This is a genomic window from Actinoplanes sp. NPDC023714 (assembly GCF_040639855.1).
Lineage (GTDB): Bacteria > Actinomycetota > Actinomycetes > Mycobacteriales > Micromonosporaceae > Actinoplanes.
Genome location: NZ_JBFAAR010000009.1, coordinates 10,911 through 67,077, shown reverse-complemented (window position 1 = coordinate 67,077; position 56,167 = coordinate 10,911). Strand labels below are relative to the sequence as shown.

53 protein-coding genes (1 of these 53 running past the window's edge) are annotated in these 56,167 nt (G+C 71.3%); 19 read left to right on the top strand and 34 right to left on the bottom strand.

The window, feature by feature from the left end; translation table 11 throughout:
- Positions 1-333: the beginning of an SGNH/GDSL hydrolase family protein gene (locus AB0G10_RS32180; protein WP_360930201.1), read on the bottom strand. It extends 423 nt beyond the left edge of the window; 333 of the gene's 756 nt are visible here — the first part of the coding sequence; it begins with the start codon at positions 331-333; its stop codon lies off the left edge, out of view.
- Between the two features lie 84 nt (positions 334-417).
- Between AB0G10_RS32180 and AB0G10_RS32175 the strand changes: the two genes are divergently transcribed.
- Together AB0G10_RS32175 and AB0G10_RS32170 are read left to right on the top strand one after the other, a co-directional pair.
- Positions 418-765, top strand: coding sequence for a hypothetical protein (locus tag AB0G10_RS32175; protein WP_360930198.1), 348 nt, complete (start codon positions 418-420; stop codon positions 763-765).
- Positions 766-887: 122 nt separating this feature from the next.
- Complete coding sequence (locus tag AB0G10_RS32170; RefSeq protein ID WP_360930196.1) at positions 888-1,577, top strand: DivIVA domain-containing protein; 690 nt, start codon at positions 888-890, stop codon at positions 1,575-1,577.
- A 38-nt stretch (positions 1,578-1,615) separates the two neighbouring features.
- Here the strand turns inward: AB0G10_RS32170 and AB0G10_RS32165 are convergent, their stop codons facing one another.
- Together AB0G10_RS32165 and AB0G10_RS32160 are read right to left on the bottom strand one after the other, a co-directional pair.
- Complete coding sequence (locus tag AB0G10_RS32165; RefSeq protein ID WP_360930193.1) at positions 1,616-3,322, bottom strand: acyl-CoA dehydrogenase family protein; 1,707 nt, start codon at positions 3,320-3,322, stop codon at positions 1,616-1,618.
- Between the two features lie 10 nt (positions 3,323-3,332).
- Positions 3,333-3,878, bottom strand: a complete 546-nt coding sequence (locus AB0G10_RS32160) for a PadR family transcriptional regulator (protein ID WP_360930190.1) — start codon at positions 3,876-3,878, stop codon at positions 3,333-3,335.
- A gap of 93 nt (positions 3,879-3,971) precedes the next feature.
- Between AB0G10_RS32160 and AB0G10_RS32155 the strand changes: the two genes are divergently transcribed.
- Both AB0G10_RS32155 and AB0G10_RS32150 read left to right on the top strand, forming a co-directional pair.
- Positions 3,972-5,399: an FAD-binding oxidoreductase gene (locus tag AB0G10_RS32155; RefSeq protein ID WP_360930187.1), complete on the top strand. Its 1,428-nt coding sequence runs from the start codon at positions 3,972-3,974 to the stop codon at positions 5,397-5,399.
- Positions 5,400-6,239 carry a carbohydrate kinase family protein gene (locus AB0G10_RS32150; protein WP_360930184.1) on the top strand — a complete coding sequence of 280 codons (840 nt, stop codon included), beginning with the start codon at positions 5,400-5,402 and terminating at the stop codon, positions 6,237-6,239.
- Here AB0G10_RS32150 and AB0G10_RS32145 read toward each other — a convergent pair.
- The gene (locus tag AB0G10_RS32145) at positions 6,234-7,109 is read right to left on the bottom strand and encodes an alpha/beta hydrolase (protein WP_360930182.1); all 876 of its coding nucleotides are present in this window, start codon (positions 7,107-7,109) and stop codon (positions 6,234-6,236) included. The genes AB0G10_RS32150 and AB0G10_RS32145 overlap by 6 nt on opposite strands.
- A 116-nt stretch (positions 7,110-7,225) precedes the next feature.
- Between AB0G10_RS32145 and AB0G10_RS32140 the strand changes: the two genes are divergently transcribed.
- Both AB0G10_RS32140 and AB0G10_RS32135 read left to right on the top strand, forming a co-directional pair.
- Positions 7,226-8,203, top strand: a complete 978-nt coding sequence (locus tag AB0G10_RS32140) for an aldo/keto reductase (RefSeq protein WP_360930179.1) — start codon at positions 7,226-7,228, stop codon at positions 8,201-8,203.
- A gap of 13 nt (positions 8,204-8,216) precedes the next feature.
- Positions 8,217-9,041 (top strand): fumarylacetoacetate hydrolase family protein, encoded by an 825-nt coding sequence (locus AB0G10_RS32135; RefSeq protein ID WP_360930176.1) that lies wholly within the window; start codon positions 8,217-8,219, stop codon positions 9,039-9,041.
- Between the two features lie 20 nt (positions 9,042-9,061).
- Here AB0G10_RS32135 and AB0G10_RS32130 read toward each other — a convergent pair whose 3' ends face one another.
- The 3 genes from AB0G10_RS32130 to AB0G10_RS32120 form a co-directional block, all read right to left on the bottom strand.
- Positions 9,062-11,563, bottom strand: coding sequence for a glycosyl hydrolase family 65 protein (locus tag AB0G10_RS32130; RefSeq protein ID WP_360930173.1), 2,502 nt, complete (start codon positions 11,561-11,563; stop codon positions 9,062-9,064).
- Between the two features lie 110 nt (positions 11,564-11,673).
- Positions 11,674-13,344, bottom strand: a complete 1,671-nt coding sequence (locus AB0G10_RS32125; RefSeq protein WP_360930170.1) for a phosphodiester glycosidase family protein — start codon at positions 13,342-13,344, stop codon at positions 11,674-11,676.
- Between the two features lie 156 nt (positions 13,345-13,500).
- Entirely contained in the window at positions 13,501-16,314 is a 2,814-nt protein-coding gene (locus AB0G10_RS32120) for an AbfB domain-containing protein (protein ID WP_360930168.1), read from the bottom strand.
- A gap of 509 nt (positions 16,315-16,823) precedes the next feature.
- Here AB0G10_RS32120 and AB0G10_RS32115 point away from each other — a divergent pair.
- A complete protein-coding gene (locus AB0G10_RS32115) occupies positions 16,824-17,321 on the top strand; it encodes a VOC family protein (protein WP_360930165.1) in 498 nt (165 codons plus the stop codon).
- A gap of 144 nt (positions 17,322-17,465) precedes the next feature.
- Here AB0G10_RS32115 and AB0G10_RS32110 read toward each other — a convergent pair whose 3' ends face one another.
- The 5 genes from AB0G10_RS32110 to AB0G10_RS32090 all read right to left on the bottom strand — a co-directional run bounded on the left by AB0G10_RS32110 (position 17,466) and on the right by AB0G10_RS32090 (position 22,767).
- On the bottom strand, positions 17,466-18,056 hold the full coding sequence (locus AB0G10_RS32110; RefSeq protein ID WP_360930162.1) for a hypothetical protein: 591 nt from the start codon (positions 18,054-18,056) through the stop codon (positions 17,466-17,468).
- Positions 18,057-18,292: 236 nt separating this feature from the next.
- A complete protein-coding gene (locus tag AB0G10_RS32105) occupies positions 18,293-19,486 on the bottom strand; it encodes a hypothetical protein (RefSeq protein ID WP_360930159.1) in 1,194 nt (397 codons plus the stop codon).
- Between the two features lie 349 nt (positions 19,487-19,835).
- Positions 19,836-20,252, bottom strand: a complete 417-nt coding sequence (locus AB0G10_RS32100) for a PadR family transcriptional regulator (RefSeq protein WP_360930156.1) — start codon at positions 20,250-20,252, stop codon at positions 19,836-19,838.
- A 189-nt stretch (positions 20,253-20,441) separates the two neighbouring features.
- Positions 20,442-21,884, bottom strand: a complete 1,443-nt coding sequence (locus tag AB0G10_RS32095) for an SGNH/GDSL hydrolase family protein (protein WP_360930153.1) — start codon at positions 21,882-21,884, stop codon at positions 20,442-20,444.
- A gap of 163 nt (positions 21,885-22,047) precedes the next feature.
- The gene (locus tag AB0G10_RS32090) at positions 22,048-22,767 is read right to left on the bottom strand and encodes a hypothetical protein (RefSeq protein WP_360930150.1); all 720 of its coding nucleotides are present in this window, start codon (positions 22,765-22,767) and stop codon (positions 22,048-22,050) included.
- Here AB0G10_RS32090 and AB0G10_RS32085 point away from each other — a divergent pair.
- Positions 22,766-23,110, top strand: a complete 345-nt coding sequence (locus AB0G10_RS32085) for a hypothetical protein (RefSeq protein ID WP_360930147.1) — start codon at positions 22,766-22,768, stop codon at positions 23,108-23,110. The two genes, AB0G10_RS32090 and AB0G10_RS32085, sit on opposite strands and share 2 nt — an antisense overlap.
- A gap of 241 nt (positions 23,111-23,351) precedes the next feature.
- On the opposite strand, the gene AB0G10_RS32080 is transcribed toward AB0G10_RS32085, so the two are convergent.
- A complete protein-coding gene (locus AB0G10_RS32080; protein WP_360930144.1) occupies positions 23,352-24,041 on the bottom strand; it encodes a hypothetical protein in 690 nt (229 codons plus the stop codon).
- Between the two features lie 257 nt (positions 24,042-24,298).
- On the opposite strand from AB0G10_RS32080, the gene AB0G10_RS32075 reads away from it, so the two are divergent.
- A complete protein-coding gene (locus AB0G10_RS32075) occupies positions 24,299-24,676 on the top strand; it encodes a hypothetical protein (protein ID WP_360930141.1) in 378 nt (125 codons plus the stop codon).
- Between the two features lie 93 nt (positions 24,677-24,769).
- Here the strand turns inward: AB0G10_RS32075 and AB0G10_RS32070 are convergent, their stop codons facing one another.
- The 10 genes from AB0G10_RS32070 to AB0G10_RS32025 all read right to left on the bottom strand — a co-directional run bounded on the left by AB0G10_RS32070 (position 24,770) and on the right by AB0G10_RS32025 (position 34,344).
- Complete coding sequence (locus AB0G10_RS32070; protein ID WP_360930138.1) at positions 24,770-25,780, bottom strand: 1-aminocyclopropane-1-carboxylate deaminase; 1,011 nt, start codon at positions 25,778-25,780, stop codon at positions 24,770-24,772.
- 9 nt (positions 25,781-25,789) lie between these two features.
- Positions 25,790-26,425: a GntR family transcriptional regulator gene (locus tag AB0G10_RS32065; protein WP_360930135.1), complete on the bottom strand. Its 636-nt coding sequence runs from the start codon at positions 26,423-26,425 to the stop codon at positions 25,790-25,792.
- A 473-nt stretch (positions 26,426-26,898) separates the two neighbouring features.
- Positions 26,899-27,321: a hypothetical protein gene (locus AB0G10_RS32060; RefSeq protein WP_360930132.1), complete on the bottom strand. Its 423-nt coding sequence runs from the start codon at positions 27,319-27,321 to the stop codon at positions 26,899-26,901.
- 222 nt (positions 27,322-27,543) lie between these two features.
- The gene (locus AB0G10_RS32055; protein ID WP_360930129.1) at positions 27,544-29,703 is read right to left on the bottom strand and encodes a hypothetical protein; all 2,160 of its coding nucleotides are present in this window, start codon (positions 29,701-29,703) and stop codon (positions 27,544-27,546) included.
- A 130-nt stretch (positions 29,704-29,833) separates the two neighbouring features.
- The gene (locus tag AB0G10_RS32050; RefSeq protein WP_360930128.1) at positions 29,834-30,439 is read right to left on the bottom strand and encodes a response regulator transcription factor; all 606 of its coding nucleotides are present in this window, start codon (positions 30,437-30,439) and stop codon (positions 29,834-29,836) included.
- A complete protein-coding gene (locus tag AB0G10_RS32045) occupies positions 30,436-31,497 on the bottom strand; it encodes a histidine kinase (RefSeq protein ID WP_360930125.1) in 1,062 nt (353 codons plus the stop codon). The genes AB0G10_RS32050 and AB0G10_RS32045 overlap by 4 nt, the downstream gene beginning before the upstream one ends.
- 20 nt (positions 31,498-31,517) lie before the next feature.
- Positions 31,518-32,246 (bottom strand): ABC transporter permease, encoded by a 729-nt coding sequence (locus tag AB0G10_RS32040; protein WP_360930122.1) that lies wholly within the window; start codon positions 32,244-32,246, stop codon positions 31,518-31,520.
- On the bottom strand, positions 32,246-32,962 hold the full coding sequence (locus tag AB0G10_RS32035) for an ABC transporter ATP-binding protein (RefSeq protein ID WP_360930120.1): 717 nt from the start codon (positions 32,960-32,962) through the stop codon (positions 32,246-32,248). The genes AB0G10_RS32040 and AB0G10_RS32035 overlap by 1 nt, the downstream gene beginning before the upstream one ends.
- Before the next feature lie 186 nt (positions 32,963-33,148).
- A complete protein-coding gene (locus AB0G10_RS32030) occupies positions 33,149-33,496 on the bottom strand; it encodes a HEAT repeat domain-containing protein (protein WP_360930117.1) in 348 nt (115 codons plus the stop codon).
- A gap of 32 nt (positions 33,497-33,528) precedes the next feature.
- Entirely contained in the window at positions 33,529-34,344 is an 816-nt protein-coding gene (locus AB0G10_RS32025) for an SDR family NAD(P)-dependent oxidoreductase (protein ID WP_360930114.1), read from the bottom strand.
- An 83-nt stretch (positions 34,345-34,427) separates the two neighbouring features.
- On the opposite strand from AB0G10_RS32025, the gene AB0G10_RS32020 reads away from it, so the two are divergent.
- Positions 34,428-35,363: a LysR family transcriptional regulator gene (locus tag AB0G10_RS32020; protein ID WP_360930111.1), complete on the top strand. Its 936-nt coding sequence runs from the start codon at positions 34,428-34,430 to the stop codon at positions 35,361-35,363.
- Positions 35,364-35,475: 112 nt separating this feature from the next.
- Here AB0G10_RS32020 and AB0G10_RS32015 read toward each other — a convergent pair whose 3' ends face one another.
- The 4 genes from AB0G10_RS32015 to AB0G10_RS32000 all read right to left on the bottom strand — a co-directional run bounded on the left by AB0G10_RS32015 (position 35,476) and on the right by AB0G10_RS32000 (position 43,387).
- Positions 35,476-36,048, bottom strand: a complete 573-nt coding sequence (locus AB0G10_RS32015) for a hypothetical protein (protein WP_360930108.1) — start codon at positions 36,046-36,048, stop codon at positions 35,476-35,478.
- A 9-nt stretch (positions 36,049-36,057) separates the two neighbouring features.
- Positions 36,058-41,937 (bottom strand): isopeptide-forming domain-containing fimbrial protein, encoded by a 5,880-nt coding sequence (locus tag AB0G10_RS32010; protein ID WP_360930105.1) that lies wholly within the window; start codon positions 41,935-41,937, stop codon positions 36,058-36,060.
- 103 nt (positions 41,938-42,040) lie between these two features.
- Positions 42,041-43,003: a hypothetical protein gene (locus AB0G10_RS32005; protein ID WP_360930102.1), complete on the bottom strand. Its 963-nt coding sequence runs from the start codon at positions 43,001-43,003 to the stop codon at positions 42,041-42,043.
- Positions 43,004-43,012: 9 nt separating this feature from the next.
- Positions 43,013-43,387 carry a nitroreductase/quinone reductase family protein gene (locus AB0G10_RS32000; RefSeq protein WP_360930099.1) on the bottom strand — a complete coding sequence of 125 codons (375 nt, stop codon included), beginning with the start codon at positions 43,385-43,387 and terminating at the stop codon, positions 43,013-43,015.
- On the opposite strand from AB0G10_RS32000, the gene AB0G10_RS31995 reads away from it, so the two are divergent.
- Entirely contained in the window at positions 43,388-43,873 is a 486-nt protein-coding gene (locus AB0G10_RS31995; RefSeq protein ID WP_360930096.1) for a MarR family transcriptional regulator, read from the top strand.
- Here the strand turns inward: AB0G10_RS31995 and AB0G10_RS31990 are convergent.
- Both AB0G10_RS31990 and AB0G10_RS31985 read right to left on the bottom strand, forming a co-directional pair.
- Complete coding sequence (locus tag AB0G10_RS31990; protein ID WP_360930093.1) at positions 43,870-44,898, bottom strand: LLM class F420-dependent oxidoreductase; 1,029 nt, start codon at positions 44,896-44,898, stop codon at positions 43,870-43,872. The two genes, AB0G10_RS31995 and AB0G10_RS31990, sit on opposite strands and share 4 nt — an antisense overlap.
- A complete protein-coding gene (locus AB0G10_RS31985) occupies positions 44,898-45,980 on the bottom strand; it encodes a zinc-binding dehydrogenase (RefSeq protein ID WP_360930090.1) in 1,083 nt (360 codons plus the stop codon). The genes AB0G10_RS31990 and AB0G10_RS31985 overlap by 1 nt, the downstream gene beginning before the upstream one ends.
- A gap of 89 nt (positions 45,981-46,069) precedes the next feature.
- On the opposite strand from AB0G10_RS31985, the gene AB0G10_RS31980 reads away from it, so the two are divergent.
- Genes AB0G10_RS31980 through AB0G10_RS31965 form a run of 4 tightly spaced genes read left to right on the top strand, consistent with a single transcriptional unit; the run spans position 46,070 to position 48,808 of the window.
- Entirely contained in the window at positions 46,070-46,660 is a 591-nt protein-coding gene (locus AB0G10_RS31980; RefSeq protein WP_360930088.1) for a TetR/AcrR family transcriptional regulator, read from the top strand.
- 57 nt (positions 46,661-46,717) lie between these two features.
- Entirely contained in the window at positions 46,718-47,470 is a 753-nt protein-coding gene (locus AB0G10_RS31975) for a glucose 1-dehydrogenase (protein ID WP_360930085.1), read from the top strand.
- A 1-nt stretch (position 47,471) separates the two neighbouring features.
- Positions 47,472-48,356, top strand: coding sequence for an SDR family NAD(P)-dependent oxidoreductase (locus AB0G10_RS31970; protein WP_360930082.1), 885 nt, complete (start codon positions 47,472-47,474; stop codon positions 48,354-48,356).
- Entirely contained in the window at positions 48,353-48,808 is a 456-nt protein-coding gene (locus AB0G10_RS31965) for a pyridoxamine 5'-phosphate oxidase family protein (protein ID WP_360930080.1), read from the top strand. Before AB0G10_RS31970 ends, AB0G10_RS31965 begins: the two co-directional genes overlap by 4 nt.
- Here the strand turns inward: AB0G10_RS31965 and AB0G10_RS31960 are convergent.
- Positions 48,805-49,095 (bottom strand): transcriptional regulator, encoded by a 291-nt coding sequence (locus AB0G10_RS31960; RefSeq protein ID WP_360930077.1) that lies wholly within the window; start codon positions 49,093-49,095, stop codon positions 48,805-48,807. The two genes, AB0G10_RS31965 and AB0G10_RS31960, sit on opposite strands and share 4 nt — an antisense overlap.
- On the bottom strand, positions 49,092-49,526 hold the full coding sequence (locus tag AB0G10_RS31955; RefSeq protein ID WP_360930075.1) for a hypothetical protein: 435 nt from the start codon (positions 49,524-49,526) through the stop codon (positions 49,092-49,094). The genes AB0G10_RS31960 and AB0G10_RS31955 overlap by 4 nt, the downstream gene beginning before the upstream one ends.
- Positions 49,527-49,611: 85 nt before the next feature.
- Between AB0G10_RS31955 and AB0G10_RS31950 the strand changes: the two genes are divergently transcribed.
- Complete coding sequence (locus AB0G10_RS31950; RefSeq protein ID WP_360930072.1) at positions 49,612-50,217, top strand: TetR/AcrR family transcriptional regulator; 606 nt, start codon at positions 49,612-49,614, stop codon at positions 50,215-50,217.
- On the opposite strand, the gene AB0G10_RS31945 is transcribed toward AB0G10_RS31950, so the two are convergent.
- The 3 genes from AB0G10_RS31945 to AB0G10_RS31935 are packed head-to-tail and all read right to left on the bottom strand — an operon-like array spanning position 50,194 to position 53,538.
- The gene (locus AB0G10_RS31945; RefSeq protein WP_360930070.1) at positions 50,194-51,192 is read right to left on the bottom strand and encodes an MBL fold metallo-hydrolase; all 999 of its coding nucleotides are present in this window, start codon (positions 51,190-51,192) and stop codon (positions 50,194-50,196) included. The genes AB0G10_RS31950 and AB0G10_RS31945 overlap by 24 nt on opposite strands.
- A gap of 41 nt (positions 51,193-51,233) precedes the next feature.
- Positions 51,234-52,757 carry an aldehyde dehydrogenase family protein gene (locus tag AB0G10_RS31940; protein WP_360930067.1) on the bottom strand — a complete coding sequence of 508 codons (1,524 nt, stop codon included), beginning with the start codon at positions 52,755-52,757 and terminating at the stop codon, positions 51,234-51,236.
- 52 nt (positions 52,758-52,809) lie between these two features.
- Positions 52,810-53,538 carry an SDR family oxidoreductase gene (locus AB0G10_RS31935; protein ID WP_360930064.1) on the bottom strand — a complete coding sequence of 243 codons (729 nt, stop codon included), beginning with the start codon at positions 53,536-53,538 and terminating at the stop codon, positions 52,810-52,812.
- A gap of 49 nt (positions 53,539-53,587) precedes the next feature.
- On the opposite strand from AB0G10_RS31935, the gene AB0G10_RS31930 reads away from it, so the two are divergent.
- From AB0G10_RS31930 to AB0G10_RS31920, 3 genes are read left to right on the top strand one after another with little or no spacing between them, the layout of a single operon-like run.
- Complete coding sequence (locus AB0G10_RS31930; RefSeq protein WP_360930061.1) at positions 53,588-54,322, top strand: enoyl-CoA hydratase family protein; 735 nt, start codon at positions 53,588-53,590, stop codon at positions 54,320-54,322.
- A complete protein-coding gene (locus AB0G10_RS31925; RefSeq protein WP_360930058.1) occupies positions 54,319-55,152 on the top strand; it encodes a CoA-transferase in 834 nt (277 codons plus the stop codon). Before AB0G10_RS31930 ends, AB0G10_RS31925 begins: the two co-directional genes overlap by 4 nt.
- A 54-nt stretch (positions 55,153-55,206) precedes the next feature.
- Entirely contained in the window at positions 55,207-55,896 is a 690-nt protein-coding gene (locus tag AB0G10_RS31920; protein ID WP_360930055.1) for a CoA-transferase, read from the top strand.
- Positions 55,897-56,167: the final 271 nt, after the last annotated feature.

Sequence of the window (56,167 nt, the reverse complement as noted above, 5' to 3'; positions counted from 1 at the left end):
CACCCCGGCGTCGAGGCAGCGGCGCACCGCCCGCTCGGTCATCGCCACGAGCCGCTTGAGGTCGCCGCCCGGGCGCATCATGTCGTTGCCGCCGCCGTTGAGCGAGAGCAGCGTCGGCGGCGGCGACAGGGCCAGAGCCGCGTCCAGCTGCTCGGTCACGATCGGCTCCAGCAGCCGCCCCCGGATCGCCAGGTTCGCGTACGAGATCGGCTGTCCCTCGCCGGCCGCGATGCCCGCCGCGACCAGATCCGCCCAGCCGCGCTCGCTGCCGTCGGGCAGCGTGTCGCCGAGCCCTTCGGTGAAGCTGTCACCGATGGCGACATACCTCGTCATTGCCCTACTCCCACCGTTGTTGATCAGCATGGACGGTACCCCCGGGGTGATCGGCCGGTACGGCGGCTGGCAAGCTTCGCAACCGTGGAAGCACTCCGGTTGGTTCTCCTCTTCATCCACCTCGTGGGTTTCGCGCTGCTGCTCGGCGGCGGTGTCGCGGTCCTGCTCTCCGACAAGATCCGGATCAGCAGGCCGGTGCTCTGGGGCGCGATCATCCAGCTGGTCAGCGGCCTCGGCCTGGCGGCACCGCTGCGCGGCGGCGGCGACGCCGAGCCCGACCCGATCAAGCTGGGCGTCAAGCTGCTGATCGCCGTCTGCATCTTCATCATGGTCTTCATCCCGCGCAAGCGTGACGAGGTCAACAAAGGCCACTTCATCGGCATCGTCGCACTGACTGCGGTGAATGCGGCGGTTGCCGTCTTCTGGCGCTGAGCGCACACGGAGAGGCGCCGTTGGCCGGTGGCGCGTACGCTCGATCGCGCAGCCGGCGACCCCGCGTGATCGCGTAGGATTTCGGGCCGCACGACCGCAACAGACCTGAACCAGGGAGCACGATGCCGCTCACCCCAGCTGACATCCACAACGTCGCCTTCAAGAAGCCGCCGATCGGCAAGCGCGGCTACGACGAGGAGGAGGTCGACGCGTTCCTGGACGAGGTGGAGCAGGAGCTGACCCGCCTCCTCGAGGAGAACGGCGCGCTGCGTGACCAGGCTCAGCGTGGCGGCGGCGCCCCACCCAGCGCGGCCTCGACGATGGTGCTCAACAACGAGTTCGCCGAGCTGGCCGCGCAGCTGGAGCGCCTGCAGGAGGCGCGGGCCCGCGCCGAGCAGAACGCCCGCAGCACGCAGGCCCAGCTGGAGCGCGCCCGGGCCGAGGCGGCCAGCCAGAGCCAGGCGCTGGTCCCGGTCGACGACGACCGCAACTCGCGGGTGCTGATGATGGCCCAGCGCACCGCCGACGAGCACATGCGCGACGCCCAGCGCGAGTCCGACACCCTGCTCGGCAACGCGCAGAACAAGGCCGAGCAGCTGATCAGCGACGCGCAGCTCAAGGCCAGCACGATCGAGAGCGACGCCCGGCGCAACCACGCCGAGGCGATGGACGGCATCGTGGAGAAGCGTGCCGCCCTGCTCGACGAGATCGACCGTCTCGGCCAGCTCGCCTCGGGCTACCAGGAAGCGCTGACGAACCACGTCCAGCAGCAGCTCATGGACCTGACCAGCACCCCCGACGGCCAGGTCTGAGTGATCGCCCGGGGCGCCGGCCCCGGGCGACTCCTCCCCTACGGCCGCATCTCGTAGGCGCCGACCAGCGCCAGGACCTGCTCCCACACCCGGGCGGTCCGGTCGCCGTCGTCGACCGGGCGCAGCACCTGGGCCAGCGCCCAGGCGGCCTGGTCCTCGGTGGTCGCGGCCTTGCCGTGCAGCTCGGTGGCGTACCCGGAGAAGTCCCGGACCAGGATCGCGAAGATCTCGTCGACCAGGTCGGCGCCGGCCTCCGTCAACGAGGCCTGCTCGAGGATCAGCTGGCCGTAGACCACGAGCGCGAAGAGCTGCCCGACCGCCAGCAGGAAGTCCAGGTCGTTCTGCTGCTCCTGGCTCGGCGCGTGCTTGAGCAGGAGTTCGCAGAGGCCGTCGGCCTGCTGCCGGAACCGGGCCACGTTCGGAATCCCGGCGTGCGCGTCGTAGGCCGTACGCCAATCCTGGAACTTGATCTGCCCGAGGCCGCGGGCGGGACCCTGCCGGAACAGGAACTCGTCGTCGGCGGCGTCCCGGCGGCTCGGCACCGGCTCGTAGGAGGCCGGCTGGAACAGGTAGTTCGGCATGAACTTGAGGATCAGCGCGAGGTTCACGTGCACCGTGCCCTCGAGCTTCGGCAGCCCCCGGATGTCCTTGGCCGCCTTGTCGAAGTAGGTGTCGGCCTCGAACCCCTTCGCCGCGATGACGTCCCAGAGCAGGTCGATGACCTTCTCGCCCTCGGTGGTGACCTTCATCTTGGTCATCGGGTTGAAGAGCAGGTAGCGGCGGTCGTCCGGGCCGGCCGAGCGGAAGTAGTCCACCGAACGGTCGGCGAACAGCTTCATGGCGGCGAGGCGGGCGTACGCGTCGGTGAGCTCGCGCCGCACGTGCGGGAACGCGGTGACCGGCTTGCCGTAGAGCATCCGCCGGTGCGCGTGGGTGACCGCCTCGTAGGTGGCGTGCTCGCAGATGCCGATGGCGGCCGTGCAGAGGTTGAACTTGCCGACGTTGACGGTGTTGAGCGCGGCGTCGAAGGCGGCCTTGCCGGTGTGCAGCACGTCCTGCGGCCGGACCGGGTAGTCCTCGAGCCGGAACTCGCTCACGAACATCTGCGAGTTCACCACGTTCTGGACCAGGTGGTACGCCGGGTGCCGGCTGTCCGCGGCGAAGAAGACGTACCCGTCCGGGCCCTCCACGCCGGCGCGCCGCCCGAACACGCTCACCAGGCCGGCGACGTTGCCGTTGCCGATGTAGTACTTGCCGCCGGTGGCGGTGAACCCGCCGTCGCCGTCCGGCGTGAGGATCATGTCGGTGGCGTAGATGTCCGCGCCGTGGCCGCGCTCGGAGAGCCCGAACGCCATGACGTGACCCTCCTCGAGCAGCCGGGCCGCGTGCTGCCGCGCCTCGGCGTTGCCGCTCTGCCACACCGGGCCGAGACCGAGGACGGTCACCTGCCACGTGTACCAGTAGTTGAGGCCGTAGAAGCCGAGGATCTCGCTGAGCGCCGCGTTGCGGGCGGTGTCCCAGCGATGATCTTCAGAGGAGCCGTCGGTGGTCGGCGTCAGAAATTTCGCGAAAAGTCCTGATTCGGCGGCGAACTCGAGGAAGTCGGCGTACCACTCCCGGTCGATGTGCGCCTGGAGCAGCTTCCCCTTGCCCCGCTCCTCGAAGAAGTCGATCGTGGCGCGCAGCAGCCGCCGGGTCTCCGGGTCGAAGTCCGCCGGGTCGTAGGTGTGCGGGTTGAGGAGCACGGGTTCCCTTTCAGAGTCTGCGGAGGGTGTCGAGGACGTCGTCGAGCCAGTCGAGCAGCATCCGCTCGTAGGCGATGCCGCCGCGCAGCACGACGTGTTGCAGGCGCTGCCCGGTGTCGAGCGCGGCGTCCTCGGGGAAGTCGCGTCTCTCGCCGATCAGATAGCGGTTCAGCGTCGCCTCGTGGTCGGCGCGGTAGCGGGTGACCTCGGCGATCAGCGCGGTCCGGCCGGCCTCGTCGTCGAAGGCGGCGCCGCGGATCCGCACGGCCAGCTCGTGCCGGACGGCCTCGGGCTGGACCGGCTCGCGCAGCCACCCGACGAGGGCGTCCCGGCCGGACGCGGTCACCGAGTAGGCCCGCTTGTCCGGCCGGCCGTCCTGCCCGATCTGCTCGGCGCTGACCCAGCCGTCCGTCTCCATCCGCTTGAGGACGCGGTAGATCTGCTGGTGGGTGGCGGTCCAGAACCGGCCGATCGACCGCTCGAAGCGGCGGGCCAGCTCGTATCCGGACCCGGGCTGTTCCAGCAGCGAGACCAGGATCGCGTGTTCCAGGGCCATGCCGCCATGATGCTATGCAATTAGTTGCATAGCAAGGGAAACGATACGGCGTCGCTCCCGCAGCCTTTTTGTCCTATATGACACGATATGGTGATGTCGCTGTCACGCCGCGCGGTTCTCGGTGCGGGGGCCGCCGCGCTGACCGGCGCCGCCATCAAGCCGTCCGCCTCCCGGGCCGCCCCGGACTGGAAAGCGCTCGCCGCCTCGCTGGACGGCGAGCTCGTGCTGCCCGGTACGGGCGGCTACGACGGCGCCCGGCACCTCCAGGACCCGCGGTTCGACCGGATCCGGCCGCCCGCCGTGGTGCGCTGCGCCGGCCCGGACGACGTCGCCGAGACGGTCCGCTTCGCCCGCCGGTCCCGGGTCCCGGTGATCACCCGGGGCGGCGGGCACTCCTACGTCGGCGCGTCCACCGCGACCACCGGGATCGTGCTCGACCTGCGGCGGCTCGACGGGGTCCGCTACGACTGGGGCACCCGGACCGCGACGATCGGCGGCGGCGCCCTGCTCGGTGGCGTCTACGACCGGCTCGGCGCGGCCGGGCGGTCGATCCCGTCCGGGTCGTGCGGGTCGGTGGGGATCAGCGGGATCACCCTGGGCGGCGGGATCGGCATGGCGGCCTCGGCGTACGGGCTGACCTGCGACCGGGTCGTCGAGGCCGAGGTGGTGACCGCCGACGGGGTCCGGCGCACCGTCGACGCCGGCCGGGAACGGGACCTGTTCTGGGCGCTGCGCGGCGGCGGGGGCGGGCAGTTCGGCGTCGTCACCGGCTGGCGGATGGCCACCCACCGGTCGACGTCGGTCGGCACGTTCGTGCTGACCTATCCGTGGGCGGACGCGGCCCGGGTGGCGGCCGGCTGGCAGCAGCGGCTCGCGAGCGCTCCCGACGAGACGTGGTCGTCGTGTCAGTTCGCGTCGGACGGGCGCGGGCGTCTCTCCGTACGCATCTCCGGGGTGGTCCTGGAGGGTGACCCGGACGCGGAGGCCGCGGAGATCGCCCGCGCGGCCGGGCGGGAGCCCGCCGGCGCGAAGCTGGAGCGGCGCGCGGCCCTGGACGTGCTGCGCGACCGGGCGGGTGAACCGGAACGGTCAACGCAGCTCGCGGGCAGTGAGATCTTCCGGTCCGTGCTGCCGGAGCAGGCGGTGGCCGCGCTGCTGGAGACGGTGGAGCGGCGGGCCCGCGAGGGCAGGCCCGGCATCGCCAAGTTCAAGCGGCTGACCGGCGCGGCGGCCCGGGTGGCCCCGGAGGCGACGGCGTTCCCGTGGCGGGGCGCGACCACCATGCTGCAGTGGCTCGTGCTGCCCGGCAGCACCGATCCGGCCGCCGTGCAGGACGGCTATGCGTGGATCGAATCCGGTCACCGCGCGATGGCCCGATGGTCCTCCGGCCGGTACGTGAACTACCTCGAGCCGAGCCCGGCCACCCTGCCGCGCTACTACGGGCCGAACTTCTCCCGGCTGCGCTGGATCCGGGCCACCGTCGATCCGCAGGCCGTCTTCCGCTCCCCGTACGCTCTCTAGATGCCTCGTGTCCTGATCGCCGGCCCGGTCGCCTGGAACCTGATGATCCACCTCGCCGAGCTGCCGCGACCCGAGCCGCACATGGTCGTCGCGGAGTGGCACCACGAGGCGGTCGGCGGGACCTCGGCCGGCAAGGCGCTCAACCTGCGCCGGCTCGGCGTGCCGGTGACGCTCATGACGGTGCTAGGAGACGACTTTTATAAAGACCGGATCGTAGGTGTTCTTCAAAACGCGGGTGTCGATCTCGTGGCCGTTCCGAGCGCCACCGGCACCGAGCGGCACACCAACCTCATGTCCGCGAACGGTCAGCGCACCTCGATCTACCTGAACCTGCCGGAGCCGGCCGGCCCGATCACCGTCCCGCCGCTCGGCGACGCCGACGTGGTGGTGGCCGACCTCGCCGCGTTCAGCCTGCCGGTGCTGCGCGCGGCCCGCGAGGCCGGCCGGGAGATCTGGTGCGACCTGCACGACTGGGACGGCGAGGCGGAGTTCCAGCGCGAGTTCGCCGAGACCGCCGACGTGATCTTCGCGAGCGCCGACCGGCTGCCCGACCCGGTCGTCTTCATGCGCGAGCGGATCGAGGCGGGCGCCCGGCTCGTGGTCTGCACGTTCGGCGCCGAGGGCGCGATGGCGTGCGAGCGCGGCGCCGACCCGATCCACGTCCCGGCGTCGCGGGTGGCGTCGGTGATGGACACGAACGGCGCCGGCGACGCGTTCTTCGCCGGCGTGCTGGCCGGCCGGCTGCGCGGCCTGCCGCTCGAGGAGTCGCTGCGGCAGGGCGCCGAGGCCGGCGCCGCCGCCGTGCAGTCGAAGGAGCTCGCCGGCCCGGGCCTCTCATGACCGCGGTCTGAGGGTGCGGTCCAGGAAGGCGATCGACGCGGCCACCTCCGGCTCCAGGTCGGCGCCGATCAGGCAGTGGTCGGCGCCCGCCACGATCCGCAGCTCGACCCGCGCGCCCGCGTCGGAGAGCCGCTGGTGCAGCTCGATGCTCTGCCCCACCGGCACGATCCGGTCCTCGTCGCCGTGCACGAGCAGGATCGGCGGCGCGTCGTCGCTCACGTAGCCGACCGGGCTCGCGGCCGCCGCCTCCTTCGGCATGTCCTGCACCGGGCCGCCGACGAGGCGGCTCTCCGGCGAATCCGGGTCGTCGTGGTCCTGCAGGCCCTGCGGGTGGTTCTGGGCGGCCATGCTCAGCAGGTTCGACGGCCCGTACCAGACGACGGCGGCGGCCACCGAGTCCGACTGGTCCAGCACGCCGACGTCGCCGGCCAGCTCCGGGTCCTTGCCGGTGAGCGCCAGCAGGGTGGCGAGGTGCCCGCCCGCCGACTCGCCCCAGACGCCGATCCGGGCCGGGTCGACGCCCAGCTCGGCCGCGTGGTGGCGGACCCAGCGGACCGCGGCCTTCACGTCGTGCAGCTGGGCCGGGAACCGGGCCTCGCCGCTGAGCCGGTACGTCACCCGCGCCACCGCGTACCCGGCCTCGATGAGCCTCTCCGGGATCCGGCCCACCGCCTCGCCCTTGTTGCCGCCCTTGCGCCACGCGCCGCCGTGGATCCAGGCGACCAGCGGCAGCAGCTGATCACCGGTCCGGCGGTACACGTCGGCCAGGAGCGGCCGGAACCCGCTCACCTCCCCGACAACGGCGTCCCGCCAGATCGTCAGGTCACCCTCGATCGCGGGAGCCGGGGCGGGGTAGCGGCGCGGTTTCATGCTCCCTGCCTACCACGTGAGCCGCCCGCTTCCGACGGAAACTGTCGGCGACGACACGCGCACGCTGAGTCCGGGAAATGGTTGACCAGGGCATCGATCACCGTTAAACAACTCTGGTGGACCCGTTCGAGAATGTGGAACTCGGCGCCACCGGCGTCACGGTCACCCGGCTCGGGATGGGTCTGGCCCCGATCGGGGGGCTGTTCTCCCCGGTCGGCGACGAGACGGCGGTCGCCGCCGTGGACGAGGCCTGGCGGCTCGGGGTGCGGTTCTTCGACACCGCCCCGTTCTACGGCGCCGGGCTCTCCGAGCGGAGGGCCGGCCGTGCGCTGCGCCGGCACGACCGTTCCCGCTACACGCTCGGCACGAAGGTCGGCCGCCTGATCCGGGACGAGGCATCCGAGGAATCGGAGGTGTGGACGGAGAAGAGCGGGGCCGTCTTCGACTTCTCCGCCGCGGGCGTCCGCGCCTCGCACGAGGAGAGCCTCCGGCGCCTCGGCCTGGACCGCGTCGACGTCCTGCACCTGCACGACCCGGACGACCACTTCACCGAGGCGGCCACCCAGGCCCTGCCCGCCCTCGCCCAGCTGCGCAAGGAGGGCGCCGTCCGGGCGGTCTCGGCCGGCATGAACCAGTCGGCGATGCTCACCGAGTTCGCCCGCACCGGGCTGCTCGACTGCGTCCTGCTGGCCGGCCGGTACTCGCTGCTCGACCAGTCCGGCCTGGCCGACCTGCTGCCGGAGTGCCGGCGGCGGAACATCGCGGTGATCGTCGGGGGCGTCTACAACTCCGGGGTGCTGGCCGACCCGTTCCGGCCGGCCACCTTCGACTACCGCCCGGCCCCGCCCGAGGTGGTCGCCCGGGCGCAGGCGATGGCCCGGCTGTGCGACCGGCACGGCGTACCCTTGCGGGCCGCCGCCCTGCAGTTCCCCCTGGCCCATCCGGCGGTGACGTCCGTGCTGGTCGGCATGCGCTCGCCGGAGGAGGCGGCGGACGCCGCGGCGATGGCGCGGGTACGCATCCCGGGCGGGCTCTGGCGCGACCTGGCCGACGCCTGGCTGCTGGACCGCGAGATCCCCGTTCCCCTTCCCTGATGGAGAATCCCCCGTGCGATACCTGCGCCTCGGCCCACCCGGCCACGAACGCCCGATCCTGTCCTCCGGCGGCACCCTCTACGACCTCTCGGCGGTCACCCCCGACATCGACGCCGCGTTCCTGGCCTCCGGCGGCTTCACCGGCGATCCGCTGTCGCTGCCGCCGGCGAACGTCGACAGCAGCCGGATCGGCGCCCCGATCGCCCGGCCGGGCGCGGTGCTCTGCATCGGCCAGAACTACGCGGCGCACGCCCGGGAGTCCGGGGCCGAGCCGCCGGAGGAGCCGATCCTGTTCTACAAGGCGCCGAACACGGTGATCGGCCCGGAGGACGACGTGCTGCTGCCGCCCGGCTCGACCCGCACCGACTGGGAGGTCGAGCTCGGCGTGGTGATCGGGAGGACGGCCCGCTACCTGGCGTCGCCCGAGCAGGCCCGCGAGCACATCGCCGGTTTCGTGGTCTCCAACGACATCTCCGAGCGCGAGTACCAGCTGGAGCGCTCCGGCGGGCAGTGGTCGAAGGGCAAGTCCTGCGAGACCTTCAACCCGCTCGGCCCGTGGCTGGTCACCCCGGACGAGGTCGGCGAGCCGCTCCGGCTGCGCTCCTGGGTCAACGGCGAGCCGCGGCAGGACTCCACCACCGCCGACATGATCTTCGACGTCGGGCACCTGATCTGGCACCTCTCCCAGTTCACCGTCCTGGAACCGGGCGACTTGATCAACACCGGCACGCCGGAGGGCGTCGCGCTCTCCGGACGGTTCCCCTACCTCAAGGCCGGTGACGTCGTCGAGGTGGAGATCGAGGGCCTGGGCAGGCAGCGCAGCGTGGTCACCAAATAGACCACGCTGCGCCGCCGCTCTCAGCCGGTGTGCGCGACGACCCGCACGACGGCGCCCGGTTCGGCGAGGGGGATCAGGTTCCCCTCGACGCGGGCGCCGTCGACCTCCAGGTGGGTGACGCGGCCTCCGCCTTCGAGCACTTCGATTTCGTACGTCGAACCGCGGAACTGGCGGCGGACCCGGAACCCGGTCCAGTCGCCGGGCAGCACCGGGTCGACCCGCAGCCCGCCGAAGTCCGGCCGGATGCCGAGGATCCACTGGGTGATCGCCACGAAGTTCCACGCCGCCGTGCCGGAGAGCCAGGAGTTCTTCGCCTCCCCGTGGGTCGGCGCGTCCTTGCCGGCGATCATCTGGGCGTAGACGTACGGCTCGCAGCGGTGCACCTCGCTGATCTGCTCCCGGGCGGACGGGTTGAGCCGCCGGTAGTAGTCGAACGCGCGGTCGCCGTTGCCGGTCATCGCCTCCGCGATCATGATCCACGGGTTGGTGTGGCAGAAGATCCCGGCGTTCTCCTTGTACCCGGGCGGGTACGAGGAGATCTCCCCGAGCTCGATGCGGTAGCCGGAGTAGGCCGGCTGCTGGAGCACGATGCCGTGCGGGGTGGCGAGCCGCTCGGCCACGCTGTCCAGGGCCTTCACGGCGAGCCCGTCCTCCAGGCCGACGCCGCCGAGCACGCAGATGCCCTGCGGCTCGATGAAGATCTGCCCCTCGTCGTTCTCGCCCGAGCCGATCACGTTGCCGTAGAAGTCGTACGCCCTGCGGAACCAGTCGCCGTCCCAGCCGTGCTCGGCGATGGTGCCGGCCATCTTCTCGGCGGCGGCGCGGTAGACGGACTCCTCGCCGTCCAGGTCGCGCTGCGCCGCGATGCCGGCCAGCTCCTTGGCGGCGAGCACGAACAGGCCGGCGATGAAGACCGACTCGGCGACCCCGCCGGTGGCGTTCTCGGTGGTCTGGAACGGCTCGCCGGGGGTGTCGGAGAAGCAGTTCAGGTTGAGGCAGTCGTTCCAGTCGGCCCGGCCGATCAGCGGCAGGCCGTGCGGGCCGAGCCGGTCCAGGGTGTACCGCAGCGAGCGGCGCAGGTGCTCGTAGAGCGGCTCCTCGCTGCCGGCCGCGTTGTCGAACGGCACCGGCTCGTCGAGCAGGCTCAGGTCGCCGGTCTCCTTCAGGTACGCGCCGACGCCGAGGATCAGCCACAGCGGGTCGTCGTTGAAGCCCTCGCCGATGTCGTTGTTGCCGCGCTTCGTGAGCGGCTGGTACTGGTGGTACGCCCCGCCGGTCTCCTTCTGGGTGGCGGCGATGTCGAGGATCCGCTGCCGGGCCCGCTCCGGGACCATGTGGACGAAGCCGAGCAGGTCCTGGTTGGAGTCCCGGAAGCCCATCCCGCGCCCGATCCCCGACTCGTAGAGCGACGCGGACCGGCTCATGTTGAAGGTGACCAGGCACTGGTACGCGTTCCAGATGTTGACCATCCGGTCGGTGTCGCCGTCCGGGGTCCGCACCTGGATCTTGTCGAGCAGGCCGTCCCAGTAGGCGCGCAGGTCGGCGAGGCCCTGCTCGACGGCCTCGGACCGCAGCCAGCGGGAGATCACCGGGCGGACCCGCTTCTTGTTCAGCGTCTGCGAGCCGGGCGGGTCGAACTTGGCGTCCCGCGGGTTCTCGGCGTAGCCCAGCACGAAGATCACCTCGCGGGTCTCGCCGGGCTGCAGCGCGAGCCGCACGTGGTGGCTGCCGATCGGCTGCCAGCCGTGCGCCTCCTCGTCGCCGAGCGCGCCCCGCTCCACCGCGGCGGGCCGGTCCCACCCGCGGTAGGCGCCGAGGAACGCGTCCCGCGAGGTGCTGAACCCGGCGATCTCCTCCGAGCACGCGAAGTAGGCGAAGTGGTCGCGCCGCTCGCGGTACTCGGTCTTGTGGTAGATCACGCCGTCCTCGATCTCCACCTGGCCGATCGAGTAGTTGCGCTGGAAGTTCGTGGCGTCGTCCTGCGCGTCCCACAGGCAGAACTCGACCGAGGAGAACAGCGACAGGTTCGCCGCGGTCTCCCGGCTGTTGGTGACCCGGACCCGCCACACTTCGAGGGTCTCGCCGAGCGGCGCGTAGTACAGCGTCTCGGTGCCGATCCCGCCCCGGGTGGAGGCGATCTTCGTGTACGAGAGACCGTGCCGGCACTCGTACCCGTCAAGCTCTTTCTCCGGGGTCGGCTGCCACGAGGGTGACCAATAGTCGCCGGTCTCGTCGTCGCGGACGTAGACGTAGCGGCCGCCGACGTCGAGGGGCGCGTTGTTGTAGCGGTAGCGGGTGAGCCTGCGCAACTTGGCGTCGCGATAGAACGAGTACCCACCGGCGGTGTTGGAGATGATCCCGAAGTACGCGTCGGTGCCGAGGTAATTGATCCACGGCAGCGGCGTGTCCGGCCGGTCGATCACGTATTCGCGTTGGTCGTCGTCGAAGTGCCCGTAACGCAACAGGTCCTCCCGCAATCCACTCTTGGAGAGCGCATTCTGGGAGCGCTCCCATGACGCCATTTTACCGTGCCGTAACGGTCATGAGAATGCGCGAAAACCCGCCGCCGTGGCGCCGGCGACGGGTTTTCGCTATCGGTATGCCTGAATTGCTGGGGGTCGTCCCGGCTACCTCACTTCTTGGTCACCACGATCGCGTTGCCGACCCGGCGCTCGGTGAAGTCCTTCTCCCAGTCGTCCGTCGGCCGGTTGTACAGGATGTCGTTGATGACCAGCGTGCTGTCGCCGCCCATGCCCAGCATCATCGCGTCGGTCGCGCCGAGCCACTTCATCACCGCGGCCGCCTCGGGAATCGTCACGCCGACGCTGATCCCCGGTCGCCGGCCGTCGACCACCACCATGAGCAGCTGACCGGCGGCGGTGATGCCGACCATGGTCCGCGGGTGCCGGTCGGAGTGGAAGGACGGGGAGAAGAAGCCCTCGCTGGTCTTCCAGCCGTTGGCGCCCGAGTTCATCCAGATCTCGCCGTCGCGGACCAGTGCCGGGCCGCCGCCGATCGCGGTGAAGTCCGGGCCGGTCACCATCCGGCCCTGCGGGTCGAGGATCTGCGTGCCGGGCTGGAACTTCTGGCCGACCTCGGTGTGGTCGCGCAGCCACTGCGCGCCGGCGCCGATGCCCTGCATCACCCGGGAACCGGCCGGGATCGGGCCGCCGGCCGGGCTGCGCAGTTGCTTGGCCACCCAGTTGCCGTCGACCACCACGTCGACGCTGCCGGCCGGGCCGGTCGGCGTGGTCGTCCCCCACTCGGGCCGGAAGATCACGATCTCGTCGGCGTCGGTGCAGGCCTCGTACCGCCACACCCCGTCCCCGGCCGTGCCGTCGGGCCGCAGGTCGCCGACCCCGCCACAGTTGATGATCTTCCCGGGTTTGCGGTGGATGCCGTCGATCACCCACTGCGCCCCGTCCGGGGCCGTGACCTTGGTGGAGCTGGTCAGCTCGGTGATCCGCGGCTTGCCCGCCGCGCCACCGAGCAGCAGCGCGGTGCGCCCGTTCTGCGCCTCGCTGAGCAGGTTGTTGCCCTGCACGTAGATGCCGAGCGGATCGCCGTCGAAGCCGTTGAAGTCCTTGTTGTTCACGCTGTTGATGTCGAACTCGCTCGCGTTGATCGCGGCGATCGCCCCGGCGTGCTTGGCGATGTTCCGCACCGTGTCGCCGGTGGCGAGGTCGGGACCGTGCGCCCCACCGACGGTCACCGCGGCGTCCGGCTCCACGGCGACGACCCGCACCTCCCACGGCCCGGTGTCGCCCTCCTCCCGGAACGCCTGGTGCTGGACGAGGCCGGTGATCAGCTCGCCGTCCACCTCGATCTTCGCGAGCGCCGCCAGCTTCGTCTCCGCCGCCTTGCGGTCGGCGAACGTCTCGGTGAGGCGCAGGCCGTGGAAGAGGGTGACGTCGGCCGGCGCCCGATAGGAGACGTCCACCGGCAGGGGCGGCTGGTACGTGACGTAGGTGGTCGCGATCCCGGCCGTCTGCAGGACCGACTGATAGTCCAGTGCGGTCTCCTTCTTGCGGGTCAGGTTGCCGAGGCCCCGCGGCAGGTTCACCGAGACGCTCCACCGCGACGAGGCGTACCCCTGGCTGAACTTGCGGTAGGTCACCCCGGGAACCGGCGTCTGCACCGCGCCGACGGTGGTGACCAGGCTGTCCGGGCCGAGCGGCATCCGGCCGGCCGGGTTCTGGTACGGCGCGGCGAGGCTGGCGGCGACCGGGCGCGGCGCGACCAGGGCGGAACCGGTGACCGCTACGGTCACCGCGAGGATGGAACTGAGATGGCGATAGCCCACGAACGACTCCCCGTAGATGGAATGGCCGGCGGGGTCTCGCGCCCCGGGACCCCGCCGGCCGATTTCATCGAAACTTACCCAAGTGTTGATCTCCGCAGTGCCCCACTTCTACGGGGCCCAGGTTTTACGGCGCCCAGGTTTTACGGCGCCCAGGTTTTACGGCGCCCAGGCGCCGGTCACGTTCCAGCTGCTGTCGGCCGAGAGGGCCTGCGGCCGGTCCCGGCCCGTGCCGGTCACGCCCGAGGCGATCCAGGCCTGCGCGTCGTAGTGCCGCAGGTAGCTGCCCGGGAAGTTGATCGACTCGAAGGTGACGCCGGCGCCGCCGAGGCCGGGCCGGCTGCAGAACGTGGCGTCGCCGGCGAACAGCGCCGACCCGTCGTTCGCCGCGAGCCGGATCCGGCTGGCCGCGTGACGAAGGTACTGACCGGGAACGTTCACCGACTCGAACGAGTAGCAGGACGAGTCGGCGAGGCCGTGCCGCAGGATGAACGTGGCGTCGTTCTTCAGCAGCGCCGCGCTGCCGGAGTTGACCACCTCGGTCCAGCCGAGGCTGTCGGCGTGCCGCAGGTAACGATCGGTGAATCCCCACGTGGTGACCTGCAGCGACCGTCGTACGTCGAACGGCAGGATCGCCGAGCTGCGCCACTGCGCCGGCGCCGACACGTTCCAGGTCGCGTCGGCCGCGAAGCTCGCCGCGGTGTCCCACGCGTTCGGCCCGCCGCTCCGAGCCAGGTAGACGTTGTCGGCGTAGTGACGCAGGTACGAGCCGGGGAAGTTCAGCGACTCGAACGACGTCCCGCCGGCCGCCAGGCCCGTCCGGGAACACCAGGTCGCGTCGGCGTTGAAGCTGCCGCCAGTGTTGCTGTCGAGCCGCACCCGGCTGTTCGCGTGCCGCAGGAAGCGCCCCGGCAGGTTCACTGACTCGAACGAGTAGCAGCGCGGGTCGGCGAGGCCCGCCACGGTACGGAACGAGGCGTCCTGACGAGCACCGTCTCCGCTGATCACGTCGGTCCGGGCCAGCGAGTCGGCGTGCCGCAGGTGACGGTTCGTGTAACCGGCCGTGGTGACCTGGAAGGACCGCGTGTGACCCAGAGTCAGCGGCACGACCGCGTTCTGGTTGCGCGACGAGTTGATCAAGCCAGTGAGCGCGCCGCGTACCAAAGAGGTGTTGACCTTCTGGATCCGCCTGTCGTAGGTGAAGAGGCCGTTGTATTCGCCCTCGACGTCGGTGATCTCGGTGTAGACGAAGCCGGAGAGTCCTTTACTGGTCATCAGCCGCTCGGAGTCGCGGATCATGCCGGTGAACCGGTCGTCGAGCTGCGCGGCGCTGGACATCTGCTCGTAGGCGAAGAACTGGCCGTTCGGGCTGTACTCGTGGCCCGGCGTGCGCAACCCGAGCCCGCCGAACTCGCCCAGAATCGACACCCGGCTGCTGGACGGCGACGGCGCGTCCGGACCGGTGTAGATGTGCCAGTCGATCATGTCGCCGGTGCCAGGATCGCCCTTCGACGCGCAGCAGTTGTAGCCGCTGTGCGGGTTCATCAGCCGCGTCGGATCGTAGTTCTCCAGCATCGTGGTGACCCGCCGCGTCTCGGCGAGGTTCCACTCACCCCAGCCCTCGTTGAACGGCACATAGGTGACCACCGACGGGAACGCCCGGTGCTCGTCGACGATCTCCCGCGCCTCGGTCTCGAACTGCGCGATCTGCGCCGCCGACTTGGTGTCGTCGCCGCCGGACGGGATGTCCTGCCAGACCAGCAGCCCCAGCCGGTCGGCGTGGTAGTACCAGCGCGCCGGCTCCACCTTGATGTGCTTGCGGACCATGTTGAAGCCCAGGTCCTTGTGCTTCTGCAGGTCGAAGACGAGCGCCGCGTCGGTCGGCGCGGTGTACAGCCCGTCCGGCCAGAAGCCCTGGTCGAGGGTGCCGGCCTGGAAGACGAACTCGCCGTTCAGGGTCGGGCGCAGCACGCCGTTGACCATCTTCTTGCCGATCTCGCGCATGCCGAAGTAGGACGTCACCTGGTCGACGGTGGCGCCGGCGCTGTTCCGGAGGCTGACTCTGAGGTTGTAGAGGAACGGGTCGTCGGGGCTCCACAGTCGCGGGTTCGGGACCGGGACGGTGAACTCGGTGAATCCGCCCGTGGCGCTGCCTACCGTGGTGGTGCCGTTGAGTGCTTCGGCGAGAACGGTGTGGCCGGTGACGTTGCCGCGGGTGAAGACGCGCACCCTAACGTTTTGTCCGGAAATATTAGGATAAATGTCGACTGAATAGATCGACTGGGTCGCGGTCGGCTCGAGCCACACGGTCTGCCAGATGCCCGACGTCGGCGTGTAGAAGATGCCGCTCGGGTTGTTCACCTGCTTGCCGGCGGGCTGCTCCTCGCCACGGCCGTTGGTGGGGTCGTAGACGCGGACGATGATCTCGTTGGTGCCGCTGACGAGCTGCGGCGTGATGTCGACCTCGAACCGGTCGTACCCGCCCCTGTGGGTCGTCACCTGGGTGCCGTTGATCCACACGGTGGCCTCGTAGTCGACCGCGCCGAAGTGCAGCTGCACCCGCCGGCCGTTCCAGCCCGCCGGCACGGTGAAATTCCGGCGGTAGAACATCAGGTCACGGTTGTCGTTGCGCATGATCCCGGAGAGCGCCGACTCCACCGGATACGGCACGAGGATCCGCTCCGGCAGCGTCTGCCCGATCGGCGGCGCCGCGTTGCGGTTCACATTCCCGGACGCGTCGGTGGCCGGGTTCAGAAATTCCCACTCCCCGTTCAGCGACTGCCAGTCGGGGCGCGTCATCTGCGGGCGCGGATATTCCGGGAGCGGATTCGTGGTCGACACCTGGCTGGTCCACGGCGTGGTCAACGGCGGTGTCTTGGGAACGACGGCGGCGGCTGCGGGGGTGGTGACGGCGAGTGCACCGCCTGCGGCGATCAAAAGAGCGGCGAGGGTACGGGTGAGGAGCAGTCGCATGGAGACTCCTTCTCCGACGGGAGCGGGGTGTGTGAAGCAACCGGGAGGACGCCCGGAACCCAGCAGAGTCGAACGCCTCCGCTCAGGGTCAAACACATCTACCCATCGAAATTCATCTACTGTCAAGTCTCCCAACAATTTCCGAAACTCCTTGACGCCAGGAGTAGAGGCCCTCCCTCAACGCCGGAGCCCCGGCACCCACAGCATCCAGCCCCCAACGCCGGCACCCCGCGCGCCGCCCGCCCCCACCCCTCAACGCCGGCGCCCCGCGCTCCACAGCCCCCGACCTCTCAACGCGGACGCCCCACACCCACAACGCCGACGCCCCGCGCCGCGAACTCAAGCCGCTCCACGCCGAAGCCCCGCGCCGGCCGGCCCAAGCCCCAACCGCAGCGGCGTCTCTCGCCCTCGCAGCCGCCGCCGTTCTCGGCGGAGTTCCATTTCCCACCGTCAGCGCAACGGGCGGTGTTCCCTGCGCCACCACCCCCGGACACGGCAGACTGCTGACCATGAGCAACACCGACCTGGCCAAGCTGGAAGCCGACCGCCACCGCATCCGCGACGCCTACCTGCGCCCACCGGCCGACCGCCCCGCCTCCACCGCCCGAGGCCTGCACCACACGGCCCTCATCAGCAGCGACGTGGAGCAGACCGTCCGCTTCTACCAGGACCTCCTCGGCTTCCCCCTGACCGAGTTGATCGAGAACCGCGACTACCCCGGCAGCTCCCACTTCTTCTTCGACATCGGCAACGGCAACCTCCTCGCTTTCTTCGACCTCCCCGGCCTCGACCTGGGCCCCTACGCCGAGGTACTGGGAGGCCTCCACCACATGGCCATCTCAGTAGACCCCGCCCGCTGGGACGAACTGGTCAAACGCCTCGCCGAAGCAGGCGTGGACCACACAGTCCACAGCGGCGTCTCCGTCTATTTCCAGGACCCCGACGGCGCCCGAATCGAACTGATCGCCGACCCCCTCGGCGAGATGTACGGCACCAAGGTCCTCTAAAACCACCCCTCTCTCCGTCCGCTCTTCCCGTCCCCTCTCTCCGTCCCCTCTCTCCGTCCCCTCTCCGTCCCCTCTCCGCCCCCTCTCTCCGTCCGCTCTCCGTCCGCCGGAGTGGGCTGAGCCGCTCCTCAGCCCGCAACCGGCTCAGCTCCGGCGGCGCGGATCGGAGCGCGCCGCCCACTCCTCCGCGCTGGAAATGAACTCCCCAGGCGGCAGATAGAACGCCACCCGCGGCGGATCCGCGATGCCGAACGGCTCGAACCCCGGATCCGCAAGCACCCGGTACAGAAACTCACTGGCCTGCATGTCGTACCGATGCCACCCACCGTCATCCCGCCGCGCGAGCACTGGCCACCGCTCAGCCGGCACCGCCCGATCCACCAGCCAGTAGTACTCCCCCTCCCCCAGGTCATACCCCCACTCGAGCAACCCGGGCCGACCGCCGCCGGGCTCGTAGACGCCGTACGGCGCATACATCCGCGCACCGATCTCCCCGCTGCCCTCCACCTGCCTCTGAGTAGCCCACATCGAGATGAGCCGGGTTTCGCCATCCACGGCCGAAGGGCGCAGCAGACTGATCACCCCCGACAACGCCCCCGCCCCGAACCGCCGATCGAGCTCCTTGAAGTCCGCCGGCAGCACCAGGCCGAGTTCCGCCTCCTCCTGTTCCCACCCCAGGTCCTCCGCTTCATGCGGCCACCCGGTGGCTTCGACGATCCGCTCAATCCACTCCATGAATCCCCGTTTTCCTCGCACCCAGGTCCGGCACGTCCCCGCTCCGATGACCGCTGAGCTCGGCACATCCCGCTCCGACGGCCACTGAGCTCGGCACGTCCCCGCTCCGTTGACTCCCGAGCCCGGCACATCCCCGCTCCGTTGACTCCCGAGCCCGGCACGTCCCCGCTCCGAGACGCAGAGGGCGGGGCGAGCCCACCGCGATCCGGCTCTCAGACGGCTTTCGAGTGCAGTGCTCATTTTCGGACACGCCGCCACGCCTGCGGTCCGATCCCCAGAAGACAGAGAACGCCGAGCGCAGCGAGCCACCACTGCCCGTTCACCGCCGCGTCCACCGAAATCACCACGATCCAACCCGTGATCACCACACTTATCACCAGTTCGGCGGTATCGCCCCGCCACCACGGTCCCTGCCGGGCCGGCTCGGCTTCGGCCAGTTCCCGGGCGTATCCCGCCGGCGATCCGAACTCGTCCCGCGGCCGGGCCCCGGAAGCCGCCACATGAGCCCGAGCCTGCTCGACAAGCTCATCGGCCCGCCGCGGCGGCACGTCGAACCGTCCGACCAGCAACGCGCGGAGCCTCGAGAACCACGCCTCAGCACCCTCCGCGCCGAATCCCTGGCGGCCGGCACCCTCGAGGCGCTGATCGTCGGCACCCTCGAGAAATTGGTCGCCGGCTCCCTCAACGCCCTGTTCACTGGCACCCTCAAGGCTCCGGTCGCCCGCACCCCCGTCGCCCGCACCCCCAAGGAGCTGGTCGCCCGCATTCCCACTCAAACGATCTCCGCCGTCCGGCACACCGAGCTTTCCACCGATCCGACCGTCGTCGGCCAGCTGATCGACATCGGATCGCCGACCGCTGGGCTCACGGGTGAGCAACCACATCGCTCCCAGCGAGACGGCCAGTAGCGCGAGCACCGGCAATTCGCCGACCCGGGTACGCGGCAACCCAGTGAACGCGGTGGCCGCGGCGATCACCAGCACCGCGAATATCGCGAAGGTCCACGGCGCCAGCCTCGGCCTGCCCGCCGCCCGGACCGCTCCGGGCACCTGCGTGGAGACCGCCGCCAGTGCGGCCAGCACCGAACCGGTCAGGCCGGCGACCGTGACGGGCAGCGTCCAGCTCCCCACCACTACGCCGCCGAACACGGCGACCGGCAAACCCAGGAAGGCCGCCACGAACAGACCATCGCGCATGTGGTCACGCGGCGTCTTGCCCTGCGTGTCGCGCCGGGACAGCTCCACCGGGTACGCATCCGCCACACCACTCGCGAAGTCGTCGGGCGAACCCAGCGCCTCCCAAGGATCCTGCCCGCTGTCGGCGTGGTGCGCCCGAGCCTCCTCAATCATCGGCGTCGCCTCGCGATAACCGATGCCACGGTCCACGAGAGCTTGCCGAGCAGCCAACTCCCACCTGTCGAACGTCGTCACGACCCCACTCCCCCGTCCGTTCCGCCGCAGCCGAGCCCGTCGAGCCCGCCTCCCCGAACCTGATCCGAACCCATGGGCTGACCAGCCCACCGCTCACCGACCCACGCCTTACCGGGCCGCGCCTCACCGAGCCGCTCAAGGCCACAGCAGCTAATGCCCATCGGCCACCGCAACCACCGACCCGTTGGTCGCCGCGCACCCCAGCCAACAGGACCAGCACCGTCACCGTCACCGTCACCGGGCACGCGAGCCACCCGAGCCACGCAAGCCACCCGAGCCACCCCGGCAACCGGGGCCACCGGAGCCGACTGTCGCCTCCCTCGGACCTCCTCCAGTAAGTCCAGTACTGCTACACCTGCGCCTGCTCATCGCCGGCCCCTGCCATCCCCGCGGGCTCCACCTCGCCAGGCCCGGCGCCGGCTTCACCCAGCCCAGGCCTGACCTGCTCCAAGAACCGGCCCATCGCCTCGGTGAACCGGCCCCACCCTTCGCGCTGCTCAGCCAGCCGATGCCACCCGGCATCCGTGATCGCGTAGACCTTGCGGCCCGGGCCGCCCTGGCCCGCATGCCAGCTCGACGAGACCACGGCTTCGGCCTCCATCCGGTTGAGAACCGGGTAGAGAACGCCGCCCTTCACGGTCCCGAGCCCCTGCTCGGCCAGCTTCTGGCCCAGGGCGTAGCCGTGCCGGTCGCCGTCGGTCAGCGCGGCGAGCACCGCCATCTCGAGGGTGGCGCGCACCCAGCCGGACTCGGCATCCCCTGCCATGATGTCTCATCTCCAGCTATTGCCATCTTCGAACTAGTCGAAATTCAGACTAGCATCTCGGGCCTCGCCGGAGGAAGATGGGTGCAGAAGGAAAGGCCGCGACAACGAGAGGAGACGGTCATGGCAGGACAGAGCGACGCCGCACAGACCAGGCTGCGCGGCGTCGATTCGGGGTGACGGGCGGGGCTGTCAGGCTCCGGCGTGTAGAGATGAGGTCTTGCGGCTGAAAAGCCGCAGCGGAATCGCGTCGGCCATGGCGCTCATGCCTGCGTCGTTGGGGTGCAGGTGATCGCCGCTGTCATATGCGGGCAGCATGCGCAGCGGCTGGCCCGGGTCGCGCACCGCGCGGTCGAAGTCGATCACCGCGTCCCACTCGCCGCTCGTGCGGATCCAGCGGTTCACGGCTTGGCGCTTCTGCTCGTTGGCCGCGCTGTAGTAGCCGGGGATCGTCGTGTCCTGGAAGGGCGTCAGCGTGGCGCCGTAGATGAGCAGGCCACGCTCGTGGGCACGGGAGATCAGCTGACGGTATGCGCCGATCAGTTCGTCGACCGTGACCGCTTCGGATTCCGGTGACGTGGAGCCGGGCTGGCCGATGTCGTTGATGCCGAGGAGGACGACTACGTAACGGGCACCGGGCTGGGCGGCCACATCCCGGTCGAAGCGGCTCAGTGCGCTGTCGCCGAACAGCGGGCCGAGGCCGGCGAACGAGGTGCCTTCGAGGGTGTTGCCGTCGTGCAGCAGACGGTTGCCGCCGATGCCCTTGTTGAGTACGCCGAGGCTGCGCAGCTTGCGGTCGGCCTGCAGCCGCCGGGCCAGGAAGTCGGGCCAGCGGTGGTTCGCGTCGATCGTGGTGATCGCGCCGTCGGTGATCGAGTCGCCGAACGCCACGACGGCGCCCGAGCCACCAGCGCCCGAGCCACCGGAGGACGAGGACTCGGACGACGAGCCACCGGAGGACGAGGCCCCGGACGACGAGCCACCGGAGGACGAGGCACCAGAGGACAAATCACCGGCAGACAAGCCGGCGGAGGAAGAGTGGGAGGAGGTGACACTTACGCCGGAGAGGAAGTGATATGAGGTCGTCTCGGTCGCGCCGGTCAGTTCTGCTGAGCGGGTGACGTTGCCGGCCGCGATGAAGTTGCGCTGGAAAGCCGAGCCGTGAACCGTCGCCGCCGGGGTGCGGCCGGGGAGGTAGATGCTGATCGCCAGGTCGGACAGGGCCGGGACGGAGAGCTTGACCGGGTCGCTCAGGGTCGGCGCGCCGGGTGGGATCGAGGTCGAGCCGCGGCCGCCGAAGCTCAGGGCGCGGTCGGTGCCGGGCACGATCTGCGAGCCGGTGGCGCCGGTGGGACGGCGGGCGATGCGGGCTTCGCCGATGACGAAGGGCTCGGTGCCGTACTCGTTGGAGAGCCGCACGCGCAGCTGGCTGCCGGCCGTGCTGACGTGCACGATCTGCCGCAACGTCTGGTCGGCGAAGACCGTCTGGGGCTGTGGCGGAAGCGCTGGGCCGGTGACCGCCGTGCTCCAGGTGCCTACCCAGGACGTCTCGCCGCCACCGGTGGCGCCGGCCGGGCCGGTGAGAGCCAACGTCGTGACCACTGCCGTGGCGAGCAGGGTGTTGAGCCGCCGCATGAGTGCACCTCCGCAACTTCGATGGCCGAAAATGCCACCCGCCAGAGGACTCCTTACAGTGACAGATGTCAATACCGCCAGTGACATCCGGGAAAGCGCCGAGCGCCGCGCGGAAACGGTCTCCACGCGGCGCCTACATATTCGAAAACGGTCAGCGCAACGATCAGGCGGCCGGCGCTCCCGACGGCGGCGTTCCAGCCGGGCCACCGGCGGGAGCGCCGGAGGGCGGCGTTCCACCCGGGCCACCGCCCGGAGCGCCGGAGGGCGGCGTCCCACCCGGGCCACCGCCGGGAGCACCTGACGGCATGGCGCCGCCGGGAGCGCCCGACGGCATGCCGTCACCGCCTGCCGGGGCACCGCCGCCGGCCGGGGCGGCTCCGGCCGTCGGAGTCGTGCGAGTGTCGACACCTACCGAGAGGAGAACCGCATAACCGCTGCTCACATCGCCCGTCACGGTCCCGAGCTGACTGGCTCCACCGTCGTCGCCGAAGACGTTGTCACTCGCGAGGGTCACCTGGGACAGGTTGGAGACCGACGCCTCGTAGCCGGACTCCTTGTAGACCACGTCGCAGGTGTCCTTCGGCAGCGCCACCTGAGAGGTGGCGATCGCCTTCGTGGAGTCGGTGATGTCGGCCTCGGAGGGGTACACCTCGAAATGGATGTGCGGCCACCGCCCGGTGTAGCAGGCCGGGAAGACGCTGGTGAACTTCACCTTGCCCGCGTCGTCGGCGATCTGCACGCCACGCAGGTAGTTCTCCCCGGTGAGGCCGTCGGAGTACATCGAGTAGCCACCGGACCGGTCACAGTGCCACACGTAGACCGCCACCCCGGCGAACGCCGCACCCCCATTGGCAAGGTCCTTGATTTCCAGTTCGAGGGTCATGGGTACGCCCTCAGCGGTCGTCGACGAGTCGCCGAAACTGGACCGGATGTCGCTGCGGACGATCCCGCTCTCCTCCAGCACGTCAGGCCCGTTCGAGCCGTCACCCGGATACGGGCCCGCCGTCTCGTCCGGAATCTCCCCTGACGACGACGAAGAGCCCGACGAGGAGGAGCCCGAGGAGGACGACGAGGGAGCATCCGACGAGGAGGACGACTCACTGCTGCACGCCGCCAACCCCAGCGCCGCCGCGCCGATGCCGAACGCCCGCAACACCTGCCGCCGGCCGAGAAGGGTGCCGATGTCGAATCCGAGCCCCTGGTCGAACACCTCCTCGTCCTGGTGAGGCAGGCGCCGACCCTGATAGGTCCGTTCCGATGAAGTCACAGGTCCCTCCGCAATGTGCCGATTGCCGGAGAACCATCAGAACAGCGGTATCTATGAATGCCCTGTGCCGCCCTTGTCCGACAGGCATGGAACGCCAGCCGGACAAGGGCATCCGAACCCGAGCCGGACAAGGACGACCGACAACCGATCAGGACAAGGACGACCGACAACCGATCAGGACAAGGGCGGCCGACAACCGATCAGGAAGCCGAAGCCGAGTAACTGTTCGTGACGAAATTGAGCCCGCCACTGGACGACGTGATCTCGTAGCCGAACTGGATCGTGCTGAGTGTGACGTCGCCGTACCATCCACGCGCCCGGATCCAGTTGAGCACCGCCCGGATGTCCACGGTCCCGGCACTCGTATTGCTGGTCCGCACGAACGAGAACACGGCGTTCGACCCGTTCGAACCGTTGTAGACGTTCCAGGTGTGCCCGCCGACCGTGGCCGTCGTCTGGAACGAGCCCAGCGGCCCGACCGCCCCGGCCTTGTTCATCCACAGCATGATCTCGTACGTGTGCCCGTTCGCCCAGATGTCGTAGGCGGTCGCATACGAGCCACCCGACGGCACGGTCACGTTGAAACTGCTGGTCGCCGAGCGCAGCGCGCTGAGCCGGATGTTCACGCTCTTGCTCGCATTGGGATACGACTTCACGCCGCCGGTATTCGGGTGATTCGCCCACACGCCCCAGTTCGAGGACGAGTTCGCCCAGATGCTCTGCGGGCCGGCGCCACTGCCCCAGATGTTGTTGTAGAGGGTGTAGCCGCCGTTGTTCCAGGTCGCCCATTGGTCGGACGAGCCCCACACCGCGGCCTGGGCGGGGGCCTGCCCGACCGCGATCAACAGGGCCGCCACCAGCGCGGACAGGGACATTTTCAGGAGGCGCATGTGCTGCTCCAAAGCGTCGTCGGGGATGCGGAGTCGAATCGCTTCGACTCCACGAACGCATCGATGCACATCGAGCTTCGAAGATAGGCCCCATAGCACCCCGGCGCAACGCGAAGGTTTCCTCCAGGAAACCCGGCTACGCTCCAGCCAACCCGTCCGGCAGGCCTGCCAAGGCGGACGAAACGCTGCAAAAAACCAGGCCTGCCGAGCGGACGGAAAGCTGCAAAAAGGCTGGTAGGAAACCGGGGAGAAAGTGCATGAGGCGACGGCGTTACCTGGGCTGGATGCTCCCCCTCAGCATCGTCGTGCTGACGCTCGGTGTCGTCGGCGCGATCACCTGGCTCGCCAGCAGGGTCATGGACACCGACCCGACGGTCGAAGAGGACACCATCAACGCCCGCCCCTGTCACGCCACCGTCCGATCAATCTCGGACACCAACACAATCCTCGAGGGCGACCACATCTATCTGATCGAGATCACGGTGCAGCCGTATGGCAACTCTCCGGAGCACAAGGTGACAATCCGCAACCCGCTCACCTCGGTCCAGGCCGAGAAGGCCAAGCCCGGCGCCCAGTTCAGCTGCATCGTCGACCGCGACGACCCCACGCGCGTCGAGGTCATGTGGAGTCAGTGACCCGGCCCCGCTTGTCGCAGGCCTGAGAGTGAGGGGCCGTTTTCGCAGGCCACGGCGCCGCGCGGCCTTTCTGCCGCGCGGCGCGCTCCGTTCTCAGAAGGACAGGCCCGCGTACGCGTTGAGCGCCGGCTGCCCGCCGAGGTGCGCGTAGAGAACTGTGGAGTCCCTGCCGATCTCACCCCGGCCGACCAGGTCGACGAGTCCGGCCATCGACTTGCCCTCATAGACAGGATCGGTCACCATTCCCTCGGTCCGGGCCGCCAGCCGCATCGCGTCGAGCGTCGTCTCGTCCGGGATGCCGTAGACGCCGGCGTGATACCGGTCGTCCAGGACGATCTCCTCCTCGGTGAGCTCCCGCTCCACCCCGATCAGCGTTGCCGTGGCCCGCGCGATCCGCGCCACCTGCTCCCGCGTCTCGGCCGGCTTCGCCGAACCGTCGATCCCGATCACCCGCCGCGGACGGCCACCCGCCGCCGCGAACCCGGCGATCATCCCGGCCTGCGTACTCCCGGTCACCGAACACACGATGATCGTGTCGAAGAAGACGCCGAGCTCCCGCTCCTGCTCGATCACCTCGTACGCCCAGCCCGCGAATCCGAGACCGCCGAGCCTGTGGTCCGAGGCACCGGCCGGAATGGCGTACGGCGTACCCCCGCTGCTTTTCACGTCGGCGATCGCGGCGTCCCAGCTCTCCTTGAATCCGATCCCGAATCCGGCCTTGACCAGCCGCACATCCGCCCCGGCGAGCCGGCTGATGAGAATGTTGCCGACCTTGTCGTAGACGGCGTCCGGCCACTCGACCCAACTCTCCTGCACGAGTACGCATTTCAGCCCGGTCGCGGCGGCCACGGCGGCCACCTGCCGCGTGTGATTCGACTGCACGCCGCCGATCGAAACGAGGGTGTCCGCGCCCTGCGCCAACGCGTCCGCCACGAGATATTCCAGTTTGCGCGTCTTGTTGCCGCCGTACGCGATCCCGGAATTGACGTCCTCCCGCTTCGCCCAGACGGCCGCACCACCGAGATGCCTGGTCAGCCGGTCGAGACGGTGCACCGGCGACGGCCCGAAAAGCAGCGGGTGGCGGGGAAAATCGGCGAGGGGCATGACGGCTCCTTAAAGGTCGACGCTGTGGTGCAGATGGCCCCAGATCGTCGAATTCACATCGACGGCCCGCGCTTCGTCGCGCGCGGCCAGGGCTTCGATGAGGTCCTCGTGCAGACGCACGGAACGGGACGCCTGAGGCGACGTGAACAGGAGACGCTCGGCCCTTCGTACCATTGGGGTGTATCTATCGACGGTCGCGGAGGCCGCGGCATTTCCGTAAGCAGCCAGCGGGATCGCGTGCACTTCGTCATCGGCGGCGAGAGCGGCGTCGACGTCCCTCCGAGCAACGGCCCCGGCGAATCGGGCATTGGCTTCCCGCATGCGTTCCAGCTGATCAGTGGTCATTCTGAGAGCGACATTCTGTACGGCGAGCCCGTGCATCGCCCCCAGCACCGCCGCCGCGTCCTCGACCTCCTTCGCGATCACCTCGGTGACACGCGTGTAGCTCTGCGGCTTCGTCTCGACGAGCCCCTCCCCCGCCAGGCGCGCAAGAGCGTCCCGGATCGGCGCGCGCGAGAGGCCGAGCTGTTCGGCGAGCTCGTCGGGCTTGAGAGCGGTGCCCGGCGCAAGAGTGCCGTCGACGATGGCGCCGCGCAGACGTCCGTAGGCCGCGTCCCGGAGCAGATGCCGTCCGATGGTCTCCACAACTGAAATGTTAGATATCAGGTGTGGTCGTTCACAAGGCGGCCGGTGTGCCGGTTCCCAGCCTCCGCGTGGGCGTCCTAGGAAACTAGGCTGATGCCGAAGGGATCAAGCAAATTGCGCGGGTGAGCGAGACCGGCGCGGTCAGTCCGGCCAGCGCGGTGAGCCGAGCCGCGCGGTGAGCCAAGCCCGCGCAGTGAGCCAAGCCCGCGCAGTGAGCCAAGCCAGCGCGGTGATGGGCAATGCGGGACAAAACGGGCGAGCGCGGTGCGATGGCCGAGCGCGCGATGAGGGTTGAGTCTGCGGCGGCGGATTGAGAGGGTGCTGCGGTCGGTCGCCGGCAGCCCTCAGCGCCATCGTCGGCGCGGCCCTCGACGAGAAGGCATGGGACGAGAAGCAGATCTGAAGGGAGGTCCGGATCGCCATCACAGCGGCAGATCCGGGTGGCTGATCAAGCCGTCATCCCCCTTGAGCCGTCACCGGAACCAACGCGGTCGTGGGCACCGTCTCGATGAGGTATTCCATCGTAGTTCTGGCTGTACATCGACCGTGCCGTCGTCTCCTACGAAGCGGACGGTGTAGAACCAGTCTGGTTCACGCGGTGAAACATCGGCGACGTGTACGGCATCGCCCGGGCGGATAGCGGTATCCGGGTCGGCCGCGAAGCGGTGGGCAGCCGAAACGAGATCGATGAGCGTCGCGATGCCTTCGGTGTCCGTCTCGTAGTGCACACGGTGACCGGCGGCACCATAGAACGTGCGCGCCTCGGCTCTGCTCAAACCGCCCAACGCTGCGACGGCACCCGGCGCGAGCACGGGACTCGGCGAGGCGGCAACCTGTGCCGCCAACGCCCTGATCAGTCGCTCCAGGAGTCGATCGCCTGCATGGTCGTCGATCACTGTACGAGCAGATGTGCGACCCCCCAGACCCCCGGGCCCGCGCTCGCTGGCGCGCAAAGCGGGCGCGCCGCTCCGCCCCGTGGTCGGAGACCTCGGGGCGGGTGACGGTGCGCCGGGGCCGGCGGCTGGAAGCGCCGGCGGGAAGGGGCCGCAGGGTTTGTGGGGGCGGGCCGGTTGTGGTGCGGTCGGGGGCGGGCGACGACCTTCGTACGAAATAGGGCTTCAAAGGAGATCGGCCAGGAGCTTCTCGGGATGGAGAGCGTCGTAGGTGTCGCCCGCCGACGTTCCGAAAGTGATCGTCGCGTCTGATCGGGTGGGGACCAGCTCTGCTCCTCGGGCGTGGGCGTGCAGGGACGCCAGCCCGGCCACGTCGAGCTTCGTGCCGGCTCGGGCCGTCACCGCGGAGACCAGGGTGGCGATGTCTCGGCCGTCCTGTTCGACGCGGGCCCGGGGCCGGGCGCTCAGGTAGACGTCTACGTAGACGATCTCGTTTGATTCCAGGTCGAGGAGCATGGGTACGGCGTAGCGCTTGCGACCCGAGAGCGGGAAGGCATTGACCACCGTCGCCGGGTCGAAGGTGCGGTGACGGGAGGAGGCGTCGTCGCGGAGCATCCAGCCGGTGTAGGCCTCGGCCAGGTCGTCGAAGGTCGGGCCGGCATAGCGGAAGATCACCGGTACGAGGTAGCGCCAGCCCCGCTTGCGACCGATTCGGATCGCCTTGGCCATGTCGATGTCGAGGAACTCCTGGGCACCGCCGGGCGCCGAGGTGAGGTCGCCGGAGTGGGTCATGATGTGGTCGGAGAGGTTGGTCCAGGAGACCTGGTTCTTGATCGCGAAGGACGAGTCGAGCGCGATGCACGACAGATCGAGGTCGCTGGTCACGCCGGCCTCGCGCCAGTGCACGAAGAGCCGCACGACCTGAGCGACACCGAGCGGCAGGCGGCTACCCCGCTCGACCTGCACGAGCCCCTGCGCCGTCGATCGCAGCTGATCCGGTACCAGGAGGCGATCGAGGCCGGGCTCGATGTGGACGGTCTCGCCCGACCAGTCGCCCTTCGCCGCGATCTGGACGTCGACCGCCGTGCCGATGGCGTCGAGCAGCGCCGCGCGGAAGTCCTTCGACACGGCGAGGTGGCCCGGCTCGCGCACGATGGGCAGCGCCGAGCCGTCCTTGCCGAAGACCACCCGAGGGTACGACCGGCCGTTGTCGGACAGCTGCGCCCGCGCCGCCAGCAGCACCCGCAGCGGGATCCGCTCGGAGGCCTCCAGCAGGGCCTCGATCAGCACACCACGCTGGTCGCCGGTCGTGGCGAGCGCGGCCAGCCGGCGCAGGCTGCGGGCGAGCAGCCCGGGCGCCTCGGCGGCGGCGAGCCGGACCGCGGCGCTGTGATCGCGGGCCAGGATGCGCTCGAACCGGGACGGGAACGAGGTGTAGTCGTGCCGGCTCGCGCGCAGCATCGCGAACGTGTCGTGCACGCGCGGCGCGCGGAACTCGCCGGTGTGCAGCCCGCGGTCGATCGCCAGCCAGAGGCCGCGGCGGCGGAAGACGTCGCCGAGCCGGCCGCTCGCCTCGAGCGTGTCGACCACGACACGGCGGTCGGCGCGGGACAGGCGCGGGTAGGTGATCGGCTCGTGGAGGCTGACGTCGCCGCCGGTCAGCTTCGCGAACAGGCGCAGCAGGTCGTCGGGGGTGGCGTCGGTGTACGGCAGGCGCTTGCGGTCGTGCTGCCAGAGCAGTTCGAGGAGCAGGGTGCGGTTCTCCCGGAAGCGGACCTCGCTCATCTCGACACCGTCGGCGCCGAGGCGTCCGACGAGCACCTCGAGGTCGGCCCGGACGTCCTCGCGCAGCGACGCGGCGCTGCTGAAACAGTCCCGCATCCAGGCGCGCAGCCGATCCTCCAAAGTGGCCGAATCCACCAGGCGCGCACTGATCCACTCGATGCGGCCGTCGCCGGGCAGCATCTCCTGCGCGCGGCGGTCGGCCTCGGCGCGCTCGGCGTCCTGCGGGATCGAGGACGCCGGCCACCACTCGTAGCGGCTGAAGTCGAGCGCCTTCTCCCAGTCGAGGCCCTCGCAGATCATGCAGACGCGGGCCAGGGCGAAGCGCAGGGCGGCGTCGTCGAACGCCGGCAGCATCTCGGGGAAGCCTCGGAACAGGGGCGCGTAGGTGCCCTTGTCGCCGCGCTTCGCCCGGATGTGCGCGATCAGGTCGCGGTGCGGACCGGCGAGGCCGTCGGTGATCTCCTCGGGGTTGGTGAACCGGACGCCGATGTGGGCGAATTCGGCCAGCAGCGGCGCGGAGATCTCGCGGGTCGCCGGGGTCCCGGGGGTGGCGACCAGTCCGAGGCGGTCGAATCCGATGCGGTCCAGCGCGTCCACCATGGCCCCCGGAAAGAAGGAACAGAGTGAGGAAAGTGCCCGGGCTGGGTTCTTTACAGGAAGTTTGTCGAAGTATGCCCGGACTAGGCCTCTGCCTCAGAGCCTACGAAGCCGATCACCGGAACGCACGCCATTAAATCCAGCCGTGCGACCTCGCCCGGTGCGCCGCCTCGATGCGGTTGCGGGCGCCGGTCTTGCCGATCGCGGCGGAGAGGTAGTTGCGGACCGTGCTCTCCGACAGGTGCAGCTCCGCCGCGATGTCCGCGACCGTGGCGCCGCCGACTCCGGCGGCGAGGACGTCGCGTTCCCGGTCGGTCAGCGGATTCGGGCCCGCCGACAGGGCCGCCGCGGCGAGGGCCGGGTCGATGACGCGCTCCCCGGCGAGGACCCGGCGGATCGCCGCCGCCAACTCCTCGACCGGGCCGTCCTTGACCAGGAAACCGGCGGCTCCGGCCTCCATGGCGCGGCGCAGATAGCCGGGGCGGCCGAAGGTGGTGAGGATCAGGACCCGGCACTCCGGGAGCTCGTCACGAAGGAGCGCCGCCGTGTCCAGGCCGCTGCCGTCCGGCATCTCGATGTCGAGCAGTGCCACGTCGGGGCGGGTCCGCCGGGCCAGGGCGACCGCGGAGGCCGTCGTCGCGGCCTCGGCCACCACCTCGATGTCGGGTTCGAGATTCAGCAGCAGGGCCAGGGCGCCGCGCATCATGCCCTGGTCCTCGGCGAGCAGCAGCCTGATCATGCGGGGATCCTCGCTGTCAATTCCCAGCCTCCGCCCGCGGACGGTCCGGCGACGAGCGTGCCGCCCGCCGCGGAGAGACGTTCGGTGAGACCCCGCAGACCGTTGCCCGGCCCGGTGAAATCGGCACCGGCACCGCCCACCCCGTCGTCCGCGATGGTGAGCGTGCCGGTGCCCACGATGATGTCGCATCGGGTCGCCCGGCTGTGCCGCAGCACGTTCGTCACCCCTTCCCGCAACACCCAGCGGAACGCGTCGTCCACCGGCCGGCCGTCCTCCCGCACGCGCACCGCGATGCCGGCGTCGGCGAGCACGGCGCGCGCGTTCTCCAGCTCGCCGGCGAAGTCGCTCGCCCGGTAGCCGGTGACCGCCTCGCGTACCTCGGCCAGCGCGGTCCGGCCGATCCGTTCGATGTCGGCCGCCTCCACCGCCGCCCGCTCTCCGTCGGACGGCGCGAGGCGGCGCACCACCTCGGCCTTCACCACGATCAACGACAGCGTGTGCCCGAGCAGGTCGTGCAGGTCCTGGGCGAACCGCAGCCTCTCCCGCTCCACCACTGTCCGGGCCAATTCCTCTTGGGTACGGCGTAACTCCTCCACCAATCGGACGAAGCGCACGAAGGCGATGCTGGACGCCCCGGCCAAGGCCGTGAACAGCGCCGTCGGGGCGATCTCGCCGGCGGGCAGGTGGTGCGCGGCACCGATCACGAGTACCGCGAGGACGCTGCCACCTGCCCAGGCGAACGCCCGGGACGGGTGGGACAGTCCGATCGTGCCGGCGGTGCAGACATAGAGGAAAACGGTCAGCCAGTCACCGGCGTAGGCGGCGGCCAGACCGATACCGATCAGCGCGAGCAGGGCCAGGCCGGCGTGCTGCGGTCCCCGGCCGACCGGCAGGCCGGCGACCGGGATCGCCACCAGAGCCAGGTAGAGCAGCACGAAGACGATCAGGCCGGCGATCGCCACCGGGTTTCCGGCCGCCGCGCCGGCGGCCGGGAGGAGGAACCAGAGCCACGCCGTGTGGGCCGCCACGAGCGTGAATCCACGACGACGGCCACCCATGATCGCCACCGTAGCGGTTGTCAGCGAGGGGTGGTCGAGCGCCGGTAGGCGGCGGCCGCCAGCAGGGCGAACACGACGGTCCACGCCAGGAGCAGGGCCAGGCCGGTCACGGTCGGCAGCTCGCCCGCCGCCGATCGCCAGCCCAGCTCGGCGTAGCGGTAGGTCGGCAGGGTGTGTGCGAGCGCCCGGAGGCCGTCCGGGAAGTAGCCGGCCGGCGCCAGCAGACCGCCGAGGACGGTCAGCGCCAGGAAGACCAGGAAGTTCACCGACATGGCGATCTGCGGGGACAGCCCGTAGCCGATCGCGAGGCCCAGCAGCGCGAACGGGACGGTTCCGGCCCACATCACCAGCAGCAGGGCCGCCCATCGGCCGGGCGCCAGCTGCACGTGGTGCTGGAAGTGAGCGGCCACCCCGATGGCGACCACCGGCGGCAGCGCGGTCGACGTACCGATCAAGGCCTTGACCAGGACCACCCGCCCGGCCGGAAGCGGAGTGACGCGGAGCTGGCGCAGCCAGCCCGCCGCGCGCTCCTGGGAGACCGCTGAGCCGATCATGAGCACGCCCGCGACGGCGCCGTAGCAGGCCAGCCCGATCATGACGGCGACCGGCGCGGCCAGGCCTTCGAGGCGATCGCCCGCCGACCAGCTCGAGAAGATCAGGTACGTCGCCACCGGCCCGATGATCGAGAAGAACGCGATCCGGGGATCGCGGATCAGGCGGCGGAACTCGAATCGCAGGTAGGCGCGCACTAATGCTCCTTCTCGGTCAGTGCGAGGAACGCGGCGTCGAGGCTCCGCTGTCCCCCGGCCAGCTCGCGGATCTGCTCGGGGGTACCGTCGGCGACCACCCGACCGGAAGCGATCACCACGATGCGGTCGGCGAACTCGTCGGCCTCGTGCAGCTGATGGGTGCTGAACAGGACGGTGTGGCCGTTTCCGGCATAGTCGCGGATCGCCCGCCAGAAGGCGTGCCGGGTCGCGACGTCCATGGCCGTGGTGGGCTCGTCGAGCACCAGCAGATCGGGATCGCCGGCCAGCGCCACCGCGAACCGGGCGCGCTGGGACTCGCCGGTGGAGAGCCTGTCGAGCCGCCGGCCGGCCAGCTCGGTCAGGCCGGCCGCCGCCAGGATCCGATCGGTGTCCAGGGGGTGCGGATACAGCGCCCGGGTCAGCGCGATCACGTCCCGGACGGTGGCGCCGCCCACGAACCCGGCGTCCTGCAGCATCGCGCCGACCCGGCCGGCGCGGACCGCCTCGGCCGCCGTGCCGCCGAAGAGGGACACCGTTCCGGCGTCGGCCGCGGCGAGGCCCAGCATCATCGAGATCGTCGTGGTCTTGCCGGCGCCGTTCGGGCCCACGAGAGCCACGACGCTCCCCCGCTCGATGTCCAGGTCGAGGTCGTCGACGGCGCGGACCGTGCCGAACCGCCTGGTCATCCCGGTGAGGCGCACTGCCAGGTCATCCATGACCACCACGGTAGGAATCGGCGGGCGGCGGCGGCAGAGCGGCGAATACGCGACCGGCCGTGACAAATGTCCCGGCCGGTCGGCCCTCCGGTGGCGCGTGGCGCCGGCCGTCCCCGCGGCGACAGCTCACCGAAGCCGCCACCCGCCTGAGCCACACCCCGGGCGACGCCGAAGCCCTCGCCGAGATCACCGCCGCGGCCGACGAGATGACGGCGATAGCTCGGTCCGCGCCTCCCTGGTGTCCAGCTTCTCCAGGCCGCGGACCGCCCACCGGCTCAGCGTCTCGTCGAGCGAGTAGAGCTGTTCGACGAGGGTGGGCAGCGCCCGCTCCGAACGGCTCTCGCCGATCAGCTCGAGCATCCACGACGTCATGGCGTGGTCGGGTTCGGCCTTCGCCAGCTCGGCGTGGAACTCGGCGATCAGGTCACCGACGTGCTCGTCGATGTGGTCGAGGAGGTCGTGGAAACCCTCCTCGGCGGTCGCGCCGTCGCGGCTGCGCATCACCCGCATCCGGCGTTCGAACTGCTTGCTCACTCATCGATGATGAACGACACGGCGCGGAGCGACTATTCGCCCGGGTTGCCGAAGGCCTCGGCCGACACCGGCTGCCAGTCGCGCCAGGTTCGCAGCCTCTCCTCGTAGATGGCCTCGATCTCGGGGAAGAGGCGGCCGAGGATGAGCCTGCGGGGCGGGTCCTCGGCGTCGGCGAGGGCGAGGATCGCCGGTTTCGTGGCGTACGGGTCGCCCACCTCGAACTCGGTCGCCGTGTCGGTGCGGACCTGCTCGTACGCCGGCAGCCCGGCACTGTGGCGGGCGCCCCGGCGAAGCCAGTCCGTGGCGTACGGTCCCGGCTCGACGCAGGTGACGTGGATGCCGAAGGCCTCGACCTCCTGGACCAGCGACTCGGAGAGACCCTCGAGCGCCCACTTGGAGGCGTGGTAGGCGCCGATGCCCGGGTACGCGCGCACCCCGCCCTCGCTGGTCACCTGCAGGAGGCGTCCACCGCCCTGACGACGCAGCACGGGCAGGACGGCCTGGGTGACCCAGACGGCGCCGAAGAAGTTCGTCTCCATCTGCTCGCGCAGCTCCCGCTCGGTCAGCTCCTCGACCATGCCGAAGTGGCCGTAGCCGGCGTTGTTGACGACCACGTCGATCCGCCCGAACCGGCGCACCGCGGTGTCGACGGCCGCGAAGACGCCCTCCCGGTCGGTGACGTCGAGTTCCAGCGCCAGCGCGGTCTCCGGGAACCGCCGCGTCAGGCCGGCGAGCTTCGTGACGTCACGCGCGGTGGCGACGACACGATCGCCGCGTTCGAGGGCGGCCTCCGCCCAGAGCCGTCCGAAGCCGCTCGACGAGCCGGTGAGAAACCAGATTCTGCTCATGCACCCGAGTCTGGTCCGGCACCCAGCATGCCACCAGCGAATGTTGATCAAAGCAGGTATTCCGGGATGGCATGCTTGCGGGCATGAGCCTGGACGTCCATCCCCAACTGCTGCGGGCGCTGCGGGCGGTGATCGAGACCGGTTCGCTCACCGCGGCGTCCGAGCGTCTCGGGTTCACCCAGTCGGCGCTGTCCAAGCAGATCGCCGCGCTGGAGACGGCGGCCGGCACGCGGTTGTTCGAGCGCGGCCCGCGCGGCGTCGCGCCGACCGCGGCGGGTGAGCGGCTGGCCGCCCGGGCCGCGGCCATCCTCGACCAGTACGACGCCGCGCAGCGCGACCTCGACGACCTGCCGGCGCCGCTCGGTGGCCGCGTCGCGCTCGGCGGCTTCCCGGCCGCCGCCCTGGGGCTCGTGCCCCGCACGATCGCCCGGATCCGCGCCGGTCACCCCTCGATCGAGGTGGACTTCCTGGAATCGTCGACGCCGGTCCAGATCCGCCGGCTGCGGGCCGGCCGCCTCGACCTGGCGATCCTGGCGTCCGGCGAGGATCTGCCCGGCTGGGATCTGACCGGCATCGACGTCGAACCGCTGCCCGCCGGCGCACTCCTGCTCGCTGTCGGCCGCCGGCATCGGCTGGCCGGCGCCGAGCGGGTACCGGTCGCCGACCTCGCCGGGGAGGACTGGGTCGCGGGCCGGGGCGCACGGGGTGAGCCGCAGTTCGGCGCCTGGCCGACGGTTCCGGAACCCCGGGTGGTCGCGGAGCTCGGCGACTGGTCCGCGCGGTTCGGCTTCGTGGCGGCCGGGCTCGGCGTCACCACCGTCCCGCGCCTCGCCGCGGCCGCCCTGCCGCACGGCGTCGTCGGCGTCGAGGTGGACGACCCGGGCTGGCCGGGCCGCTCCATGGGACTCGCCCGCATCGGCGACCTCACCGCCCCGGCCGCCGCCGTCCGAGCGGCGCTGATCGAGGAGGCACACCTGGTGGCCGCCTACAGCCCCGGCGCGTCCCGGCCCGGCCACTGAGCCCACCGCCGCGTCATCCCGCCGAGCCGGCCAGAGACCAGCCGCCGACCAGAAGACCAGCCGCCGGCCAGGAGAGCGAGCCGGCAGGGTCATGCTGCCGTGCGCCGGGCGCTCACCCGAACCAGCCGGCGTCCAGGGCCGGGTTGTCGTCGACGAGGACCCACTCCTCCTCCACCTCGGCGACCTCCCAGCCGGCGCCGGTGAGCGCGCCGAGCAGGCCGGCGAGCGCCGCGGCGGCCTCCGGGCGGCCTGCGTCGTGGCGGCGTTGCGTCACGAACCTCTCCTGGACGCCGTCGGCGCGCACCCGCCTCGCATTCCGGGAGAGGTGTGCGTCGTGGGCGGCGGCGGTGACCCGTACGCGAGAAAGGTCTGCATCCGGGGGAAGCAGCAGCTTGATGTGGTGCTCGAAATAGAGGCCGGCGAGCGTGGCGGCCTCGGAGGCGGCGGCCTCCACCTTGAGCCGGGTGACGCGCACCCCCCGCGCCGCGAGCATCGACGCCGTCTGCCGGGCGTCGGCCTCGGCGGAGGCTGGCGTGCCGTCGCTGAGCCGGCTCAGCATCGGCTGGCTCGGCTGCTCCCCGCGGTCGAGCTGGATATGGGTGTATTTCATGCCGTGCGTGGCCGCCAGCGACGGCAGCTCGTCGGACGCGGCGGCCACCGTCAGATGAATCTCGTATCGACCCACGCGCGCAGGCTAGCCCCGGGGTACGACATTCGGCCGGCGGGTGGCGATCAGCAGCGTGATTCCGCCGGCGATCAGGGCGAGCCCGGTGAGGAGCAGGGCGGCCGAGCCGCCGGTGACCGGGACGGTGCCGGGTGGGTGCTCCGGTCGCGGTTCGTTGTCCTTCCCGGGTACGACCACCGTCGACGGCACCGTCGTCTCCACCGGATCGGCGGCCGCGGCGGTGCGGTCGCCGGTGACGCGTACCCGGTAGGTGTGCCTGCCCCGCTCCACCTCCTGCCGGGTGAGGTGGTAGACGTCCGAGACGCAGGCGACGGTCCCGCCGGGTGCCAGCCGGGTGGCCGGGCAGGTCACGGCCGACGGCAGTCCGGTGACGCGGATGTTGACGAGGGTGACGTTGCCGTCGTTGCGGACCGTCACGGTGGAGACGACGTCGTCGCGGATGCCGAGGCGGCCGTCGTGGTCGGTGTCGGTCCACTCGGTCTCCTGGACGGCGGTGAGGCGGGGTCTCGCGGCGGCGACCGGCACCGAGGCGGAGGCGGTGTTCGACGTGACGGTCCGGCCGGTGGACCAGGTGCCGGTCGCGGTCGCGGTGGCGGAGAGGGGCCGACTGTTGTCGATGTCGTCCTGGGTGACCCGGTACCCGCGGTCGGCGGCGCAGGTGACGGCCGCGTTGACGGACAGGCGGGTCTCGCCGCACCGGGCGCCCTCGACGGTGAGGCCGTGGACGGTCACGGTGCCGGTGTTGGTGACCTGATAGCGGTAGCGGACGACCTGCCCGAGATCGGCGGCCGCGAGGGTCCCGGCGGTGACCTCCGCCCACATCCTCAGGCGCAGGGCCGGGCGCGGCTCCGCCACGGACACGCTGACCCGGAACGGGCCGAAGGACATCCCCTCACCCACCACCCTCACCTCGTCGACGATCGGGACGGCCGCGTCGACGTCGCTCTGGGTCACCCGATATGTCCCGGAAGCGCAGGTCATGCTGCCGCGTACGGCGAGCCGTTCCAGCGGGCAGGTGATCGGCCCGACCCGGGTGGTGGCGACCGTGATGCCGGCCATCGGACGATTCCCGGAGTTGATGACCTCGTACGAGTAGTCGATGGTGTCACCGGTCTCGGCGGCGCCGTGGTGACCCGCCGGGCTCACGGTCGCGGTGGTGCGGACCCAGAGTGCGGGCGCGGCCACGAGGACGGGCACGGCGAGCTCGACCGGCCCGAAGCCGTAGTCCCGGCCGCCGGACCGGGCGGTGACGGTGACCTGGTTGCGGACGTCAGCGCCGGTGCTGACGTCGGTGTCGGTGACGGTGTAGGCGGCGAGCGTCGTGCAGGTCATCGTCGCGGCCGGGGCGAGGGTGTCGTGCGGGCAGGAGGCGGCGCCGAAGCGGGTGTCCGCCACGGCGATGTCGCGCATCGTGAGGGTGCCCGGGTTGGCGACCGTGAACGTGTAGGCGATGCGGTCGCCGGATTCGACGCCGTTGCGGTGACTTCCGGGGGTGACGGTGGCGGCGCCGGTGACGGTGAGCCGGGCGGTGCCGGCGGCGATCGGCACGGTGATCGCGGCGGTGGCCTGCGGGGTGGCGGCGCTCCGGGTGGGTGAGCGGCCCCCGGCCGTGGCGGTGCCGGTCAGGGTGCCGGCGTCCACGTCGGTCTGGGTCACGGTGTAGGCGCCGGCGTCGCAGTCCATGGAGACGCCGACCGCGAGGGTCGTGTACGGGCAGGTGGCGGCCCCGGCGAGGGTGTCGGCCACGGTGATGTCGCGCATCGTGACGTTGCCGGTGTTGCGGACCCGGTACTGGGCGTCGACGCGGTCGCCGGCCAGCACGCCTCCGGGCCGGAAGGTGCTGGTGACGGCGAGGGTGAGGGTGGGCGCCGAGCCGGTGACACCGACCGTGGCGCCGTCCTCGGCGAAGGCGACGGCGCTGCCCGGGGTGACGCCGGCGCCGGTGACGATGGCGTCGTTGACGATCGGCCGGTCGGCGTCGATGTCGTCCTGGGTGACCTGGTAGGGGCCGCCGAGGCAGGTGACGGTGCCGCCGGCCGGGACGCTCGGCGGGCAGGTCACGCCGGAGACGAGCGAGTCGGTGACGCCGAGGCCGGTGACGGTGACGTTGCCGGTGTTGGCGACGGCGTAGGTGTAGCGGATGTTGTCGCCGAGGGCCGCGCCGGTCGCCGGGCCGGCGGTGACGGTCATGCCGAGGCCGGGGGCCGGCGGCGCGACGGTCACCGAGGCGGTGAACGGCCCGTAGGTGTGGACCGTCGAGGTGGCGTCGGGGATGCCGGTGATGCTCACGGTGTTCGTGACGGCCCCGCCGCGGTCGAGGTCGGCCGGGGTGACGGTGTAGCGGTTCGCCGGCGGGATGGTGCAGGTCATCGTGTCGCCGATGGTGAGGGTGGTCCGCGGGCAGGTGATGCCGGTGACGGTGTCGTCGGTGAGGGCGACGCTGTCCATGTCGACGTTGCCGTTGTTGGTGACGGCGTACGCGTAGTCGATGCGGTCCCCGGCGGCCGCGGCGTGCTGGCGGGCCGGGACGCTGACGTCCGGCGTGATCACGGCGGCCAGCGAGGGCCGGGCCACGACGACCGGGACGCTCGCGGTGACCTGGGCGTACGGGACGGGTTCGAGGTTGGTGGTGGCCTGCGCCCTGGCGGTGACGACGTCGTTGATGGGCAGGCCGGTGCCGACGTCGGCGGAGTCGACGGTGTAGCTGCCGGCGGCGCAGGTGACGGTCGCGGCCGGGGCGAGGGTGGTGACGCCGCAGACGCCGGCGCCGCCGCGGGTGCCGCTCACCGCGATGCTCGTCAGGGCCAGGTTGCCGGTGTTGGTGAGCCGGTACTGGTAGGCGATGGTGTCGCCGGCCTCGGCGCCGATCGGGGAGCCGGACGAGAGCGTGGTCAGCACGTCGAGCCGGAGGGCGGGCGCGGCGGCGGCCGCCGTGACGGTCGCCGCGTCGGCGTTGTCACCCGGGTCGACCTCGGCGCTGCCCGAGGCGATGACCCGGCTCCAGTCGACGAGGGTGCCGGCGTTCTGCGCCGTGGCGGTGAGGGTGAGCTGTTCGGCGGGCGCGCCGGCGGTGACCTGCGGCAGCGTCCAGACCATCGAGGCGGTGTCGTAGCTGCCGGCGCTGGCCGAGCCGGTGAGCAGCACCAGGCCGGCGTCGGGTTCCTCGCGGACCAGCACGTCGGCGGCGTCGGACGGCCCGGCGTTGCTGACCCGGATCGTGAAGGTGACCTGGTCGGTCTGCACGACGGCGGCCGGGTTGACCGTCTTCACGATCCTCAGGTCGGAGCGGTGCTCGACATCGCGGGTGGTGGTGACCGTGTTGCCGGCGGCGTCCGGGTCGGGCGTGCTGGCCGAGACCGTCGCCGTCCGGGTGAAGACCGCGCTTGCGTACGAGGGGGAGAGCAGCACCCCGCCGAATTCGACCGTCCAGGTCGCCGAGGCGGCGAGGGACTGCCGGGTGCAGACGTAGATGCCGCCGTCGGTGGTGATGCCGCCCGGGGCGCCGTTGCCCTGGAAGGCGCAGGTGCCACCGGTCTGGGTGGCGACCGGGACGGGCCGGCCGGCCGGGATGGCCTGGCGCAGCACGACGCCCTCGGCGCGGGTGGGTCCGTCGTTGCCGACCGTGACGACGCCCTTGACCAGGTGGCCGGCGATGAGCGGCCGTCCGCCGTCGGTGTCGTTGGTGAGCGTCTGCGCGACGGTGAGGTCGGCCTGAAGCTCGATGGTGAAGGTGACGACCGAGGTGTCGTTCGCGGCGTTCGGGTCGGCGGTCGGGGAGATGACCGTGGTGCTGGACCGCTGGGTGCCGGCGGCCGCGGAGGCGCCGACCGTGACCGTGCCGGAGATCTTCACGACCGCGGAGGCGGACAGCACCGGGAAGGTGCAGGCCGTGGCGGTGCAGAAGGGCGAGGCCGGCCGGTTCACGGTGAAGCCGACCGGCACGACGGTGTTGAACGAGACGTTGGTGGCGGCCGACGGCCCGTTGTTGGTGACGGTGAGCGTGAACGGGACGGTGTCGCCGGGCTTCGCGCTGCTGGCCGCGATGGTGAGCTGCACGCCGACGTCGGCCTCGGCGGTGCCGGCCGACTGCACCGAGTGATTGTTGTCGGTGACGTCGGACTCCGGCGTGGACGAGGAGACCGAGACGGCGTTGTTGACGGCGCCCGTGCCGGTGGAGTCGAGCTGCACCACGATGGTGACGGTCCGGGGCACGCCGGGGTCGGTGTTCGGGATCGAGCACTCGACGGTGCGGGTCGCGGCCGCGAGCGCGCACGTGCCGCCGGAGGTGCTCGCGCTGACGAAGGTGCTGCCGGTGGCGATCGGGTCGGTCAGGACGATGTCGCGGGCGGTGGACGGCCCCTGGTTGGTCACGGTCGCGGTGTAGGTCACGGTCGCGCCGGCGACCGGGACCGAGGGCGAGTACGTCTGCGTCACGCGCAGGTTCGTCACCGTGACGACGGTCGAGCTCACCGACGTGGCGTTGTCGGCCTGGTTGATCTCGTAGGTGCCGCTGGCGGCCGACGCCGTGAGCGTCGCCTGCACGCCGGGGGTGGCCTGCGGGATCACCGTGCCGGTGATCGTCATGGTGGCGGTCGCGCCGGCCGCGAGGGACGGTATGTCGCAGGTGGCCACGTATCCGGAGACGCCGCACGTGCCCTGCGGTGAGGTCGCGCCGATACCGGTGATGCCGAACGGGACGACGGCGCTCGCCTGCACCGCCGCCGCCGTGTTCGGACCCTTGTTCACGATGCTGAGCACGGTGGCGGCGCCCTGGCCGGCGATCGTGCCGGGAGCCGAGACGGCCGCGGTGACGGCGAGGTCGGCCGCCGGCGCGACGGTGACCGCCGTCGCGGGGGACGTCGAGGTGACCGTGGCGTTGCTGAGCGGATCGAGGTACGGGACGGCCGCGTCGTTGCTGATGACGGTCGCCGCCACGGCCGCTGTCACCCGTACCTGATAGCTGAATGATCTCGACTCCCCCACCGGGACCTGACCGCCGGAGCTCGCGCCCGCGCCGGCCCCGGCACGGACCCGGACCGTGCGCGACGCCGCGTCGTATTCGCCGGTGTCGGAGTCGGCCGCGTCGGACACCGTCGTCGTGGCGGACCCGGTGATCGATTTGAGAGAGCCGGGTACGAAGGTCACGCCGGCCGGCAGGTCGTCGGTGAGGATCACGTTCTTGGCCGGGTTGCCGCCCTGGTTCACGGCGTTGACCGTGTAGGTGAGCACGTCGCCGACGTTGGCGGTCGCCGACGAGACCGCGGCGGTGGTGAGCAGGCAGGGCGCGTTGCCGAACGAGATGGCGTCGAGGAAGTTGCCGTGCGTCGGCTTGTTCTGCGCGGCCGAGATCGAGTCGAACGCGAACCGGGTGGTGGTCTGCCCGGACGGGACCGTGTAGGTGCCGGCCCAGGTGCCCCACGCGGCGGCGCCGTCGGAGATGAGCGGACCCTGCTGGACGAGGGTGCCGCCGGGCGGGCCGATCTTGGTGGCCATCACGTCGGTGCCGAGCCGGCCGCGGTGCTTGAGCTCCCAGCGCAGCGTCTGGCCGGGCGTGGTCGGCAGATCCTGGTAGAGCTGGGAGACGTAGTTCGCGTTGAGCTCCACGAACTGACTGCCGGACCCGGCGTTGAAACCCTGCCGGACCTCGCGCCAGTGCTCGAAGACCCGGTCCGGGGCGGTGGTCTTCCAGCCGGGCATGTCGCCCTCGGGGATCAGCGACATCGAGTTCGGGGCGAGCACCGGGGCCTCGAAGTCGCCGTTCGCGATCGTGACCGGTGTGGGGCAGGTGGTCGCGGCGGCCCGGGCCGGCGCGGTTCTCTCGTACGCGGGGAGCAGCAGAAAGAGCGCACCCAGCAGCACGGCGGCGCCGAGGCGCCCGACACCCTTCACAGTCCGCGACGTTATGCCGTAAGAGTGCTCTTCCTGGCGATTTCGCGCGTTTTGGCCCGGCAGGGCCCGGCAGCCGCTAGTGCACCACCGGGCCGGTTCCGGCTCAGTAGCTCTTCTCCAGTTTGCGCAGCGCGCGCTTGGTGAGCTTCTTCAACTCGGCGACGGTCGGCTCGACGTTGCCGACCAGCGCCACCGTGGCGTAGACGTCGCCGTCGGCGATCGCGACCAGCTTGCCCGGCACCGAGACCTGGTAGTCGCCGTCCTTGAGCGTCACGATCATGGTGAGCGCCTGCGAGTCGTCGCCGACCGCCGGGAACCGCGGCAGGGCCGACATCTCGATGCCGAGGGTGTCGCTCTTGACGACCGGGCAGCGCTTCACCATCTCGCGGGTGTCGTCGACCATGCGCCGGGCCAGCTTCCGGCCGGTGTCGGCGAGGGTCTGCAGCAGCAGCGGGCCGGTGTCGCCCTTCATGAAGGCGGCGAACTCCAGCTTGATCTTCTTGTCGGCCTCGGCGACGGCGGCCTTCTCCGGCGGCGCGCCCTTCACCGGGGTGATGGTCGGCGCGGGCGCGTCCTTCACCTTGTCCTTCAGCGGCGGCGGCGCCGGGAGCTCGCACGGGTCGCCGCCGAGCCGGTTCGGGTCGAGCGCGCCCGGCAGCAGCCCGCCCATCAGGGCGGCGTCGAAGGCGGCCCACCCCTTCGGCAGATCCTCGTCGGTCAGCAGCGCGTCGGTGAGCTTGCCCTTCGGCGGCGGTTTCGCCAACGACCCGGCCGCCGTCGCGGCGAGGCCAGGCCCAGTGAGGCCAGACACAGTGAGGCCAGACGCAGCGGAGCCGGACGCAGCGGAGCCGGACGCAGCAGATCCAGTCGCCGCAGACCCAGACGCCGCGAGACCGGGCGCGGCGAGCGCGGGAGAGGCGAGAGCCGGCGCGGTGCGGCCGGGCACGGTGGGCGCGGGGTCGGTGGCCGCCGGGCTCTCGGCCGGGGAGGCGAGGGCGTTCGTCGCGGCCGGGGCGATCAGGCCGGCGGCGATCGAGGCGACGACGGCGTGTTTCAGGAATCCCATAAACTCACCCTAAGCGGGCTTATCGGGGCGTTCCGGAAGGTCGCTGATTTCGAAGACGGCCACCCGGCCGGCGGCCGCCGCGAACTCCTCCGGATCGGCGCGGGTGACGAGCCCGAGCTTCACGAAGAACGGCACCCCGCCCGGCACCTCGGCCGGAAACGCCCGCATCACCGACCGCTTGACCTGCGGATCCGCGACCTCGCGCAGGGTCACCGGCACGCTGCGGCGGCCGGACGACAGCTCGCCCCGGCCGGCGGCACGGACGTTGCGCGCCCAGTCGCCCGCGGGCAGTCCGGCTACGACGTACCGATGACCGGAAATCGTCAGAGGGGAGACCGGTGTCGGCCGGGGCACCCCGGAGCGGCGGCCCGCCACGGTGAGCACGTGGATGGTGCCGAGCCGCAGGCCGAGGCGGTTCAGGGCGCGGCGGCTCGGGCCGCGGCGGACTTCGGGGCGGCGGCCGACGAGGTCGACGACGCGGCCGCCGCACGGCTCGGGGTCAACCAGACCGACCTGCGCATCCTCGGGCTGATCGGCGCGGCCGGGACGATGACGGCCGGACGGCTGGCCGAGGCGGCACGCCTGAGCCCGGCCGCCACGACCGCGGCCATCCAGCGCCTGGTCACGGCCGGCCACCTGACCCGGGAGATGGACCCGCGGGACCGGCGGCGCGCGGTCGTGGCGCTCACCGCGGCGACCCAGGAGCTGATCGCCCGCGTCTACGGCCCGATCGGTGAGGCCGGCGACGAGCTGCTCGGCGGCTACTCCCCCGCCGAGCTGGAACTGATCACCCGATTCCTGCGGCAGGGCTGCGCCATGCAACGGGAGCAGGCCGAGCGGATCCGCGCGATGAGCGAGGATGACTTCTAGAGCATGCCCCGCAGCGTGGCGACGTCCCGGACGCGGGACGACCGGGTGGTGGCGAGCGGCGACACCAGCAGCGTCGTCACCCCGGCCGACTCCAGCTCGCCGAGCCGCCGCCTGATCTCGTCCGGGCGCCCCACCAGCGACGTCGCCGCCACGAGGTCGTCCGGGACCGCGGCGGCCGCCTCCTCCCGCCGCCCGCTGAGGAACAGCTCCTGGATGCGCGCCGCCTCGTCCGGATAGCCGTACCGTTTCACCAGGTCGTTGGAGAAGTTCCGGCCTCGCGCGCCCATCCCGCCGAGATAGAGCGCGAGCTGGGCGCGGTGCGCTCCGAGGAGCGCGGGTGTCGCTTCCGCGATCGCCATGGGTACGGGGACCGACACGTCCAGCGGTTCGAGGCGGGGGTCGCGCCGGCGCAGCCCGTCGGCCAGCGCCTCACCGAACACCCGGGTGGCCGCCCGAGGGTCGAAGAAGAGCGCCTGCCAGCCCTCGGCGATCTCGGCGGCGAGCGCGACGTTGCGCGGTCCCATGGCCGCCAGCAGCACCGGGATCCGATCCCGGACCGGCCGGTTGATCAGCTTGAGCGGTTTCGCGTAGTCCCCCGGCCGCGGGATCCGGTAGTGGTCGCCGGCGAACTCCAGCACCTCGCGCCGCCACACCCGCCGGCAGATCTCGACGACCTCGCGGGTGCGGGCGACCGGCGCGTCGTACCGGACGCCGTGGAAGCCCTCGATCACCTGCGGCCCGGAGGCGCCCAGCCCGAGCGAGAACCGGCCGCCGGAGACGTAGTCGATGCCGGCCGCCGTCATCGCCGTCAACGTCGGGGTCCGGGTGTAGAGCTGCATCACCCCGGAGGCGAGCCGCATCGTCCGGGTCCGGGCCGCCAGGAAGCCCAACTGGCTGACCGCGTCGAAGCTGTACGCCTCGGGCACCACGACCAGCTCGGCCCCGGCCTCCTCGAATGCGACGACCTCGTCGACGGTGTCGGCGAACCCTTCCCCGCTGTAGCCGATCTGGATCCCCAGACGCATCAGTCGTGCACGATCACTTGGCGGATCACGTCGCCGCTGCCGAGCGAGGCCAGCGCGTCCCCGACCTGGTCGAGCCGCAACCGGCGGCTGATCATGCCTTCGACGTCGAGCCGGCCGGCCCGCCAGAGGCTGAGCAGCCGGGGGAAGTCGCGCGGCGGGTCGGCCGAGCCGTACAGCGACGGGATGATCGACTTGCCCTCGAAGAGCAGCTCGAACGGGCTGAACTCGACCTGGTGCTCGGCCCGCCCGGCGCCGACCACGACCACGGTCCCGCCGCGGCGGGCGGCGCTCCACGCGGCGCGCAGCGTCTGCGGGACGGCGACGACGTCGAACGCGTAGTCGAAGCCCTCTCCGCCGGTCAGCCCGGTCACGAGATCGCCGAGGCCGTCCGGCGCCGTCGAGTGGGTGGCGCCGAACCGCAGCGCCTGCTCGTGCCGCGCCGGAACCGTGTCGACAGCGACGATGAGCGACGCGCCGGCCACCCGGGCGCCCTGCACCGCGGCGATCCCGACGCCGCCGCAGCCGATCACCACGACGGTGTCGCCGGGCCGCACCCGGGCCGTGTTCACCACGGCCCCGACGCCGGTCGTGACGCTGCAGCCGATCAGGGCCGCCACCTCGTACGGCACGTCGTCGCCGATCTGCACGGCGCCGGCCCGGGGCACCACCATCTCCTCGGCGAACGCGCCGCAGCCGGCCATCCCGAAGACCGGCGTCTCGCCGGCGGTGAACCGGGGCATCACGTAGCCGGCCATCACGTGGGTCATGCACAGGTACGGCTCGCCCAGCCGGCAGTGCGCGCAGGTCCCGCAGGAGGGCAGCCAGTTGACCGCGACCCGGTCACCGGCGGCCAGGTCCTCGACGCCGTCCCCGACCGCGATCACGTCGCCGGCGGCCTCGTGGCCGAGCACGGCCGGCACCGGTTGCGGCAGGCCCCCGTTGAGTGCGGACAGGTCGGAGTGGCAGACGCCGGACGCACGGACCCGGAGGTGCACCTCGCCGGGGCCGGGACCGAGAACGGTCACGTCGTCGCGGATGTCGAGCTTTTCGTCGCCGATCGTGTGCAGAACCGCCGCGCGCATCCCGGCACCCCCTCGAAAGTAGAACGCGTTCTACGCTATCGAGGGAGCCGGTACCAAGCAAGCGTTAGGCCGCCCCGCATAATGACCTGGTGACAACCCCGAAGAGCTCCGAGCGGCGCGCCCACCTGGTCCGGCTGGCCGGCGACCTGTTCGCCGAGAAGGGCTTCCGGGCAACGACCGTGCGGGAGATCGCGGACGCGGCCGGGATCCTGTCCGGCAGCCTGTACCACCACTTCGACTCGAAGGAGTCGATCGGCGACGAACTGCTCAGCGCGTTCCTCGACGACGTGCTGGCCGGCTACCGCGCGGTCGCCGCCGAGCCGGACCCGCGGACCGCGATCGAGCAGATCGTGCGGTCCAGCACCGCGACGCTGAGCCGGCACCGGGCCGCGCTCACGATGCTGCAGAACGACTGGGCGTACTTCGCCGGCCAGCCCCGGTTCGCGTACCTGCGGACGGCCATGAAGGAGATCGAGCAGACCTGGATCGACCAGCTCGGACGCGGGACGGAGTCCGGCCTGTTCCGCGCCGACCTGGACGCCCGGCTGACCTACCGGCTGCTGCGCGACATCCTCTGGATCCCCACGTCGTGGGCCCAGTCGAAGAACGCGTGGACCGACGAGCAGATCGTGGACGGTCTGCTCCGGCTGCTCTTCGACGGCATCACCTCTCGCCCCTGACCGCGGATCGGTCTAGCCTGAACGAACCAAGCAAGCGTTTGGTTCGAGGGAGGCGCGATGGGGCGGCTCGACGGCAAGGTCGCACTGATCACCGGTGGCGCGCGGGGCATGGGCAAGGCGCACGCCCGGCACTTCATCGCCGAGGGCGCCCGCGTCGTGATCGGTGACGTGCTCGAGGAGAAGGGCCACCGGGTCGCCGAGGAGGCCGGCGCCGTCTTCGTCCGGCACGACGTGAGGAGCGCCGACGACTGGAAGGACGCGGTCGCCACGGCGCTGTCGGCGTTCGGGCGCGTCGACGTCCTGGTCAACAACGCCGGCATCCTGCGGCACGCCCCGGTCGCCGAGATGACCGAGGACGAGTTCCGCACCGTCCTCGACGTCAACCTGGTCGGCACCTGGCTCGGCATCCGCGCGGTCGTCCCGGCGATGCGCGAGGCCGGCGGCGGCTCGATCGTCAACATCTCGTCGATCGAGGGCATCGCCGGGGCGGCCGGCCTGTCCGCGTACAGCGCCAGCAAGTTCGGCGTCCGCGGCCTCACCCGCTCGGCCGCGCAGGAGCTCGGGCCGCTCGGCATCCGGGTCAACTCGGTGCACCCCGGCGGCGTGATGACGTCGATGGCGCTCGCCGCGGCGCAGACGATGACCGCCGTGGACGGCAGCGGCTTCCTCAAGCAGCTGCCGATCGCCCGGTTCGCCGAGCCTGTCGAGATCTCCCGGCTGGTCGCGTTCCTCGCCTCGGACGAGTCGTCGTACACCACGGGCGCCGAGTTCCTGGCCGACGGCGGGCTGCTCAGCGGACCGGGGTACTGACATGCCCGTCGCCATCGTGACCGGCGCCGGGCAGGGGCTCGGCCGCGCCGAGGCGACCGCCCTCGCGGCGGCCGGATACCGGGTCGTCCTCAACGACCTGCCCGGTGACGCGCTGGACGAGACCGTCGCGGCGATCGGCGGCGAGGCCGTCGCCTGCCCCGGCGACATCGCCGAGTGGTCCACCGCGGAGACCCTGGTCCGCACTGCCGTGGACACGTTCGGCGGCCTGGACGTGCTGGTCAACAACGCCGGCGTGCTGCGCGACCGGATGGTGTTCGCGATGAGCGAGCAGGAGTGGGACACGGTCGTGCGGGTGCACCTGCGCGGGCACTTCGTGACCACCCGGCTCGCCACGGCACACTGGCGCGACCTGGCCAAACGCGACGGTCGTCCGCCGTACGCGAGAATTGTCAACACGTCGTCCGAGGCCTTCCTGCTCGGCTCGGCGGGGCAGGCGAACTACGCTGCCGCCAAGGGCGGCATCGTCGCCCTGACGCTCGCGACGGCGCGTGGTTGCGCCCGCTACGGCGTACGCGCGAACGTCATCTGCCCGCGCGCCCGCACCGCCATGACGGGCGACCTGATGGGACCGCCACCGGACGGCCCCGACCCGCTGGCGCCGGAACACGTGACCCCGCTCGTCCTGCACCTGGCCGGGCCGGCCGGCGACCGGATCACCGGCGAGGTGTTCGTCGTGCACGGCGGCGTCGTGGCGCTGCTCGGGCCGCCGACCGTCCGGGCCGCCTTCCACGCCACGACCGGCGTCTGGTCCCCGCACGAGCTGGAGGCCGCGCTCAGCACCGTCTTCACCGAGGACCCGCCGCGGCCCGGCTTCGTGTGCGAGGAGACCCTGCCGCTGGCCGGCACGACGATCGGGTTCCCGTGAAGCAGCGCGACACGGTGTCGATGGCCGGCGACGAGGTGACCGGCCTGCTGACGGCCGCCCGCAAGATGCACCTCGCCACGATCAACCCGGACGGCACCCCGCACCTGGTCACCATGTTCTTCGGCCTGTCCGGCGGCCGGATCGCCTTCTGGACCTACCGCCGCTCGCAGAAGGCCCTCAACCTGGCCCGCGATCCGCGCGTGACCTGCCTGGTCGAGGAGGGCGAGGACTACTTCGCCCTGCGCGGCGCCCAGATCTCCGGCGTCGTGGACCCGATCGGCGACCTCGCCGGCGTCACCGCGGTCGGCAGGCTCATCGCGGCCCGCATGCCCGACGTGCCGGCCGAGGCGCTCGACGCGTACGTCGCCCAGGCCGCCCGGAAGCGGACCGCCTACCTGGTGGAGCCGCGGCGCGTGGCGAGCTGGGACCACCGCAAGCTCCTCGAAACCTAGACCGTCGTCGCGTTCACGATCTCCTGGAGGGCGGCGACGTGGGCCTTGTACGCCTTCAGCCCCTGGCGCGTCATCGACAGCCACACCCGCCGGGTGTCCGAGCCGAGACGCTCCTGCTTCACGTAGCCCGCGTCGACGAGGGCGGCGACCTGCTTGCTCAGCGCCGACGGGCTCAGGTCCAGGTGTTCCTTGATGACCGACAGCTCGAGGGTGCTGCCGGCGACGAGCATGGCGCAGATCCGCAGCCGGTGCGCCGGATGGATGATCGGGTCGAGCTCCGCGGTCACCGGGGCGCCCCCGTCGAGCGCCGGTGCGCCACGCCGCCGGCCAGGTAGAGCGCTGCCGCCGCGACGGCGAGCACGACGATCGGCCAGGTCTGCGCGGTGACCTCGGCGACCACGAACGCGCCCAGCAGGCAGGCCATCGCGGCGCCGGCCAGCCCGAGGAAGAGCCGGCTGGTGGGCAGCGTGTACGGCGTGCCCATCCGGTAACCGGCCAGCACGTTGACCGCCATCAGCACGGCGCCCGCGGCGAGCAGGTAGACGAAGCCGTCCTCACCGAACGCGAAGCTCAGCGTCATGGCGCCGAGCAGCAGGGCGTTGACCGGGTAGATCCAGGTGGGCCACGGCGTGTCCCGCACGGCGCGCTGGGCGGTGTCGATGGACGCCAGGGCCTCGCGAGCCTCGGCCGGGTTCGGAACCTGCGTGTTGTTTTCCATGCCGGAAACTATCGCAGATGTTTTCCATGTTGGCAACCTTCAACCAAGCGGAAAACATCCCGGCCCGCGTCTAGACTGCTCGACCATGTCCGCTTCCACGCCGCAGGGGCGGCCCCGCGATCCCGAGGTCGACGAGCGGATCACGAAGGCCGCCGCCGAGGTGTTCGGGTCCCAGGGGTGGGCCGGGTTCTCGGTGGACGCCGTGGCGCGCCGGGCCGGGGTCGGCAAGGCGTCGATCTATCTACGCTGGCCGAACAAGGAGGCGCTGCTCGTCGCGGCGCTGGCCGGCCGGCTGTCCGGGGTCAAGGACATCGACACCGGCTCGGTGCGCGACGACCTGGTGGCGCTGGCCCGGCAGGTGCTGGACGCGTTCCTCGGCGAGGACGGCGGCGCGGTGCTGCGGCTGACCATCGAGGCGGCGAGCGTGCCGGCCGGGCAGGAGCATCTCGACCGGTTCCTGCAGTCGCAGGCCACGGCCGCCCGCGCCATCGTGCGACGCGGGATCGACAGGGGGCAGCTCGGGCCGGACACCAGCGTGACACTGCTGCTCGACACGATCAGCGGGGGTGCGCTCAACCACGCCCTGGTCGCGCCGGCGCGGCTGCGCGACCAGGTGGCGGCGGGCGCCGACAAGTACGCCGAACAGCTCGTCGACTTCGTCCTGCGCTCAGTGACTCCCGCTGAGGACTGAGCCGGCGCCGGCGGTGAGGGCGGTGCCGTCCCCGGTCCAGGACAGCCGGCCCTCCCGGACCAGCAGTTCCACGTGGGCGGCGGTCTCCGCGATCGCGCCGACCTTCATCGGGCCGATCTGCTCCCACGGCCGGGACCAGGTCAGCGCCGAGGCGAGCTGCCAGATGTCCGGGCTGCCGAGGCGCTCGGTGACGGCGACGATCTCGTCGCAGCGGTCGCGGTGGTGGGCGTCGAGCTCGGCGCAGCGGGCCGCGATGCCCCGGAAGCGGCGCTCGTGGCCGGGCAGCGCCTCGCAGTCGTCGTAGGCGGCGACCTTCGCGAGCGAGGCGAGGTAGTCGGTCAGCGGATCGCCGCCGGTCAGCTGCAGGCCGATGTTGGGGCTGATCCGGGGCAGCACGTGGTCGCCGGTGAGCAGCACCTGGGCGTCCGGCTCGAGCAGGCAGAGGTGACCGGGTGTGTGCCCGGGGGTCCAGACCGCCTGGAGGCGGCGGCCTTCCAGGGGTACGAGGTCACCGTCCTCCAGCAGCACGGTCGCGTCGGCGAGGGGCGCGAAATGGGCGTCCACGGCCGCTCCGAACGTACCCATGAGGCTCTTGATCTCGAAGTCGGGCACGCGCAGGGAGCGCATCCAGTCGCCGAGGGCGCGGCTCGGCGCGGTCTCCCGGTCGCGCAGCATCGACGCGCGCTCGGCCGGATGCATGGCGATCCAGGCGCCGGACGCGTCGCGGAGCCGCCCGGACAGCCCGTGGTGATCGGGATGGACGTGGGTCAGGACGATGCCGGTCACGTCGGCCGCCGTGGCTCCGGCCGAGGCCAGGCCGTTGACCAGCGCGTTCCAGCCGGCGTCGCTGTCCCAGCCCGGGTCGACCACGACCAGGCCGGAATCGCCGGGGATGAGATAGGTCAGCGTGTAGCGCAGCGGGTTGTTCGGAATCGGGACCTCGACGGCGACGAGCCCACCGGGAAGACGTTCCACGTGCACCCCTTCCTAGACGACTGTCGTCTAGGAAGGTGAGGCTACATCATCTCGTCGGTCGTCGGGATCAGCACGGTCTTGAGCTCGGTGTACGCCTCGATCGACGTGCGGCCGCCCTCCCGGCCGAGACCGGACCTGCCGAAGCCGCCGAACGCCACGTGCGGCTCCAGCTGGTAGCCGTTGACGCCGACCGTCCCGGCCCGCACCGCCCGGGCGAGACGCATGGCCCGCTTCACGTCACCGGTCCAGACCGTGGCGGCCAGCCCGTAGGAGGTGTCGTTGGCGAGCCGCACCGCCTCCTCCTCGTCCTCTGTTCCTTTTCCGCCGAACGGCACGACGGCCAGGACCGGCCCGAAGATCTCCTCGCGGGCGATCGTGGCGTCGTTCGAGACGTCGGCGAAGACCGTGGGCTGCACGAAGTTGCCGGCCGCGAGCTCGCCGCCGGGCCGGCCGCCGCCGACCACGAGCCGCGCGCCCTCCTCCCGGCCGCGCTCGATGTAGCCGAGGACCCGCTCCAGCTGCCGCTCGTTGATCAGCGGCGAGGCGGTGGTCTCCGGGTGGAACGGGTCGCCGTAGTTCACGAGCGCGGCCATCGCCTCGGTGATCGCCAGGAACTCGTCGTAGACGTCGCGGTGCACCAGCGCCCGGGTGTGCGCCACGCAGGCCTGCCCGGAGAGGCCGAGGGTGACCGTGCCCATCGTGGTGGTGGCGGCCGCGTAGACGTCGGCGTCCGGGAAGACCAGCGACGGGCTCTTGCCGCCGAGCTCGAGGCTGGTGCGGCGGACCCCGTTCGCGGCGGCGGCCAGGACCCGCTGCCCGACCGCGCGGCTGCCGGTGAAGGTGATCTTGTCAACGAGCGGGTGGTTGATCAGCGCGTCGCCGGTCGGCTCGCCGGGACCGGTCACCACGTTGAGCACGCCCTCGGGCAGGCCGGCCTCGGCGACGATCCGGGCCAGGCGCAGGGCGGAGAACGTCGCGTACTCGCTCGGCTTGAGCACCACCGTGCAGCCGGCCGCGAGCGCCGGGGCGAGCTTCTGCGCGGCGAGCAGCAGCGGGCCGTTCCACGGGATGATCGCGGCGACCACGCCGACCGGCTCGCGCATGGTCAGCACCAGGTGCTCGCCGCCCTGGTAGCCGGGGAGCGTCTCGCCGGCCAGCTTGTCGACCCAGCCGGCGTGGTGCTCGAAGACGTCGGCCACGCATTCGACCGACATCGCGTACGTCTCGCCGAAGCTGACTGGCACCCCGTTGTCGAGGGCCTGGGTGGCCTGGAGATCGACGGCGTCGGCGCGGATCGCGTCGGCGATGCGGCGCAGCACGCGGATGCGCTCCTTCGCCCGGGTACGAGGCCAGGGGCCCTCGTCGAACGCCCGGCGGGCCGACCGCACCGCGGCGTCGACGTCCTCGGCGGCCGCCACCGCGAACGCGCCGACCTCCTCGCCGGTGGCCGGATGCGGATGGACCCACGTACGGCCGTCGGCGGCCGGCCGCCAGGCGCCGCCGACCAGCAGCTCGCCGGTGGCGATGCCGAGCTCGTCGCGCTTCGCCTTGATGGAGACAACCATGGCCGCCGCACCTCCGAATGAAACGTGTTCTAGTTTCCCGGTTGCCTGGACCCTACGCCCGCGTGCGCAGCTCCGCCAGGTAGGCCGGCCACTCTCCTCCGCCGTGCACCGCCAGGGCCGCGCCGCTCACGTAGCCGGCCAGCGGCGACGCCAGCAGCAGGCACGCCCCGGCGACGTCCTCGGGCGCGGCGGGCCGGCCGGCCGGGACCGCGCGGGCCGCGATCGGGTCGTGCCCGCCCTCCGAGACCGGGCCGACCACGAGGCTGTTCACCCGGACCTTCGGCCCCCACTCCACGGCCAGCGACGCGGCGAGGTGCAGCAGCCCGGCCTTGGCGGCGCCGTAGGCGGCCGTCCCCGGCGACGGCCGCATGCCGCTCACACTGCTGATCATGAGGATGACCCCGCCGCCCGGCTGGTCGCGCATCGCCGCGTTCGCCGCCTGGCTGACGTGCAGCGGCGCGGTCAGGTTCAGGTCGATCACGGCGGCGTGCAGCCGGGGCGAGGCCACGTCGGCGAAGACCTGCGGCGCGCCACCGGCGTTGTTGACCACCACGTCGAGCCGCCCGTGCCGCCGCACCGCCTCGGTCACCAGCGCGGACGCCTGGTAGGGGTCGCGCACGTCGGCGCGGAAGAAGTCGTCGGCGGCGCCGTCGGGCTGGTTGCGGCCGCAGACCAGGACCCGCGCGCCGGCGGCCCGGAAGGCCCGGGCGATCGCGGCGCCGATGCCGCGGGTGCCACCGGTGACGATCACCGAGCGGCCGGTGAAGTCCAAGGCGTCCATGCAGATCGATCCTTCCTCACCAAGCAAGCGCTAGGTTACGCTCGCCGACATGGGCGTGCAGCTTCATCGAGGCGCGGTCGCCGAGGTCGTCATCGACTTCCCGCCGGTCAATGCTGTGCCGTCGTCCGGCTGGCGGGAACTCGCCGGGGCGCTCACCGCAGCGGGCGCGGATTCGGGCACCCGGGCCGTGATCCTGGCCGCCGAGGGGCGCGGCTTCTGCGCCGGCGTCGACATCAAGGAGATGCAGCGGACCGCGGGCCACGAGGCGCTGCTCGCCGCGAACCGGGGGTGCGCCACGGCGTTCGCCGCCGTCTACGAGTGCCCGGTTCCGGTCATCGCGGCGGTGCACGGGTTCTGCCTCGGCGGCGGGGTGGGGCTGGCCGGCAACGCCGATCTCGTGGTCGCCGCGGAGGACGCCGTCTTCGGACTGCCCGAGGTGGACCGCGGAGCGCTCGGGGCGGCCACGCACCTGGCCCGGCTCGTTCCGCCGCAGCTGATGCGGACGATGGTCTACACGTGCCGGACGGTTCCGGCTCGGGACCTGCATCGATTCGGGACGGTTCTGGAAATCGTGGCTCCGGCCGAATTGCGGGCGGCGGCGCGAATGGTGGCCGCCGAGATCGCGGGGAAGGATCCGGTGGTCGTACGGATGGCGAAAGAGGCGCTGAACGGGATCGATCCGGTCGACGTGAAACGGTCCTATCGATTCGAGCAGGGATTCACGTTCGAGCTGAATCTGAACGGGGCGGGCGACCGGGCCCGGGACCGGTTCGTGGAGAAATGATGAATCCCGATGAGATCGCCGCGGAGATCCGGGACGGGATGACCGTCGGGATCGGCGGGTGGGGGTCGCGGCGGAAGCCGATGGCGCTGGTCCGGGCCATGGTGCGGGCCGGCCTGCGGGATCTCACGATCGTCACCTACGGCGGCCCGGACGTGGGCATTCTGACGGCTGCCGGATGCGTCCGCCGGGTGGTCACCGGGTTCGTGTCGCTGGACAGTATTCCGCTGGAGCCGCATTTCGGAAATTCCCGACAATTCGGAAATGTCGGGCTTGCGGAGTATGACGAGGGCATGCTCTATTGGGGTCTCCTGGCGGCGGCCAATCGTCTGCCCTTCCTGCCTCTCCGAGCGGGCCTGCGATCCGATGTCATGCGGGTGAATCCGGCGTTGAGGACGGTCCGATCGCCCTATGACGACGGCGAGGAACTCGTCGCCATGCCCGCTCTGAAACTCGACGTCGCGCTGATCCATCTGAACCGGGCGGACCGGGACGGGAACGGCCGCTATCTCGGTCCCGACCCCTATTTCGACGACCTGTTCTGCCTCGCGGCCTCCCGGCGCTTCCTCTCCTGCGAGCGGATCGTGCCCACCGCCGAGCTGATCGAAAGCGGTCCACCGCAGACGCTCCTGACCAACCGCTCGATGATCGACGCCGTGGTCGAGACCCCGCACGGCGCGCATTTCACCAGTTGCGTGCCCGACTACGGCCGGGACGAGGAGTTCCAGCGGGAGTACGCGACGACCGATTGGGCCACCTTCCGCTCGCGTTATCTGGACGGCGACGAGGCCGGCTATCAGAACGCGGTCCGGCAGAAGGCGGGCCGGCGATGACGGCCCGGCAGAAGGCGGGCCGGCGATGACGGCCCGGCAGAAGGCGGGCCGGCGATGACGGCCACCCGCGCCGAGGTCTGCGTCGCCGCGTGCGCCGAGGCGTGGCGCGGGGACGGCGCGATCCTGGCGAGCTTCGCCGGGGTCGTCCCGCAGCTCGGCGCCCGGCTCGCGCAGCTGACGTTCGCCCCGGACCTGCTGGTCACCGACGGCGAGGCCACCCTGCTGCGGGACGGCGCGATCGAGGGGTGGCTGCCGTACCGGCAGGTGTTCGCCCTGGTCGCGGCGGGCCGGCGGCACGTCATGATGGGCGCGAGCCAGCTCGACCGGCACGGCAACTCCAACATCTCCTGCATCGGCGACTGGCAGCGGCCGAAGCGCCAGCTCCTCGGCGTCCGCGGCGCACCCGGCAACACGATCAACCACACCACCAGCTACTGGATCCCGCGCCACTCCCCGCGCGTCCTCGTCGACCGCGTCGACATGGTCTCCGGCATCGGCGGGGACCGCGGCGCGCACGAGATCCGCGTAGTCGTCACCGACCTCGCCGTCCTCGACTTCGACTCCCCCGGCCACGCCATGCGCCTCCGCTCCACACACCCCGGCGTCACCGTCGCCGAGGTCGTCGCCGCCACCGGCTTCCCCCTGGTCATTCCCGGTCACGTGCCGCAGACGCGCGAGCCCACCGCCGAAGAGCTCCAGCTGATCCGCGAGCGCTTGGACCCCGAAGGCAGGCGAGACCGATGAGCCGCCCCGCGCGCCCCCGGACAGCGCTCTTCGCAGATCTTGGACGATCCGCCACCGGATTCGGTGGTCGGGCGTCCAAGATCGCGGAAACCGGAGAGGCACCCCGCCCGGCCGCACCGAGCCAGGCCGCGCCCACCCCAGATCTTGGACGGCTCACCACCGAATCCGGTGGTCCGGCGTCCAAGATCGCGGAAACCGGAGAGGCACCCCGCCCGGCCGCACCGAGCCAGGCCGCGCCCACCCCAGATCTTGGACGGCTCACCACCGAATC

Excerpts from the sequence above, each read along its gene's own strand:
- AB0G10_RS32170 (WP_360930196.1), top strand. The coding sequence starts at position 888 with ATGCCGCTCACCCCAGCTGACATCCACAACGTCGCCTTCAAGAAGCCG.
- AB0G10_RS32160 (WP_360930190.1), bottom strand. The coding sequence starts at position 3,878 with ATGGCCCTGGAACACGCGATCCTGGTCTCGCTGCTGGAACAGCCCGGG.
- AB0G10_RS32155 (WP_360930187.1), top strand. The coding sequence starts at position 3,972 with ATGTCGCTGTCACGCCGCGCGGTTCTCGGTGCGGGGGCCGCCGCGCTG.
- AB0G10_RS32150 (WP_360930184.1), top strand. The coding sequence starts at position 5,400 with ATGCCTCGTGTCCTGATCGCCGGCCCGGTCGCCTGGAACCTGATGATC.
- AB0G10_RS32145 (WP_360930182.1), bottom strand. The coding sequence starts at position 7,109 with ATGAAACCGCGCCGCTACCCCGCCCCGGCTCCCGCGATCGAGGGTGAC.
- AB0G10_RS32130 (WP_360930173.1), bottom strand. The coding sequence starts at position 11,563 with ATGGCGTCATGGGAGCGCTCCCAGAATGCGCTCTCCAAGAGTGGATTG.
- AB0G10_RS32120 (WP_360930168.1), bottom strand. The coding sequence starts at position 16,314 with ATGCGACTGCTCCTCACCCGTACCCTCGCCGCTCTTTTGATCGCCGCA.
- AB0G10_RS32115 (WP_360930165.1), top strand. The coding sequence starts at position 16,824 with ATGAGCAACACCGACCTGGCCAAGCTGGAAGCCGACCGCCACCGCATC.
- AB0G10_RS32110 (WP_360930162.1), bottom strand. The coding sequence starts at position 18,056 with ATGGAGTGGATTGAGCGGATCGTCGAAGCCACCGGGTGGCCGCATGAA.
- AB0G10_RS32100 (WP_360930156.1), bottom strand. The coding sequence starts at position 20,252 with ATGGCAGGGGATGCCGAGTCCGGCTGGGTGCGCGCCACCCTCGAGATG.
- AB0G10_RS32095 (WP_360930153.1), bottom strand. The coding sequence starts at position 21,884 with ATGCGGCGGCTCAACACCCTGCTCGCCACGGCAGTGGTCACGACGTTG.
- AB0G10_RS32085 (WP_360930147.1), top strand. The coding sequence starts at position 22,766 with ATGGGTACGCCCTCAGCGGTCGTCGACGAGTCGCCGAAACTGGACCGG.
- AB0G10_RS32090 (WP_360930150.1), bottom strand. The coding sequence starts at position 22,767 with ATGACCCTCGAACTGGAAATCAAGGACCTTGCCAATGGGGGTGCGGCG.
- AB0G10_RS32080 (WP_360930144.1), bottom strand. The coding sequence starts at position 24,041 with ATGCGCCTCCTGAAAATGTCCCTGTCCGCGCTGGTGGCGGCCCTGTTG.
- AB0G10_RS32075 (WP_360930141.1), top strand. The coding sequence starts at position 24,299 with ATGAGGCGACGGCGTTACCTGGGCTGGATGCTCCCCCTCAGCATCGTC.
- AB0G10_RS32070 (WP_360930138.1), bottom strand. The coding sequence starts at position 25,780 with ATGCCCCTCGCCGATTTTCCCCGCCACCCGCTGCTTTTCGGGCCGTCG.
- AB0G10_RS32055 (WP_360930129.1), bottom strand. The coding sequence starts at position 29,703 with ATGGTGGACGCGCTGGACCGCATCGGATTCGACCGCCTCGGACTGGTC.
- AB0G10_RS32050 (WP_360930128.1), bottom strand. The coding sequence starts at position 30,439 with ATGATCAGGCTGCTGCTCGCCGAGGACCAGGGCATGATGCGCGGCGCC.
- AB0G10_RS32045 (WP_360930125.1), bottom strand. The coding sequence starts at position 31,497 with ATGGGTGGCCGTCGTCGTGGATTCACGCTCGTGGCGGCCCACACGGCG.
- AB0G10_RS32035 (WP_360930120.1), bottom strand. The coding sequence starts at position 32,962 with ATGGATGACCTGGCAGTGCGCCTCACCGGGATGACCAGGCGGTTCGGC.
- AB0G10_RS32025 (WP_360930114.1), bottom strand. The coding sequence starts at position 34,344 with ATGAGCAGAATCTGGTTTCTCACCGGCTCGTCGAGCGGCTTCGGACGG.
- AB0G10_RS32020 (WP_360930111.1), top strand. The coding sequence starts at position 34,428 with ATGAGCCTGGACGTCCATCCCCAACTGCTGCGGGCGCTGCGGGCGGTG.
- AB0G10_RS32005 (WP_360930102.1), bottom strand. The coding sequence starts at position 43,003 with ATGGGATTCCTGAAACACGCCGTCGTCGCCTCGATCGCCGCCGGCCTG.
- AB0G10_RS31990 (WP_360930093.1), bottom strand. The coding sequence starts at position 44,898 with ATGCGTCTGGGGATCCAGATCGGCTACAGCGGGGAAGGGTTCGCCGAC.
- AB0G10_RS31985 (WP_360930090.1), bottom strand. The coding sequence starts at position 45,980 with ATGCGCGCGGCGGTTCTGCACACGATCGGCGACGAAAAGCTCGACATC.
- AB0G10_RS31975 (WP_360930085.1), top strand. The coding sequence starts at position 46,718 with ATGGGGCGGCTCGACGGCAAGGTCGCACTGATCACCGGTGGCGCGCGG.
- AB0G10_RS31970 (WP_360930082.1), top strand. The coding sequence starts at position 47,472 with ATGCCCGTCGCCATCGTGACCGGCGCCGGGCAGGGGCTCGGCCGCGCC.
- AB0G10_RS31955 (WP_360930075.1), bottom strand. The coding sequence starts at position 49,526 with ATGGAAAACAACACGCAGGTTCCGAACCCGGCCGAGGCTCGCGAGGCC.
- AB0G10_RS31950 (WP_360930072.1), top strand. The coding sequence starts at position 49,612 with ATGTCCGCTTCCACGCCGCAGGGGCGGCCCCGCGATCCCGAGGTCGAC.
- AB0G10_RS31940 (WP_360930067.1), bottom strand. The coding sequence starts at position 52,757 with ATGGTTGTCTCCATCAAGGCGAAGCGCGACGAGCTCGGCATCGCCACC.
- AB0G10_RS31935 (WP_360930064.1), bottom strand. The coding sequence starts at position 53,538 with ATGGACGCCTTGGACTTCACCGGCCGCTCGGTGATCGTCACCGGTGGC.
- AB0G10_RS31930 (WP_360930061.1), top strand. The coding sequence starts at position 53,588 with ATGGGCGTGCAGCTTCATCGAGGCGCGGTCGCCGAGGTCGTCATCGAC.
- AB0G10_RS31925 (WP_360930058.1), top strand. The coding sequence starts at position 54,319 with ATGATGAATCCCGATGAGATCGCCGCGGAGATCCGGGACGGGATGACC.
- AB0G10_RS31920 (WP_360930055.1), top strand. The coding sequence starts at position 55,207 with ATGACGGCCACCCGCGCCGAGGTCTGCGTCGCCGCGTGCGCCGAGGCG.